The organism is Brevundimonas sp. BAL450, from assembly GCF_015767455.1.
GTDB lineage: Bacteria > Pseudomonadota > Alphaproteobacteria > Caulobacterales > Caulobacteraceae > Brevundimonas > Brevundimonas abyssalis.
In genome coordinates this window covers 1-54,277 of sequence record NZ_JADWOW010000055.1, presented here as the reverse complement: position 1 = coordinate 54,277, position 54,277 = coordinate 1, and the positions used below count along the sequence as shown (strand labels likewise).

The following is a 54,277-nucleotide window of genomic DNA, read 5'->3' as shown; positions in this document are numbered from 1 at the left end:
CTGAACCGCCTCGAAGAAGTAGAAGAACAAGGCGCCGACCACGCCGCGGGCGATGCCCAGCATCAGGTCCGCGCCCAGCAGGCGCTGCATCACCGGCAGTTTGAACAGGCTCAGATAGGCGAAGCGCGAGGCGGCGTCGGCGGGCGGGCCGGGGGGCGGCTCAGGCGTGAAGGCGAAGGTGATGGCCAGGGTCACGGGCAGGGCGATGATGATGAACCATCCCTGCCAGCGCACGGCGGCGGCGTAGTCGCCCCAGCCCATGGACTGGACCAGCACCGGGATCAGCAGCACGGTCAGCACGCCCACGATGTTGGCGGTCTGCCACCAGCCGTAGATGCGCGAGCGCTGGTCGTAATCGGACGACAGGGCCGAGGCCCAACTGATCTGCGACAGGATGCTGACCGAGAAGCCCAGCGACATGATGATCAGCCACAGGGCCAGATAGCCGCCGCCGGCGCCCGGCCGGACCATGAACAGCATGGCCACCGCCAGCATAAGCACCGGCGCGGCCAGACCCATCCACAGACGATAGCGGCCGAAGCGGCTGTGGGTGCGGTCGATGACCATGCCCAGCGCCGGATCGACGAAGATGTCGGCCATGCGGATGACCAGGAAGATGATCCCCACCAGGGCCAGATCGACACCCACATGGCTGGCGTAGAACTCGGGCAGGGTCACATAGACCGGCAGACCCAGCGCCGCGTAGGGCAGGCAGGCGGCGGAGAAGGCGGCCAGCACGCCGTTGCTGCGGCGCGGGGCGCGGACGGGCGATGAAGCGGCCGGCGAGGCGGCGGGCTGGGTCATGGGTGACGCCTGAGACGGCCGCTGAGTCGCGGTCTCCGGCATCTGACCGCCGCGCATGATCCTCGGCAAGCGGCTTGCGGGCGGGCGCGGGCTGATCGAATGTAGCGGCATGACCGCTTCGCGTCTGATCCTGACCCTGTTGATGGCCCTCGCCCTGGCCACGACGGCCCGCGCCCAGGCCCCGGACGATCCCTGCTGGGTCGATCTGGACGCCTTCAGCGACGCGGCCGTGGCCAACGGGCAGTCGGTGCTGAGCCTGGAATGGGCGCCCTTCGCGGGGATAGAGACGGGGTGGGAGACCTATACGCCGCTGATCCAGCAGGAGCTGGCGACCGTCTGTTCACCCGGTTCGCCCGGGTTCGCCGCGGCCCTGGCCGCGTTCCAGACGCGCTACGCCCTGGCGCCCACCGGCGTGTTCGATGCGGCCACGTTCCAGGTGTTTCGCGGCGTCTGGCAGGAGCGGCGGCCGTTCGTCATGGCGCGGGTGGCGGGGGAATGCCCCGAACCGCCGCCGATCAACACCTGGGCCTATCTGCTGCCCGAGGAAGAGCACGCCGACCGCATCACCCGCATGCTGCGCCGGGACGTGCTGGAGGCCTACCGCCGCATGGCCGCCGCCGCCCGGGCCGAGGTTCCGGAGATCGCGGCCGACCCCGAGCTGCTGCAGATCTTTTCCGGCCTGCGCGACCCGGCCGCCGACGCCGCCCGCTGCGCCGTGGAGGGCAATTGCGACGGGCTGCGGCGCGCGGTCTGCTCGCCCCACCGGACCGGCACGGCCATCGATCTCTATGTGGGGCACGCCTTCGGCTTCGGCGTGGACTCCACCGACGCCTACAACCGGCTGCAGCAGAGCCGGGGACCGACCTATCGCTGGCTGGTGGCCAACGCCCGCCGGTTCGGCTTCGTGCCCTATGTGTATGAGCCGTGGCACTGGGAATGGGTGGGGCCTTGAGCCGTCCTTCTCACATTGGGAGAAGGGGGAACCCGCGCATCGGCGTGCGTAGCGCGACGATCCGCGCGCGGGGGATGAGGGCCGTCCGGCCAGGTCGTAGAGAGCCGACCCTCACCCTGCGCGCGAAGCACGGATGCTGGCGCACCCGTGCGCGCAACCCTCTCCCAATGGGAGAGGGACGACGGTGATCCGCCCCCTCACTGCGGGCGAAAGGGATTTGGCCGAGGAGGTGTTCGGCGACGCCCTGGCGCTCGATCCGATCCGCATCGTGGGATCGCCTTTGCCGCGCGCCTTCGTGCCGGGCCGCTGGTTCGGGCGAGACTGGATCGTCTGGCCGCGCCGGGGGCTGCCCGACGACATGGCCGCCGCGCCGGTGAAGATTCAGGCCACCTTCATCCATGAGCTGGTGCACGTGTGGCAGGCGCAGCAGGGGGTGAATCTGCTGCTGGCCAAGCTGAAGGCCGGGGACAGCCGCGCCGCCTACGCCTATCCGCTGGAGCCGTGTGCCTGGGGCGGGCTGAACATCGAACAGCAGGCCTCGGCGGTGGAGCACGCCTTCCGCCTCAGCCGGGGGCAGACCGCGCCCGCGCGCGCCGCTTTTTACCGCGCCATGGTCCCGTTCCCGGCCTGCGGCATGGGCGGCGGGGGTGGTTTGAACCGCGTCTGACGCATCTTTTCTGACGGGGACGGGTTGAAACGGGGGAGGCAGGCGACCAAATCGGCAACTGATACGGTTGCAATATCGCCGGCCGGTTCATTCCAGACAGGGAGTTCCCCCCATGCCCAAGGTTCTCGTGCTTTATCATTCCACCTACGGCCACGTTGAGAAGATGGCCGAAGCCGTCGCCGAAGGGGCGCGCCAGGTCGAAGGCGCCCAGGTGGACATCAAGCGCGTCCCTGAACTGGTCCCCGAGGAGCTGGCGAAGAAGTCCGGCTACAAGCTGGACCAAGCTGCGCCCATCGCCACCATCGACGAGCTGAGCGACTACGACGCCATCATCATCGGGGCCGGGACCCGGTTCGGCACGGCCGCGTCGCAGCTGCGCAATTTCCTCGACCAGACCGGCGGCCTGTGGGCCAGCGGGGCGTTCACCGGCAAGGTCGGCTCGGCCTTCACCTCCACCGCCTCGCAGCACGGCGGCCAGGAAACCACCCTGATCGGCATGATCCAGACCCTGCTGCACCACGGCATGGTGGTTGCGGGCCTGCCCTACGCCTGGCAGGGCCAGCTGCGTCTCGATGAAGTGACCGGCGGCAGCCCCTACGGCGCCACCACCATCACCGGCGGCGACGGCTCGCGCATGCCCAGCGACAATGAGCTGGAAGGCGCCCGCTGGCAGGGCCGCTATGTGGCCGAGACGGCGAAGAAGCTGCACGGCTGAGAACTTTCGGCGCGTACGGGGGAGGGGGTCAGCCGGCCTTCTTCCTCGGCGCGGCCTTCTTCGCCGGCGCCTTTTTCGCGGGCGCGGCCGAGCCCTTGAGGCTGTTCTTCAGCGCCTCCATCAGGTCGATGACGTTGGTTTCGTCGGGCTCGGGCGAGGCCACCAGCTTCTTGCCCTTTGTCCTGGCGTTGATCATCTCGCGCAGGGCGTCGTCGTATCCGTCCTTGAACTCGGCCGGATCGAAGTCCGCTTCCTTCTGGCCGATGATCTTGTGGGCGATCTCGATCATGTCCTTGTCGGCTTTCACCGTCGGGATGTCGTCGAAGAAGTCGGCCGCGTCGCGCACCTCGTCCTGGGCCCGCAGGGTGTAGGCGACGATGCCCTTGTCGCGCACCTCCAGCGCCACCTGACGCTCCTTGCCGCGCAGCACCAGACAGCCCAGCGCCACCTTGCCCGCCTTCTTCATGGCCTCGCGGATGACCGAGAACGCCTCGGCGCCGTCCTTGTCGGGGACCATGTAATGGGGCGTGTCCCAGTACAGGCGGTCGATGTCCTTCTCGTCCACGAAGCGGTCGATGCTGATGGCCTTGGTGCTCTCCAGCTTGACCTTGTCGAAGTCGGCGTCGTCGAACAGGACGTATTCGTCCTTCCTGACCTCATAGCCCCGCACCAGATCCGACCGCTCCACCGGCCCGGTGTCCGGGTCGGTCGGCACCATGCGGATACGGTTATTGGTCTCGGGATTGATGAGGTGAAAGCGGATGTCGTTGGCCGAGGTGGTCGCCGTGAACAGCGACACCGGACAGCTGACCAGCGACAGCTTCAGGCGGCCTTGCCATGTGGGTCTCGCAACCATCGTTCAGCCCTTCTTCAAGGCGGATTGAACGTGCGGCGACGCTTCGGGTTCAGCGGACGCGAAAAAGCCCCGCCGCATCGCTGCGACGGGGCCGTTCCGTTGACGCCGAGTCTTACTGGAACAGACCCACGATGACGGCGGTGATCAGGCCGGTGGCGACGGCGGTCAGGACCACGTCATTGTCGACCCGGCTGTACTGATAGCCATAGGGCGGAGCCTGCAGGCCGTAGCGGCGGTGATCGACCGCATAGCGGCTGTGGCGATAGGACGGCGGCAGGGTGTAGCCGGCCTGCCAATGGCGCTGCTGATAGCCGTAGGGCCGTTGGTAGGCGCCGGCGCTGTAGCGACGCTGGGCCATCATGCGGGCGTGGGCGCGGTGCTGCTGTTGCAGACGACGTTGCTGCTGCTGCTGCATCTGGCGCTGACGCTGCAGCATGGCGCGCTGTTGTTCGGCGTAGCGGCGGTCATGGCGGGCGTCCGGGCGACGGTCGTCACGGCGATCATAGCGATCGTTGCGATCGTGACGACGTTCATAGCGGTCGTTACGGTCGCCGCGGTCGTGGCGCTGTTCATAGCGATCGCCGCGGTCAGGACGCGACTGGGCTTCGGCGGCGGAGGCCACGCCCAGCGAACTGGCGGCGATGACGGCGGCGACGGCGGCGGTGAGAGCCTTGTTCTTCATGGGGTTCTCCTGTTCGACGGGTGTGTCGATTGCCCCCACTCTAGCGACCCGCCGCTGAGCCTGTTCTGAACGGCGCTGGTCAGGCGGGGTTCATCCCGCCCACGCCATTCCGGCGCCGTCTTGACGGTGCTTGCATAACGCCGTCTGATCCTGCGGGAGGGGGAGAGGTCATCACACAGTTCGCCACACCCGCGTCTCACGTCGGCCTTCTTCAGGAAGGCTATGCCGCCCTGAGGGCGGGCGATCATGCCCGGGCCCGGACTGTGCTGGAGCGCGCGGTTCAGGCCGCGCCCAACGACATGAACGGCCTCTACGGCCTGGCCCTGGCCTGTCTGGCCCTGGGCGATCAGCCGGCCAAGCTGGCGGCCCTGGACCGGTTGCTGGACGTCGATCCCCGCAACATGCGGGCCCTGATCATGAAGGGCGACCACTACGCCGATGTGGGCGACGATCGCGCGGCGTCGGCCTTCTATGGCGAGGCTCTGGCCGTGGCGCCGCCCGACCTGCCGCCGGATCTGATGCGCGAGGCCCAGCGCGCCCACGCCCGGCAACAGACATACGCCGCCGCCTTCGAAGCCCGCCTGCGCGAGGCGCTGGCGCGGAGCGGCATGGAGGGGGCGTCGGGACGGTTCGCCCGCTCCATCGACATCCTGACCGGTCGTCGCCAGCCCTATGTTCAGGAGCCGCGCACCTTCCTCTTCGCCGAACTGCCGCAAGTCCAGTTCTACGAGCGCGACCAGTTCCCCTGGATGGACCGGCTGGAGGCCGCCACCGACGCCATCCGCGAGGAGCTTGCGGCCGTCATGGCCGACCCCGCCAGCTTCGCCCCCTATGTGGAGGGCGAGAAGGACCGCCCCGGCGGCGATTACCACGGCATGCTGGGCAATGCGGACTGGAGCTCGTTCTATCTCTGGAAGGACGGCGCGCCGGTGGAGGCGAACGCGGCGCGTTGCCCGCGCACCCTGGAGGCGCTGGAGGACGCGCCCCTGAGCCGCACGCCGGGACGCACCCCGTCGATCCTTTTCTCGATGCTGAAGCCGGGCGCGCGGATCCCGCCCCACACGGGCATGGTGAACACGCGGCTGATCTGCCACCTGCCGCTGATCGTCCCGCCCGGCTGCGGCCTGCGCGTGGGCAACGACACCCGCGAGTGGGTCGAGGGCAAGGCCTGGGCGTTCGACGACACCATCGAGCACGAAGCCTGGAACACCAGCGACCAGACCCGCGTCATCCTGCTGTTCGACATCTGGCGGCCGGAGCTGACCGAGGACGAGCGGCGGCTGGTCAACGCCATGTTCGCCGCCATCGACGACGAGGGCGGCGGCCGGTCCTGGGGGACCTGACTCAGGCGCCGATGAAGGGCAGGCCGTCGCCTGTGGGCGGCTCGCCGTCGCCGGCGCCCAGAGCGCGCTGCATGAAGATCACGTCGCGCCAGCCGTCCAGCTTCCAGCCCGCAGCGCGAAAGGCGCCCGCGTGGGTGAAGCCGCAGCGTTCGTGCAGGCGGATGGAGCCGGTGTTCTCTGCGTCACCGATGACGGCCACCATCTGGCGCAGGTCCATGGCCTCGCACCGCGTGATCAGGGCGTTCAGCAGGGCGGCGCCGACGCCGCGCCCCTGGTGGTCCGGCTCCACATAGACCGAATCCTCCACCAGCCAGCCATAACCCGCCCGCATGCGGAAGGGCCCGGCGTAGGCGTAGCCGGCGAAGACGCCGTCAATTCCGGCCGTCAGCCACGGCAGGCCCAGATCCCGGATGCGCGCGAACCGGCCGGTCATTTCGGCATGGTCCGGGGGGTCGTATTCGAAGCTGCCGGTTCCGGTGCGGACGCTGTGGCCGTATAGGGCCGTCACGGCGGGCAGGTCGCCCGCCGCCGCGTCGCGGATGATCAGGCCCGTTCCCATCCCCGCTCCACCGACCACAGGGCGAAGGCGTAGTCGAAGGCGATCTCCTTGAGGAAATCGAACCGGCCCGAGGCGCCGCCGTGCCCGGCCTCCATGTTGATCTTCAGCAGGATGGGATCGCCCGAGGTGGTGAACTCGCGCAGCTTGGCCGCCCACTTGGCCGGCTCCCAGTAGGTCACGCGCGGGTCCGACAGGCCGCCGGTGGCCAGCACGGCGGGGTAAGGGGCCGCCGTCACATTGTCATAGGGGCTGTAGCTGGCGATGTAGTCATAGGCCGCCTCGTCCTCCAGCGGATTGCCCCACTCGGGCCACTCCGGAGGGGTCAGGGGCAAGGTGACGTCGCTCATGGTGTTCAGCACGTCCACGAACGGCACCGCGGCGATGATGCCTGTGTAGAGCTCGGGCCGCAGATTGATGATCGCGCCCATCAGCAGGCCCCCGGCCGAGCCGCCGTAGGCCACCACCTTCGCCGGATCGCCATAGCCGTTGGCCAGCAGGTGGTCGGTCACCGCGTTGAAGTCGGTGAAGGTGTTGATCTTCTTGTCCGTGCGGCCGTCCAGGAACCAGCCCCAGCCCTTTTCCGTACCGCCCCTGATGTGGGCGGTGGCCCAGACCCAGCCGCGATCCACCAGCGACAGGTTGCGGATCGAGAAGCTGGGATCCATCGACATGCCGTACGAGCCGTAGCCGTAGACCATGAGCGGCGCCGAGCCGTCGATGGGCGTGTCACGGCGGGCCAGGATGGTGACGGGCACCTGCTCCCCGTCCGGCGCCGTGGCGAACAGGCGGCGGGCCACATAGTCCTCGGGGTTGTGGCCCGAGGGGATTTCCTGGGTCTTGCGCAGCACCTTCTCGCGCGTGGCCATGTCGTAGTCGAAGGTCTGGGTCGGGGTGGTGGGCGAGGTGTAGACGTAGCGCAGGGTGGTGGTGTCGAACTCGTAGCCGCCCTGGACGCCCAGTACATAGGCTTCCTCCGGCTGGACGATCTCGTGTTCGCTCAGGTCGTCCTTGCGGGTGATGACCAGGCGGGTGTTGGCGTTGACCCGCTCGCGGCGGACCAGGTGGTTCTCGAACGCCGTGGTCTCCATGACATAGGTGCCCGGGCGGTGCGGCTTCCACTCGGTCCAGTTGGCGGCGGAGGGATCGTCCTCGGGCGCCCACATCAGCTTGAAGTCGATGGCGCCGTCCGCATTGGTCAGCACCACGAAGCGGTCGCCCCAGTGCTCCAGATCATAGCGCACGCCCACACGGCGCGGCTCGACCACGCGCGGTTCGGCGGTGGGATCGGCGGCGGGGATCAGGCGGTATTCGCTGGTTTCCTGGTTCTGGCTGGCGATGCCGATGTAGGCGCCGGACCGGGTGGTCCACACGCCGATGAACATGCCGGGGTCGGCTTCCTCATAGACCAGCACATCCTCGCCGCCGCGCGCGGGGCGGCGGTAAATTTTCGTCGGCCGCCCGTTCTCGTCGCGGAAGGTCCAGAACAGCCATCGGGAGTCGGGCGAGAAGGTGAAGTCGCCGGTGGAGCTCTCGACCGATCCCGCCAGAACCTCGCCCGTGGCCAGATCCTTGACCTTGATGACGTAATATTCCGAGCCCTGCGCATCCTCGGCCCAGGCGTAGAGGGCGTGGTCCGGGCTGTGCTCGGCGCCGCCCACGTCATAGTAGTCGTGGGGCTGGGCCAGAGCGTCCACGTCGATCAGGATCTGCTCGCCGTCCTCGCGTCCGCGCGGCCGACGGGCGTGCAGCGGATGCTGGGCCCCGATCTGGTACCGGGTGTAGTATTCCCAGTCGCCGTCGGGGGCGGGGACCGAGCTGTCGTCCTCCTTGATGCGGCCCTTCATCTCCTCGAACAGGGTGTTCTGGAGGTCTTCGGTGGAGGCCAGCATGGCGCGGGAATAGGCGTTCTCGGCGTCCAGATGCTCGCGGATGTCGGCGCGCAGCACCGACGGGTCGCGCATGACCGCCTGCCAGTTGTCGTCCTTCATCCAGAAGTAGTTGTCGGTCCGGGTGCGGCCCAGTTGGGTGATGCTGTGGGGGTCACGGCGGGCGACGGGCGGCTGGGGCATCGAAACTCCGGATTGCTGGCGGGCCAGGACAGGGCCGCCCGAGGCGGCGAGGGTCGCCGAGGCGGCGACGGACACGATCATTTGACGGCGGTTCATCCGCGATTCCCCGAACTGGACAGCCCTATTGGCGCCGCGACCTTGTGCCTGACTTCGTCGGGCCGTCAAATGGCGATGCGCATCATTGAGGAGAGTTCATGTTCGCCGAAGCCGTGACCTGGGATCTGACCGTGTCGCTGATCAATGCGACGGTCCAGCTGGACCAGCCCCAGGGCGACGGCACGCGCACCGTGGGCACCGGGTTCCTGATCGACGCGCCGCGCGCCGACGGCACGCCGCGGGTGGTTCTGGTCACCGCCCGCCACGTCTTCAACCGCATGCCGGGGAATGACGCCCGCATCGGCTGGCGCGTGCCGCTCAGTGACGGCAGCTGGCGTTTCACCCCCGCGCCCCTGACCATCCGGGACGGGGAGGGGGAGCCCTTGTGGATCAGCCATCCGGACCACGACGTGGCGGTGATGAGCATCGAGGCGCCCGAAGCCTTCGCCCGCGCCGCCATTCCCCTCGGCTGGATGGCGGACGGCTACACCTTCGCCCGGTTCGACGTGGCCCCGGGCGACGAGATGATGTCGCTGGGCTTTCCGCGCGGCCTGTCGGCCAACCGGGCGGGGTTCCCGATCCTGAGGGTGGGACGGATCGCGTCCTATCCGCTGTCGCCGGTCGTGGCCTTTCCGACCTTCCTGGTGGATTTCACAGTGTTTCCCGGCAACTCGGGCGGACCCGTCTTCATGACCGGCGCATCCCGGCGCAGGCCCGGCGTGCCCGAACCGGAGCACCCCTTCATCGCCGGCGTGCTGACCCAGCAGGTTGAGATGGACAGCGAGCGTCTGGGAATCGGGGTGGTGGTTCACGCCAGCTACATCCGCGAGACCATCGAGCTGCTGAACCAGGCGGAGCGCGAGGCGGCGGAGGCCGAGGCCGAGGCCGCGGCCATCGCGGCGGAGTAGGGCTGAATCAAAAACGCCGGGCCCTTTCGGACCCGGCGTTCCTGAACCGTCGCCGAGGCGTCGATCAGCAGCTGTAGTACATGTCGAACTCGACGGGGTGCGGGTGCAGTTGCAGCCGCTCCACCTCTTCCATCTTCAGCTCGATGTAGCTGTCGATGAAGTCGTCATCCATGACGCCGCCCTTCTTGAGGAAGTCGCGGTCCTTGTCGAGGTTCTCGAGCGCCTCGCGCAGCGAGCCGCAGACCTCGGGGATGGAGCCGCGCTCCTGCGGGGGCAGGTCGTACAGGTTCTTGTCGGCGGCCGCGCCCGGATCGATGCGGTTCTCGATGCCGTCGAGGCCCGCCATCAGCAGGGCGACGAAGGTCAGGTAGGGGTTGCCCATGGGATCGGGGAAGCGGGCTTCGATGCGCTTGGCCTTGGGCGAGGACACCCACGGAATGCGGATCGAGGCGGAGCGGTTGCGGCTGGAGTAGGCCAGCTTCACCGGCGCTTCATAGCCGGGCACCAGACGCTTGTAGCTGTTGGTGGTGGAGTTCGAGAACGCGTTGATGGCCTTGGCGTGCTTGATGATGCCGCCGATGTACCAGAGGCACTGTTCCGACAGGCCGGCGTACTTGTCGCCGGCGAACATGGGCTTGCCGTCCTTCCAGATGGACTGGTGCACGTGCATGCCCGAGCCGTTGTCGCCGAACATGGGCTTGGCCATGAAGGTGGCCGACTTGCCGTAGGCCGCCGCCACATTGTGGATGACGTACTTATACAGCTGCAGACGGTCGGCCATGGTCACCAGCTCGGCGAACTTCAGGCCCAGCTCGTGCTGCGCCGGGGCGACCTCGTGGTGGTGCTTCTCGGGCTCCAGGCCCAGATCCTTCATGACCGCCAGCATCTCGCCGCGCAGGTCCTGGCCGGAGTCCACCGGGTTGACCGGGAAGTAGCCGCCCTTGGCGCGCGGGCGGTGGCCCATGTTGCCTTCGGTGTATTCGGCGCCCGTATTGGCCGGAAGCTCGGTGGAGTCGAAGGCGTAGCCGGTCTCATGCGCCGAGGTGGACCAGCGCACGTCGTCGAAGATGAAGAACTCGGCCTCGGGGCCGAAATAGACCTTGTCGCCCACGCCGGAGGACTGGACGTAGGCCAGCGCCTTCTTGGCCATGGAGCGGCTGTCGCGGGAATAGGGTTCGCCCGTGTCCGGGTTCATCACGTCGCAGAACAGGAACATGGTGGTCTGCTGGTAGAACGGGTCGATATAGGCCGTGTCCAGGTCCGGCTTGAGCAGCATGTCGGACTCGTTGATGGCCTTCCATCCGGCGATGGACGAGCCGTCGAACATGGTGCCTTCGTTCAGGAATTCCTCGTCCACCAGGTCGATGTCGAAGGTGACATGCTGAAGCTTGCCTCGGGTGTCGGTGAATCGGACGTCGACGTATTTCACGTCCTTGTCCTTGATCTCCTGGAGGATCTTGCTGGCGCTGCTCATTCTCGTAAGTCCGGGTTTGGGGAGGTTGAAAAGGAAACGGCCGCTCCGGCGAAGGAACGGCCGACGGCGGAAGGTCAGATAGCCTGGGCTCCGGTCTCTCCGGTGCGGATGCGGATGACGTCGGACACATCGGTGATGAAGATCTTGCCGTCGCCGATCTTGCCGGTGCGGGCGGCGGTCTGGATCGCCTCGACCACGGCCGGAGCCATGTCGTCGGGGACCACCACCTCCAGCTTGATCTTGGGCAGGAAGTCGATGACGTACTCGGCGCCCCGGTAGAGTTCGGAGTGCCCCTTCTGGCGGCCGTATCCCTTGGCCTCCAGAACGGTCATGCCCTGAACGCCGATGTCCTGAAGGGCTTCCTTCACTTCATCCAGCTTGAAGGGCTTTATGACGGCTTCGATCTTCTTCATCTTGTCCCCGCAGGGTGGCGTTTCGCCACTCGGCACACGGGTTGATAAGGGACATTGCATTGCACAATAACGCAAGCCTCTTTCGCAGATTTGTCACAGCGTGATGGCGCCATGACCCAGACTAACCATCCGGACCTCTGGCGATCGACGCTACCCCGGCCGGGGGCCGACAGCCACAAGCACAGCCGCGGCCGACTGGGCGTCGTGTCCGGTCCGGCCCTGCGCACCGGGGCCGCGCGGCTGGCGGCGCGGGCAGGGCTTAGAATTGGGGCGGGGCTTGTGAAAGTGTTCTGCCCGCCCGACGCCGCCATGGTCCTCGCGCCGGCGCTGGAGGCCGTCATGCTGGACGTCTTTCACGATGCCGACGAGCTTCAGCGCCTGGCCGCGCCCATGGACGCCATGATCATCGGCCCCGCCGCGGGCCTGACCGACGCCACGGCCGCCAATATCGCCGCGCTTCAGCGCAACGGCGCCGCCCTGGTCATCGACGCCGACGGCCTCAGCCTGTTCGAGGGCCGGGCAGGGGACCTGTTCGCGGGCCTGGACCGCGACGACGTGCTGACCCCGCACGCCGGCGAGTTCGAGCGCCTGTTCCCGGGCCTGCTGGACCAGCACGGCAGGGAAGGGGCCGCCCGCAGCGCCGCCGCGACAGCCGGCGCTGTTGTCGTATTGAAGGGGGCCGACACGGTGATCGCAGCCCCGGACGGACGGCTCTCGGTGAATCGCAACGGCTCGCCCTGGCTGGCCACGGCCGGCACGGGCGACGTTCTGGCGGGCATGATCGGCGGGCTGCTGGCCCAGAAGATGGACAGCTTCGACGCCGCCTGCGCCGCCGTGTGGATGCACGCCGAGGCGGGCCGGGCGGTCGGACCGGGTCTGATTTCAGAGGATCTGCCGGACCGGATCGGGCCGGTTCTGGGCGCGCTGCTGACCTAGAGCTTCATCTCCACGCGCTGGAAAGAGCGAGAGCCGCGACGACGACGCATCACTTCGTGCAGGGAGTCCGCCAGCTTCAGGACCTGATCTTCGGTCATGCGTCCGGCCGCATCCAGCAGCTTCAACCGCAGGGATTCAACCTCTGCGTCGGTGAAGTCTGCCGGTCGATAATGAAACGATTGACCCATCAGATTTTCTCGCGCGACTCCCTGTAGCGCGTGAACGGAGGTCCGGTTCCCCTTGCCATTGCGTCCCGGAACGTCATAGAGGCCACGCCTGCCTCATGCGGATGTGGCGGAACTGGTAGACGCACTGGATTTAGGTTCCAGCGCCGCAAGGCGTGGAGGTTCGAGTCCTCTCATCCGCACCATGGTTTCTGCCGGGGACCGACATGACTGACAGCGGCGACTACGTCTATGACGAGGCCACGGGCGAATGGCTCAGCCCGGAGGACGCGGCCGCGCGTACGGACGCGAACCAGGTCGTCGTCCGCGACGCCGTGGGCAATGCGCTGGCCGACGGGGACAGCGTCACCCTGATCAAGGACCTGGCGGTCAAGGGCGCGGGCCAGACGCTGAAGCGCGGCACGGTCATCAAGTCCATCCGCCTGACCGGCGACGATCAGGAGATCGATTGCCGCCACCCGACCATCAAGGGCCTGGTCCTGCGCGCCGAGTTCGTCAGGAAGGTCTAGACGGAGGGGGCCGGTCCGGCCCTGAATGTCATATCCGTTTATCGCCTAAGATATATTATGCGAAATAGTAGAATGGCTGTTCGCCATTGCCTTCAATTGACAGCGCATGGATCGGCATCAAGGATCACCCCTTCAGTCGGCGCGTTGAGACCGTCTGAGAAGGAAGCGATCATGATCATTCGGTCTGTCCTGGCGGTGCTGTTGCTTGCAGCCTGCACATCCGCCGATCCAGCGCCGCTGCAAACGTCGGCCCTGCCCACGGACGGCCCGCCGCCGGGTGAGCTCGGCTCAGTGGAGCGCGGCGCCGTCTTCGCCCGCGAGCAATGTTCGTCATGCCATACGGTGGGCGCTGACGGTGCGAGCCCGCTGGCGGCGGCGCCGCCCCTTCGCGAGATCAGCCGCCGGTATCCGGTCGAGCAGCTGGAGGAAGCGTTCGCCGAGGGGTTCGTGACCGCGCACTCGACCATGCCGGAGTTCGTCCTGGACGCCGGCCAGAACCGCGATCTGATCGTCTATCTGGCCTCCATCCAGGAAGAGTGACGGCGTCAGGCGGTGAAGGTCAGGGACAGGCCGTCAAAGGCCACATCCACATTGGCGGGCGCGACCGCCTTCAAGGCCGCATAGTCCAGATCCAGATGCAGATTGGTCAGCACTGCGGCCTTCACGCCGGACCGCGCGATCCAGCCCAGGGTCTTGTCCACGTGCGTATGGGTCGGATGCGGCGTCCAGCGCAGGGCGTCGACGATCCAGGTGTCGGCGCGGGCGACCTCGGCCAGCGCCGCGTCGTCCAGATCGGACACATCGGGCGAATAGGCCACGGGACCGATGCGATAGCCGACGCTGTGGATCGGGCCATGCAACTGGTCGAAGGTCATGATCTCCACCGCCCCCCCGGGACCGTCGATGGTGAACGGCGTCCCCAGCGACGGCAGGTCGTGCAGATCGCAGATGGCGGGATAGCCCTCCATCGGCTCGAAGATGTAGCGGAACCGGCCCTCCAGGGTTTCGCGCGTCGGGGCGTCCATCCAGCACGGGATGCGACGCCGGTTGCGCATGGCGAAGACCCGCAGGTCGTCGATGCCGTGGGCCTGGTCGGCGTGGTCGTGGGTGTAGAGCACCGCGTCCAGATGGCGGACCCCGGCGTCCAGCATCTGCTCGCGCAGGTCCGGAGAGGTGTCGACCAGGATGCTGGTGGGCGTCTCCCCTGCCCCATAGCGCTGGACCAGCAGCGAACAGCGGCGGCGCCGGTTGCGGGGATTGCCGGGATCACAGTCGCCCCAGTCGCCGTCGCCGCGCGGGACCCCGCCGGAGGATCCGCACCCCAGGATGGTGAAGACCCAGCGGCCGCTCACGGGCGGGGAATCCGGTCGAACAGGGCGAAGAAGGCGTCGGTGGTGCGCCGCTCGGCCTCGTCACGGCTCCAGCCCCGGATCTCGGCCAGCTTGTCCAGCACATGGCCGATGTAGGCCGGCTCGTTGCGGCGGCCCCGGTGGGGCATGGGGGCCAGATAGGGGCAGTCGGTCTCCACGATGATGCGATCCCCGGGCATGGCGCGGATGACCGCCCGAACATCCTCGGCCGCCTTGAAGGTGGCGATGCCGGAGACCGAGAACCATCCGCCCAATTCTGCCGCGAGTTCAGCCAGTTCCGGACCGCTGGTGTAGCAGTGCATCAGGAATTTGAACGGGCCTTTGGCGTGCTCCTCGCGCAGGATCTCGGCCATCACGTCGTCCGCCTCGCGGGTGTGGACCACCAGCGGCAGGCCGGTTTCGCGGGCGGCGGCCACATGGGCCCGGAAGACCTGGGCCTGCACGTCGCGGGGGCTGAGATCATAGTGGAAATCCAGCCCGCATTCACCAATGCCCACCACCTTTGGGCGGCTCGCAAGATGAATCAAATCATCCGCTATAAGAGACGGATTTTCCTTGGCTTCGTGCGGATGCGTGCCGACCGTGCACCAGATGTCATTATGGGCCATGGCCAAGGCGTGGGTCGCCTCGAAGGTGGAGACCTTGTCGGAAATCTCGACCATCAACGTCACGCCCGCCTCGCGCGCCCGGGCGATGACCGCGTCGCGATCCTCGTCGAACTGGGGCGCGTGCAGGTTCACATGGCTGTCGATCAGCATTCAGGCGGCTCCGATGCGCTGGGCGCGGCCGATCTCGGCCATGGCGGCGGCCAGCACGTCGGCCCGGTCCAGATTGATGCCCGACACCTGATCCGGCATGACGCTGAGGCGGCTCCAGGTCTCGGACCATGCGGCGGCTTCGCGTCCGCTGGAGGTGGCCGCACGGTCCTTGACCGCCGCCATCAGGCGGTCGAACAGACGGTCGAAATTCTCCGCGCCGTCGGCGCCCCGGAACTTGGCCGCCTGCGCGATCTCCTCGGCGATGTCCGCCCGGCCGTCATTGACCCAGCTGCGCGCCAGACGGTCCAGCTCCAGCATCTGGTCGCCCGCCAGCGTCAGGGCCGCGGCGGGCGATCCGGCGGCCATGGCGGCGATGCGGTCCGCCTCCTCGTCGGCCAGACCGGCCTGTCGGCTGACCAGGGCGCTCAGGGCCTCCACGCTCCAGTTGGGGAAGCTCAGCCGGCGACAGCGCGAGCGGATGGTGGGCAGCAGCCGGCCCGGCGCATGGGTGACCAGAAACAGCACGCCCCGCTCAGGCGGTTCCTCAAGAACCTTCAGCAAGGCATTGGCGGCGTTCATGTTCAGATCGTCCGCCGCGTCGATGATCGCCACCCGGTAGCGGGCCCGCGACGGGCTCATGGAGAAGAATTCCGGCAGCTCCCGGGCCTGATCGACCGAGATGTTGCGCTTCAGCTTGGCGCCCTCCCCGGCCCGCTCGAGGATCATCAGATCGGGGTGGGACTGGGCCGAGACCAGCTGGCTGACCGGATCCATGGGCCGCGCGCCCAGCTCGCCCCGCGACGGGTCCGGTTCGGCGCCCAGCAGGCGGCGGGCGGCGCGGTAGGCGAACGTCGCCTTGCCCACGCCCTCGACCCCGGTCAGCATCCAGGCGTGGTGCAGCCGACCGCGCGACAGGGCGTCGGTGAAGGCCCGCTCGGCGTCCTGATGGGGCGCCAGATCAAAGCGGTCACGGGGATGGTCGCTCACGCCAGCCGCTCCCGCACCACGGTCCAGATGCGGTCGAACACGGCGTCCGGCGTGGCGTCGGCGTCGATCATGACGCAGCGTTCGGGGTGGGCCCGGGCGATGGCGGCGAAGCCTTCGCGCAGGCGTTCGTGGAAGGCCGCGCCCTTGCCCTCGAACCGCGCCTCGGCGGCGCCGCGATCGGCCGCGCGGGCCAGACCCGCCGACGCCGGCAGGTCGAAGATCAGGGTCAGGTCCGGCTGGTCCTCGCCCACCACGCCCCGATCCAGAGCCTCGATGAAAGCCGGATCCAGACCACCCGCGGCACCCTGATAGGCGCGGCTGGAATCGGCGAACCGGTCGCTGATGACCCAGGCGCCGCGCGCCAGCGCCGGGCGGATCAGGCGGTCCAGATGGTCGGAGCGGGCGGCGTACATCAGCAGGGCCTCGGCCGTGGGGGTCCAGCGATCGGCGGCGCCGTTGACCAGCACCTCGCGCAGGACCTCGGCGCCCGGCGAGCCGCCCGGCTCGCGGGTCAGCACCACCTCATGGCCGACAGCGCGCAAGGCTTCGGCCAGGCGGCGGGCCTGGGTCGATTTGCCGGCGCCTTCGCCGCCTTCAAGAGTGATGAACCGTCCGCGAGTCACGCCCGCACAATGGCGGGCCTGACGCCTGAGGCAAGCCCGAAGCTGCCTCTATCCCCCGACGATGGCCGCGTCGGCGAATCCGTGGGCGATGACGCCGCGCCGGGCCTGTTCGGCCTGGTTGGGATCGCCCCACGGCCCGACCATGACCCGCCACAGCCGCCGCCCGTTCACATGGACCGAATCCATCCGCGCCCGGTCGCCCAGACGCCGGGTGGCGGCGCGGGCGTTGTTGCGGTCCGCGAAGGAGCCGGCCTGGATCCAGTAGATGCTGGTGGTGGTCGTCGCGGCGGGCGGCGCAACGGCTGCGGGCGCCGGCGCCGAGGCGGTCTGCACCCCGCCCGCCACCCAGCCGCCCTGACGCGGCGCGGGCCCCAGATAGCGCACCCGCACCTGCCCCAGACCGGCGTTCAGCAGGCCCAGCTCCTGGGCCGCGCCGCGCGACAGGTCGATGATGCGGTCGTCCACGAACGGCCCCCGGTCGTTCAGGCGCAGGATGGCGCTGCGCCCGTTGGCCAGGTTGGTCACCTCCACCAGCCCGGGCAGCGGCAGGGTCTTGTGGGCGGCGGTCAGGGCGTTCTCGTCGAACCGTTCGCCGGTGGCGGTGGGGCGGCCGTGAAAGCCCGGCCCGTACCAGGACGCCTGGCCCACTTCCTCATAGTTCGGCTGGTGCGCCGGGTGATACCAGCGGCCCCGGATCTGATACGGGCGCATGGTGCCGCTGACGATGGGCGCGGGATCGCTGACCACGGGCGGCGTCGGCACGCCCCCGCGCGGCAGGTCCCGCCCGCCCGAGGCGCACGCCGCCAGAACCAGCATGGACGCCGCCGCTGCGCCGATGCGCACAGATGGGATGAGCCGTTCCAGCACGCCTGCCTCGTTCAGTGAATTGGGCCTGCATCATCGCCGCGAAATTTTCCGCTTTGGTTAACGCCCCCCTTCCCTGCTATGCACCCCGCGCCGGACAGGTGGCCGAGTGGTTTAAGGCAGCGGTCTTGAAAACCGCCGTAGGTGTGAGCCTACCGTGGGTTCGAATCCCACCCTGTCCGCCATCAGGCTGAAGACAAGAGGACGTCATGGCCGTGAAGTGGTTCTACACCCCGGCCGGGGAGCCGGCGTTCTACCAGTCGGACGAATACATCTGGGACACCCAGGGCAAGACCTGCCTGTACTGGGAGGCCAACGGCTGGTGGTTCCGCATGGACGACAGCGCGCCCGCCTACTTCCTGAAGGGGCCGTGGGTGTTCAACCTGCTGGGCGAGCAGGCCTTCTACACCGGCCAGGACTAAGCTCAGGCCGACAGCGCCCGCTCCACCGCCTGACGGACCTCGTCGGCGGTCGGCGTCGTCGCCGAGGGGAAGGCCGCGATCAGACGACCCTGACGGTCGATCAGCAGCTTGTGGAAGTTCCAGCCGGGCACGGCCTCGTCGCCCATCTCGGCCCGCGCCCACTGATAGAACGGGTGGGCGTCGTCGCCGGTGACCCGGGTGCGGCCCGCCATGGGGAAGGTGACGCCGAAGTTCAGGGTGCAGAACTCACGGATGTCCTCGGCGGTCTCGAGCTCCTGGTTCAGGAAGTCGCCCGACGGCACCCCGACCACGGCGAAGCCCTGCTCGCCATATTCCTCGTAAAGGGTCTGCAGCCCCTCGTACTGGGGCGTGAAGCCGCATTTGGAGGCGGTGTTGACCACCAGCACCACATCCCCCTGGAACGCCGTCATGGGCAGGCTGGGCGTGGACAGGCCGTCGAAGGCGAACCGGTACGCGGTGCCCTCGGGGGCCTGCTCCACCGGCGGCGCGGCGGCGAACAGGGCCTGATGCTCGGCGACGGCGGCGTTGACCGCCTCGGCCGCGGCCAGTTCCTGCTGAGCCTCGGCCGTTTCAGCTTCCGGCGCCGGCTCGGCCCGGCCACAGGCGGCCAGAACAGCGACCAGGGCGATGCCCGTCAGGGAGATGCGCGACATGATGAACCCTCCGTCTTCCTCACAACGATAGGCCCAAATACGCGCCGCGCCCAGAGCTGGACGCCGGACAGGCTCATCCGCCGTAAAGCGTCCGCGCCCGCGCCTCGAAACAGCGGATCAGGGCGTTCACCGCCCGGTCGAAATTGGCGCTCAGCATCATGTCCAGCATGCGCGACTTGAAGGCGAAGTCGATCATGAACTCCAGCCGCGCGCCGTCGGGGTGAGGATGGAACTCCCACCGGTTCTTCAGGTGTTTGAACGGTCCGCGGATCAGGCCCACCTCCACCACATTGAGGTTGGCGTCGCGCCGGACCCAGGTGGAGAACTTCTCCCTCAGCACCGTGAATCCCACCCCCGCCTCAGCGTCCAGCAGGGTCACGCCGGGCCCCTCCTCCCGCTCGTTCCACACGCGCATGGCGGTGACCCAGGGCACGAAGTCGGGATAGGCGCGCACGTCGGCGACCAGATCCAGCAACTGGGCGGGCGTGTAGGGCAGGATGCGGGTGACGCGGTGAACGGCCAAGCGGAACGGCGCCTCAGCGGCCCAGCTGGGCCATGCGCGCGGCCCTGAGCCGGGCGAAATCGTCGCCGGCATGGTGCGAACTGCGGGTCAGGGGCGAGGACGACACCATCAGGAAACCCTTGGCCCGGGCGATGGCTTCATAGGCCTTGAACTCTTCGGGCGTGACGAACCGGTCGATGGGCGCGTGCTTGCGGGTCGGCTGCAGGTACTGGCCGATGGTGATGAAATCCACGCCGGCCGAGCGCATGTCGTCCATCACCTGCATGACCTCTTCGCGGGTCTCGCCCAGGCCGACCATGATGCCCGACTTGGTGAACTGGTTCGGGTCGCGCTCCTTGACCATCTGCAGCAGGCGCAGGCTGTGGAAGTAGCGGGCCCCGGGCCGGATCTTCAGATACAGCCGCGGCACGGTCTCGAGGTTGTGGTTGAAGACGTCGGGCGTGGCGTCGATCATCACCTCGGCCGCCCCGTCCTTGCGCAGGAAGTCGGGCGTCAGGATCTCGATGGTGGTGTTGGGGGCCTGCAGGCGGATCTGGCGCACCACCTCGGCGAAATGGGCGGCGCCGCCGTCGGCGACGTCATCCCGGTCCACCGATGTGATGACCACATGGTTCAGGCCCAGTTGCGCCACCGCCAGCCCGACCTTGCCCGGTTCTTCCGGATCCAGCGGCTGAGGCAGGCCTGTCTTGACGTTACAGAAGGCGCAGGCCCGCGTGCAGGTGTCGCCCATGATCATCAGGGTGGCGTGCTTCTGGCTCCAGCACTCGCCGATGTTCGGACAGGCCGCTTCCTCGCATACGGTGACGAGGCCCTTGTCCTTCACGATGGCCTTGGTGGCGTTGTACTGGCCCGACCCCGGCGCCTTGACCCGCAGCCAGTCGGGCTTGCGCAGGACAGGGCTTTCCGGACGGTTCTGCTTCTCCGGGTGGCGGAGCTCGGACGGCTTCTTGGCCAGGGTGTCGATCAGCGTCACCATCGGTGTGACGGAACTCCTTGCAACGAAGGCGCTATGTCGGGCTTTCGGCCCGCAAAGGCAAGGCCCGCCCCGGTCACGAAGGCTTTCACGTCCCCGGATGTTACAGACCTTTTCAACAGTCTGGCCCGCCTCTAGTTTACGCGACGAAAAGACAGAGGGGCGCCACAGGCCTCCAGGGAGACGTACGCTTGCCGGTTCCGTTTGATGAGAAGGCTGTTCAGCAGTCCATGTTCGACGCCCTGATCGGGGCGCGCGAGCGGTTCGGCGACAAGGAGATCATAGAGGATCAGGACAGGAAGCCCCTGACCTACACCGGGCTGATCCGCGCCGCCTTCGTGCTGGGGCGCAAGATCGCGGCAATGACCGAGCCGGGCGAGCGCGTGGCCATCATGCTGCCGTCCAGCATGGGTGTGGTTGTGACCTTCTTCGCCCTGCACGCCTTCGGGCGGACGCCGGTGATGCTGAACTTCACCTCCGGCGCGCGAAACCTGAAGGCCGCCTGCGCCACGGCCGGGGTCAAGAAGATCCTGACCGCCCGCCGCTTCATCGAACAGGCCAAGCTGGACGATCTGGTGGTGGCGCTGGAGCCCGTCGCCGAGATCATCTGGCTGGATGACATCCGCCAGACCGTCGGGCTTCAGGACAAGCTTTTCGGCCTGATGGCGGGCTTCTTCCCGAAGCGCTTCCGCGCCGAGACCAGCCCGGACGCCGCGGGCGTGATCCTGTTCACCTCGGGCAGCTTCGGCGCGCCCAAGGGCGTGGTGCTGACCCAGGCCAATCTGGTGGCCAACGCCCTGCAGATCGCCTCGCACATCGATCTGGATCCGGACTGGGTGTTCTTCAATCCCCTGCCGACGTTCCACTGTTTCGGCCTGACCGGCGGGGTGATTCTGCCGATGCTGCAGGGTTTGAAGGCGTTCCAGTACCCCTCCCCGCTTCACGCCAAGCAGATCACCGACCTGCTGCCCCAGGTGAACGCCTCGGTGCTGATGACCACCGACACCTTCCTGAACCAGTACGCGCGGGTGGCGGGGCCTGACGATTTCTCGACCATTCAGTTCGTGGTCGCGGGCGCAGAGCGGGTGCGTGACGAGACGCGCGAGATGTTCAACCAGCGCTTCGGCGGTCTGGAGCTGCTGGAGGGCTACGGCGCCACCGAGGCCGCGCCCGTGGTGGCGGTGAACCAGCCGGGCAACAATCATTTCGGCACTGTGGGCCGGATCCTCCCGGGCATGGAGTGGCGGCTGGAGCGTGTCGAGGGCATCGACAAGGGTGGACGCCTGTTCCTGCGCGGACCCAATGTCATGGCCGGCTATCTGTCGCCCGACGATCCGGACTGCCTCGAAGCGCTGCCGGACGGCTGGCATGACACGGGCGATATCGTGGATGTGGACGCCGAAGGCTATGTGCGCATCCTCGGGCGGGCCAAGCGCTTCGCCAAGATCGGCGGCGAGATGGTCAGCCTGACCGCGGTCGAGGGCATCGCCGACGCCGTCTGGCCGGAGGGGCGCCATGCGGTGGTCTCGATCCCCGACAGCCGCAAGGGCGAGCGTCTGGTTCTGGTCACCGACCGGGAGGACGCCGAGGTGGCGCCCCTGGCCGAATGGGCGCGGACCAACGGCGCGCCGGAGCTTGCGGTGCCCAAGCGTATCGTGAAGGTTGGCGAACTTCCGGTGCTGGGCACCGGCAAGACGGACTATGTGGCCATCCAGAAGATGGCGGAGGTTCAATCCAGGGCGGCCTGACCGCCCGTTGGGGGGCAAGACACATGATCAATCAATCGGCTCTGGCGGCATGGTCGCCCAAGGTGCTCAGCATCTTCCGCATCGTGACCGGACTGCTGTTCATCCAGCACGGCACGCAGAAGATCTTCAGCTTTCCGGCCGAGGCCCGAGGCCCCTTCGACCTGATGACCCAGATGGGAATCGGCGGGGTGCTCGAACTGGTCGGCGGCGCTCTGATCATCGTGGGCCTGTTCACCCGCCCGACGGCCTTCATCCTGTCGGGCATGATGGCTGTGGCCTACTGGCAGTTCCACGCCCCGCAGGACATCTACCCGCTGAACAACGGCGGCGAGCTGGCGATCATGTACTGCTTCGCCTTCTTCTACCTGATTTTCGCCGGACCGGGTCCGTGGAGCCTGGACGCCCTCCTGCGCAAACGCGCCTGAGACGGACCCGGCCTCGCGGTCTTCACGGCATCGGTGAAATCCTGAAATGACTTCACCGATGCCGATCGGGCTCTAGCGCAGCGCCTGGTCCAGGTCGGCGATGAGGTCGGCGACATCCTCGACCCCGACGGACAGACGGATCAGGTTGTCAGTCACCCCGCCGGCCTCACGCACCTCTTTCGGCACGCTGGCGTGAGTCATGATGGCGGGGTGGTTCACGAGGCTTTCGACGCCGCCCAGCGATTCCGCCAGGGTGAAGACCTCCACCCGTTCCAGCACTCGCTTCGTGCGCGCCAGATCGCCGTCGATCAGGACGGTCACCATGCCGCCGAACGCGCCGTTCATCTGACGCCTGGCCAGGTCGTGCTGAGGATGGCTGTCCAGCCCCGGATAGATCACCCGCTGCACGCCTGCATGGCTCTCGAGCCAGCGCGCCACAGCCAGGGCGTTCTCGTTGTGCGCTTTCATGCGCAGACCCAGGGTCTTCAGCCCCCGGTTGGCGAGGAAGGCGTCAAACGGCCCCATCACCCCGCCGACCGAGTTCTGCAGGAACTTGATCTGCGTCGCGAGCTCCGGGTTCTTCGTCACCAGGACCCCGCCGATGATGTCGGAGTGGCCATTCAGATATTTGGTGGCCGAGTGCATGACGATGTCGGCGCCGTGACTCAGCGGCTGCTGGCTCCACGGCGTGGCGAAGGTGTTGTCCACCACCAGCAGCAGGCCGTGCGCCTTGGCCACCTTCGACAGGGCGGCGATGTCGGCCAGCTTCATCAGGGGATTGGTGGGCGTCTCGACCCACAGCATCTTGGTCTTGTCAGTGATCGCCGCCTCGACCGCGCTCAGGTCCGACAGGTCCACATAGGCGAAGTCCAGCCCCATGGACCGGCGCCGCACCCGCTCGAACAGCCGCCACGAGCCGCCATACAGGTCGTCGCCCGTGACGATGTGCGCGCCCGCGTCCAGCAGCTCCAGCGCCGTCGACGTGGCCGCCATGCCGCTGGCGAAGGCGAAGCCGTGGGTCCCGCCCTCCAGATCGGCGATGCAGGCCTCAAAGGCCTCGCGCGTCGGGTTCTTGCCCCGGGCGTACTCATAGCCCTTGTTCACCCCCGGGCTTTCCTGGGCGTAGGTGGAGGTGGCGTAGATGGGCGTCATCACCGCGCCCGTGGTCGGGTCCGGCCGCTGCCCCGCATGGATGGCGCGGGTGGAGAAGCCCTGGCTGTTCTTCCGAGATGTCATTGTGTGATCCCTACCCTGGGGGGCGGCCGATGTTTCGAGCGAAAAATTGGGATGATCGCGTGAACACGTCGTCCCACTGATCTGAGTTCATGATGTGGCGTGCGCCGCGAATGACTTCCAGACGCACGGGGACGTCGGCGTTGCGCAGATGGTCGACCCAGCGGCGGGTGCCGGCTGACGGGATATGGTCGTCTCGCTCCGCCTGAAGGATCATGACCGGAATGCGCCGTCGGGGCGGGCGCGGCACGTACACGCTCCACCCGCCCGCGACGCCGATCGCCGCCGCAGCGCGGCTGCGGCCCAGGGCGCTGTCGACCGCCACATAGGAGCCGAGCGAATAGCCCATCAGCCCGACACGCTCAGCCGGAAGGCCATCCGCGATCAGCCACTCCACGGCGTCAGATGCGGCCTGACGCCAGGCGTTCATGACGGACTCCGGCCTGACGCCGTCGTCGGGCGCGGCGTCATAATAGACAGGCACGATGACCACATAGCCGTCAGCAGCGAACTGCCGGGCCAGGCGCAGATAGGCCGGTCCGACGCCCCCCGACCCATGCATGAAGGCGATTCCCGCGCCGCGCCCGGCTCCCGCAGGACGGTAGACCGCCGCCCGGATCGTGGTCCCGCCGCTTTCATAGGTGACCGGCTCTCCGACCGCCTCCTGACGAGCAAGGACCGGGGCGGCCAGAAGGCTCGCCGCAGTCCCGCCCGCCAGTGCGCGACGCGTGAGCATGTCAACGATTCAGGCTCAGGTGATTGATCAGGTCGGTGCGGGTGATCAGTCCGACGAATTTCTCGCCGTCCAGCACGATGGCCACCCTGTCCCGGTCGAAGATGGGGATCAGGGCGTCCAGCGGTTCGCTGACCTGAAGCGTGTCCAGATCGCGGATCATCACCTCCCCGACGGTCTTCTTGAACCGGGCTTCGCGGGTGATCTCGTCGGTGTTCAGCACATGGACGATATCGCTCTCGTCCAGGATGCCCACCAGACGGCCGTCCACGATCACGGGCAGCTGGGACACGTCGGCGCCGCGCATGCGCTTGAAGGCGGTATCCAGGGTGTCGTCGGCGCCGATGGCCACCACCGCGCCCTCTTCGTACTTGCGGGTGATGACGTCGGACAGGTCGCCGTGCATTTCGCGCTCGGTCAGGCCCTGATCGGCCAGCCAGGCGTCGTTGTAGACCTTGGACAGGTATTTGGCGCCGGTGTCGCACACGAAGCTGACCACCCGCTTGGGCTCGGTCTGCTCGCGGCAATAACGCAGGGCCGCGGCCAGCAGCGTGCCGGAGGACGACCCCGCCAGCACGCCTTCCTTGAGCAGCAGTTCGCGCGCCGCCGCGATGGCCTCGGTGTCGGGGATCGAATAGGCCTTGGCGATCTCGGTCATGTCGGTGGTGTCGGGCACGAAATTCTGGCCGATGCCCTCGACCGCGAAGCTGCCCTCGGGGCTCGGCACGCCGTCATTGACCAGCCCGGCCAGCACGGAGCCCACCGGGTCGGCCAGAATCATTTCGGTTTTCGGCGACACCGAATGCAGGAACTGCCCCACCCCGGTGATGGTGCCGCCCGAGCCGATCCCTGTGACGACCGCGTCAACGTCGTGGCCCATCTGCTCCCAGATCTCCGGGCCGGTGCTGAGGCGGTGCGCCTCGGAATTGGCCTTGTTGGCGAACTGGTTGACGTAGAAGCCGCCGGGCAGTTGCTGGGCCAGACGCTCGGCCATATCGGTGTAATATTCAGGATGGCCGTGGGGCACATCCGAACGGGTCAGGCGAACATCCGCGCCCATGGCCCTGAGATGCTGGATCTTTTCGCGCGACATCTTGTCGGGAATGACCAGCAGGACCTTGTAGCCCTTCTGGGTCCCGACCAGGGTCAGGGCCAGGCCCGTATTGCCCGCCGTGGCCTCGACAATGGTGCCGCCGGGCTTGAGGAAGCCCTCCTTCTCGGCCGCCTCGATCATGGCCAGGGCGATGCGGTCCTTGATGGAGCCGCCGGGGTTCTGGCTCTCCATCTTGAGGAACAGCCGGCACTTGCCGGTGTCGATGCGGGTGACTTCCATCATCGGGGTCTTGCCGATGAGATCGAGCAGCGACCCGGCGGGGCGGGTGAGGACGGGCGTTTCCGGTAGCGACATGCGCTGATGAACTCCTGAACGGGATTTTGGCCCGGAAGCTGATCGGGCGGCGCCGCCGCGTCAAGCGCGGCGGGTCAATGCGTGTGCCTAAACGCGATTCCCGCGTTAAGGAGGGACCATGGCCAAATCCCCTCGCCGGCCCGCCGGCCTTCCCGACAAAAACACCCTGCTGCAATTCCTGCGTGAGGCGGGCGAGGCCGAAAAGGCCGACATCGCCCGCGCCTTCGGGCTGAAAGGCGTGGAGCGCCGGGCCCTGCGCGAGATGCTGAAGGAGCTCGAGGCCGAAGGGCAACTGGGCAAGCGCGGGCGCAAGGGCTTCGCTGAGGCCGGGGCCATGCCCCCGGTAGGGGTGGCCGACGTGGTGGAGCGGGACGCCGACGGCGATCTCTTCGTGCGCCTGACCAAGGGCGGCGAGGACGCGCCCCTGGCCCTGCTGCTGCCGGGCGAGAACGAGCGCGGCGCCGCGCCGGGGCTGGGCGACCGGCTGCTGGCGAAGTTCGAGAAGGAGGGCGACCAGTGGACCGCCCGCATGATCAAGAAGCTGGGCCAGAGCGCCCACCGGCTTCTGGGCGTGGTGCGAAAGGGCGGCCGCGAGACCCGCATCGAGCCGGTGGACCGCAAGGTGAAGGACTTTCTCGTGCTGTCGAAGCTGGAGGCCGAGCCCCTGCGCGACGGCGATCTGGTGCTGGCGGCGCTGGAGAAGTCGGAACGCCGCCACGGCCCCAAACAGGGCAAGGTGCTGGAGATCGTGGGCCGCGAGGACGACCCCCGCGCCGCCTCCCTGCTGGCCATCCACGCCCACGGGGTGCCGACCGGCTTCCCCGACGCCGTGGACGACGAGGCCCAGGCCGCCGAGGCGCCGACCCTGAGAGGCCGCGAAGACCTGCGCGCCATCCCCTTCATCACCATCGACCCCATGGACGCCCGCGACCACGACGACGCGGTGTTCGCCGAGAAGGACGATGACCCGAAGAACGAAGGCGGCTGGATCGTCTGGGTCGCCATCGCCGACGTGGCGGCCTATGTGCGCCCCGGCTCGGCCCTGGACCGAACCGCGCGGGACAAGGGCAACTCCACCTATTTCCCCGACCGGGTCGAGCCCATGCTGCCCGAGCACCTGTCGGCGGGGCTGTGCAGCCTGAAGCAAGGCGAGAACCGCGCCTGCCTGGCCGTTCGCATGGTGTTCTCCAAGGACGGGCGGAAGCTGTCGCACCGCTTCGTGCGCGGGCTGATGCGGTCCCACGCCAAGCTGGCCTATGAGCAGGCCCAGGACGCCATCGACGGCAAGGCCGAGGGCGAGACCGCCGACCTGACCGGCCCGCTGATGGAGCCGATCCTCTATCCCCTCTGGAACGCCTACGCCGCCATGCTGAAGGGCCGCGAGCGCCGCAGCCCGCTGGCCATCGAAAGCAGCGAGCGCCGGATCCTGTTCGACAAGGACGGCGAGGTGTCGGGCATTCAGGCCCGCGTCTCGATCCCGGCGCACCGGCTGATCGAGGAGATGATGGTGCAGGCCAATGTCTGCGCCGCCGAGACGCTGGAACAGAAGAAGACGCCTCTGATCTACCGGGTCCATGACACGCCCAGTCAGGAGAAGATCTTCAACCTTGCCGACTTCCTCCAGACCATCGGCAAGCCCTGGACCAAGGGCGAGGCGCCCACCACCAAGCGGTTCAACCGCCTGCTGGACGAGACCCGCGACAGCGGTCACGCCGAGATCGTCAATGAGGTGGTCCTGCGCAGCCAGATGCAGGCCATCTATTCGCCGGAGAACATCGGCCACTTCGGGCTGAATCTGGACCGCTACGCCCACTTCACCTCGCCGATCCGGCGCTATGCGGACCTGATCGTGCACCGGGCCCTGATCCGGGCCCTGAAGCTGGGCGACGACGGGCTGACGGATTCCGAAGCCACCGAGCTGCAGGCCATCGCCGAGCACATCACCGCCACCGAGCGCCGCTCCATGGCCGCCGAGCGCGAGGCGACCGACCGTTATGTGGCCGCCTTCCTCGAGGAGCACGTGGGCGCGACTTTCGCCGGGCGCATCAGCGGCGTCACCCGGTTCGGCCTGTTCGTGCGGCTGCAGGAAACCGGCGCCGACGGCATCGTGCCCATCTCGCAGCTGGGCGACGAATATTTCGTCCACGACGACCGCGCCCACGCCCTGGTGGGCGACCGCTCGGGCAAGCGCTGGCGTCTGGGCCGTGAGGTGGAGGTCAAGCTGGTGGAGGCCACCCCCATCACCGGCGGTCTGGTGTTCGAGATGGTCAGCGAGCCCGAGCCCCGCGATCCCAACGCGCCGGCCCCGCGTCTGGGCGTGCGCGGGCGAGGCGGCGGCGGCGACGACCGGCCGAAGCGGGGCTCCAAACGCCCGGGCGGTCCCAAGCCGCCGTCCGGCGGGCTGAAGGGCGTCAGGAAAGGCAAGCGGCGGTGATTCCTGTGTTCCGCTCATCCCCGCGAACGCGGGGACCCAGTGCTTTGGGTGTTGCAGCGGATCAGGGAATCCCTAGCTCGATCGTCCTGAAACACGAGCGCCAAGCTGCACAGAACTGGATCCCCGCGTTCGCGGGGATCAGCGGAATGGAAAAGTGAACCACCCTTTCGACGCCGCGCAGGATCTGAAGGATGCGCCGAACACCGGCGTGCGCATGAAGCCAAAGGATGCGGCGACCCTGATCGTGACGCGGACGACGGGCGGACGCACCGAGGTGCTGATGGGCCGCCGGGCGGCGGGGCACGTGTTCATGGCGTCGAAATGGGTGTTTCCCGGCGGGCGGATCGATCCGTCCGATTTCCGCATCGAGGCGGCGGGCGATCTGCCGAAACCGTCACAGGCCCTGCTGGCCCGGGAGCTGCCCGCGCGCCGGGCCCGCGCCCTGGCCCTGACCGCCATCCGCGAGACCTTCGAGGAGACCGGCCTGCGGCTGGCCCGGGCCGCGCCGCCCGCATCGATCGCGGGACCGTGGCGCGGCTTTCGCGCCGTCGGCGCCCTGCCCGACCTGTCGGCCCTCACCTACATCGCCCGCGCCATCACCCCGCCGGGCCGCACCCGCCGTTTCGACGCCCGGTTTTTCATGGCGTCAGCCGAGGCCCTGCTGGACGTGCCCGCCGCGCGCCCGACCGAGGAGCTGGACACGGTGGCCTGGATCCCCATGGACGAGGCCCGGACCCTGGACCTGCCCGCCATCACCCGCTTCGTCCTGACCGAAGCCGCCGAGCGCCTGACCGCGCCGGATCGCCCCCTGCCCTATGTGCGTCAGCTGCATGGGCGGCACCGGGTGGAGTATCTGGACGGGTAGGCGCAGTCCGGGCGCGGCGCCGCGACCAAAGGTGGCGGGAACCGGCGCCGACAAGGTGGCATTAGATGCCGCAATCGCGATCGCATGGAGCTCAGACCTTGATGAACCATCCTATGCAGCACTTTGAGCATGGCGGAGCCCACATCGCGGCCCTGCACGACGGGAAGACCGGCAGCTGGCAGTATGTGGTCTCCGATCCGGCGACCAAGGCCTGCGCCATCATCGATCCCGTGTGGGATTTCGACGAGAAGGCCGCCGCCACATCGACCCGTAATGCCGAGGTCCTCCTGGCCCATGTGCGGGATGAAGGCCTGCAGGTGGAGTGGATACTGGACACCCATCCGCACGCCGATCACTTCTCGGCGGCGCCCTGGCTGAAGGCGCGTCTGGGCGCTCCCACCGCCATCGGCGACAAGGTCACGGGGGTTCAGGCGCTGTGGAAGGATCTTTACGGTCTGGACGCCGACTTTCCCACCGACGGGCGGCAATGGGACCGCCTGTTCATGGCTGGAGACACCTTCAGGGTCGGCGGGCTGGAGGGACGAGTCCTGTTCTCGCCGGGCCACACGCTGGCGTCGATCACCTATGTCATCGGCGGCAACGCCTTCGTGCATGACACCCTGATGATGCCGGACGCGGGCACCTCACGGGCCGACTTCCCGGGCGGCGATTCCCATGCGCTTTACGGCAGCATTCAGGAGATCCTGGCCTTGCCCGACGACACCGGCGTGTTCGTCGGGCACGACTATGGTCCCGACGGGCGCGATCCGGAGTGCTTCAGCACGGTGGCGCGGCAGAAGGCTGAGAACATCCATGTGGGCGGCGGCCAGTCGGAGGCGGCCTTCGTAGCCCTTCGCGACAAACGCGACGCCACGCTGCCGCTGCCCAGGCTGATGCTCTACGCGCTGCAGGTGAACATCCGCGGCGGCAGGCTGCCCGAACCCGAGGCCGATGGGCGTGTGTTCTTCCGCATTCCGGCCAACCGTTTCGAACCGCCCCGGAATTAAGGTGGACTAGTCGGACTGTCAGGAGGACGTCGTCGCACCGTGGACGTGAACATCCGCGCCCGAGTGCCGGTTCAGTATTTCCACGGCGCGGTGCTCGTCTTCCTGATTCCAGGTCCTCACCCAAAGGAGCAAGCCGCCCCGTTCAAGCTGTTCCTGCAGATACTCGGCGTGGCGATCGCCCACCAGCTTCGCCAGCAGGCCGCCGATCAGCGCGCCGCCGCCGCCGGCCAAGGCCATCCCCGCCAGGGCCGTCGCCAACGCCCCGCCGCTGACCAGAACGGCCCCGGCCGCCGCAATGGCGCCGACATACATCAGGCCGCCGACCAGACTGCCTTCGGCGGCGCTGACGGATTCGGGCGACACATAACAGGTGCGAGGGATTTCGGGATCGTCCTCTGTCTCCGTGACCTTGCTGTACCGGTGGCCGAGCTTGTCCTCGATGACATGTTCGCTGGCCAGCAGGCTGAGCTCCGCGCGGTCGAAGCCGGAGCTCAACAATTCATCGATGGCGCCCTGAAGGTCCGCTTCCGTCCGGAGCACGCCGACGGCCTCGCGGATTCCGACTTCCTTGGTCATGCGCCTCATCCTGAGTGAACGTTAGACGTCGTTGAAACTCGCATCCCCCGCATTGATCTGGATCATGCCACCGGGCACGCCCTGATGAGTTCTCAATCTGGCGTACGACGATGCTGTCAGGTCGCGCGCAGCGCCCTAGGCCGGATCGGCCTGGTCGCCGTCCGCAACACCCCCTTAGGAAGGGTCCGCCAGGAACCCTGATCTGCCGCTCCGCAAGCCCGGACTCGCGGGCCCATGGGGGCCCCTCACCCGATCAACGCCCGCGCCGCCGCCCGCGCCGCGTCCGTAATCTCCGCCCCCGCCAGCATGCGCGCGATCTCCTCCTGCCGCGCCTGATCGGTCAGGGTGTCCACGGACGTGCGCGTCTCGCCCTCGATCTCGGCCTTGCGGACCTTCCAGTGGGCGTGGCCCTTGGCGGCGACCTGGGGGCTGTGGGTGACGACCAGGACCTGGGCGCCGTCGGCCAGACGCTTGAGGCGCAGGCCCACGGCCTCGGCCACGGCGCCGCCGACGCCCTGATCCACCTCGTCGAAGATCATCACCGGCTGGACCCCGCCGCCGCGCTCGGCCAAGGCCGCCTTCATGGCCAGGGCGAAGCGCGCCAGTTCGCCGCCCGACGCAATGGCGTCCAGCGGGCCGAAGGCGGTGCCGGCGTTGGTGGCCACCTCGAATCGCACGGCCTCCGCCCCCTCGCGCCCGCGTCGCTCTTCCGGCAACGGCTCCAGCGTCACCCGGAACTGCGCCCGCTCCAGTTTCAGCGGCGCCAGCTCGGCCTGCACGGCCGCGGCCAGCCGGTCGCCCGCCCCGCGCCGCGCCGCGGTCAGCACCGCCGCCGCTTCGTCATAGGCCGCACGGGCCGCCGCGGATTCGGTCTCGGCCGCCTTGAGCGCCTCGGCGCCGTCCTCGATCAGGCGCAACTGCTCGCGAAACCGGATCCGCTGCGCCGGCAAGGCGTCCACGGTGACGTTCAGCTTGCGGGCCGCCGCGCGCAGGGCGAACAGGCGCTCCTCGGCCTTGTCCAGCTTGCCGGGCTCGAACTCGAAGGCGTCCGCCGCCGCGTCCACCGCCGCCACGGCCTCGGTCGCCTCCACCAGCGCCCGGTCGATGGCCTCGCCCGCCGCCGCCAGCCGGGTGATCACCGGGTGATCCTCGCCGGCGCCCGACTGCACCGCGCGGGTGCGGGCATGCTCCACGGCCCGGAAGGCCTGGGCCAGTTTTTGCGACAGGGTGTCTCCGCCCAGCGAGTCCCGCGCCGAGGCCAGATCGGCCAGCGCTTTCTCCGCCGCGCCCAGAATGGCCCGTTCGCCCGCCAGATCGGCTTCCTCGCCCTCCCGCGGGTCCAGCCGATCCAGTTCGGCGAGCGATTCGCTCAGCTCCTCGAAGCGGGCCCGCGCCGTCTCGGCCTCGGCCCGCAGGCTCGCCAGCGCCGTCTCGGCCGCCTTCAACCGGTCATGGGCCGCCGCCACGGCGCCGCGCTCGGCCGCCAGCCCACCGTAGGTGTCCAGCATGCCCCGGTGGGTTTTGGGGTCGAGCAGGCCGACGGTCTCGTGCTGGCCGTGCACCTCCACCAGACGGGCGCCGATCTCGCGCAGGGCGGTGACGCCCGCCGGCTGGTCGTTGATCCAGGCCCGGCTTCGGCCATCCGCCGTCAGGGCCCGGCGCAGGATCAGGTCCTCGCCCGGCGCCGCCTCGAAGCCGCGCTCGGTCAGCATGTCGAGGAAGGAGGGATCATCCGGCGCGCTGAACACCGCCGTGGCCACGGCCTGTTTGGCGCCGCTGCGCACCAGCCCGGCGTCGCCGCGTCCGCCCAGAGCCAGTCCCAAGGCGTCCAGAATGATGGATTTGCCCGCCCCGGTCTCGCCGGTCAGCACGGTCAGGCCGTCCCGGATCTCCAGATCCAAGGCCTCGACCAGCACCACGTCGCGAATCGACAGGCTTGAGAGCATGACACTCCGTCCGGCGCCGTCAGGCGGCCATCAGTGGAACGGGACGCGAACGTCCCCTCCCCCGACTAGCAGATTCGCGAGGCCGCGACCGTGATCAACCGGGAATGAGGCGACGCAGCCAGCCTTCACGCTCGCCTTCAGGCTCAACGCCCGGGCGCTGGCCGTCATTGGTCAGCAGCACATAGGCGTCCTGGTACCAGCGGCTGCCGGGATAGTTGTGACCCAGAACCGCACCGTTGCGGGTGGCTTCCTCGTCCAGGCCCAGGGTCAGATACAGTTCGACCAGCCGGTACAGCGCCTCGGGCGTGTGGGAGGTGCGCTGGAATTCCTCGTTGTCGATCACCGTCCGGTAGCGGTTGATGGCGGCGAGCGGCTGCTCCTGGCGCTGATACCAGCGGCCGATGGCCATTTCCTTGCCCGCCAGCTGGTCGTTGACCATGTCGATCTTGATCAGGGCGTCGGCGGCGTAAGGGGTGTCCGGATAGCGGCGGGCCACGTCACGCAGGGCGAGCAGCGCCTGGCCGGTGGCGGCCTGGTCCCGGCCCACGTCCACGATCTGCTCGAAGTAGCAGACGCCCTTCATGTAGAAGGCGTAGGAGGCTGACGGGCTGCCCGGATAAAGCTGGATGAAGCGGTCCGCGGCGGCGATGGCGTCCTGATAGCGACCCTGCCGGTAGAAGGCGTACATCTGCATCAGGATCGCGCGGCGCGACCATTCCGAATAGGGGTGCTGGCGCTCGACTTCCTGGAAATAGGCCACGGCGTCCAGCCACCGCTCACGCTCCAGCCGCTGGTATCCGGCGTTGTAGAGCAGATCGACGGGCCGCTCCTCATAGGCGAGCTGCGGGCGGTCGTTGCGACCGGCGCAGGCGGACAGGGCCGTGGTCGCGGCCAGCACGACGGCCAGGGCGCCGATACGGGTCGACAAACCGGAACGCGATTTCCTGAGAAGCAAAGTCCGACCTCACATGGCTGCGCCCGCCCCCGGCGGCCGCTTGAAAGACAGTCCGGCGCTTCTACACCAGCGATTTGTTCACGCCAATGCGGCGCGGCGTGGGTTGCTACACGCGCGCCGGCTGCTAGAAGGCCCGACGAGTAATCGTGCCGATGACGGCGAAAGGATGACAGCCCATGAAGCTGCTGGCGGGAAACTCCAACCGCACGCTCGCCCAGGCCATCGCCGATCACCTGGATGGTCCCCTCACCCGGGCCCAGGTCAAGCGTTTCGCCGACAACGAGGTTTTCGCCGTCATTGACGAGAATGTGCGTGGCGAAGACGTCTTCATCATCCAGTCGACCAGCTATCCGGCCAACGACAACCTGATGGAGCTGCTGATCATCACCGACGCCCTGGTGCGGGCCTCGGCGCGGCGCATCACGGCGGTCATGCCCTATTTCGGCTACGCCCGTCAGGACCGGAAGACCGGGGGCCGCACGCCCATTTCAGCCAAGCTGGTGGCCAATCTGATCACCCGGGCGGGCGCGGATCGCGTTCTGACCATGGATCTGCACGCCGGTCAGATTCAGGGTTTCTTCGACATCCCCACGGACAACTTGCTCGCCACCCCGGTGCTGGCCCAGGACATCCGCAAGAATTACGACAAGACCTCCGAACTGATGATCGTTTCGCCCGATGTGGGCGGGGTGGTGCGCGCGCGCTCCCTGGCCAAGCGGCTGGATGCGGACCTGGCCATCGTCGACAAGCGCCGGCCCAAGGCGGGCGAGAGCGAGGTCATGAACATCATCGGCGACGTCGAGGGGCGCCGCTGCATCCTGTTCGACGACATCGTCGATTCGGGCGGCACCCTGGTCAATGCGGCCGAGGCGCTGATCGAGAAGGGCGCCGCGGAGGTGTCGGCCTACATCAGCCACGGCGTTCTGTCCGGCCCGGCCGTCAACCGCGTGGAGTCCTCGGTCCTGAAAGAGCTGGTCATCACCAATTCCATCGAACAGCCGCTGGAAGTGAACAACTGCAGCCAGATTCGGCAGGTCAACATCGCTCCCCTGATCGGCGAGGCCATCCGGCGAATCGCCAACGAGGAGTCTGTCTCCAAGCTGTTCGATTAACGATCGAAAAACCAAATCAGGGGCGGTATAAGGACTTCAGTGTCGGACGCCGGATTTGGGGGGCGTCTCGCGTCCCGTCTTAAGGATCGCTTGATGCAGCAGGCTTTTGTACGTCGCGGCCTCGGCATGGCCGCAGCCTTGTCCGCCCTTGTTCTGGTCAGTTGCGAAACGCCAGAGCCTGAGGCCCCGCCGCCTCCGCCTCCGCCTCCGCCGCCCCCTGCGCTGGCGCTGAACAGCGGAATTTCAGAGGCCGCTGCGGTCTATGTGGCCTTCATGCGCGAGGCCCGGACCATCGATCCGGCCATCACCGACGCCGCCACGATCGAAATGATCATGAACCGCGGCGCTGCCTATGAATCCAACCAGTTGTCGCGCGGCATGATCGCCTACGGCGCGATCCTGGCCCTGCAGTCGACCGCTTTCGTGGAGGGCGTGCGCACCTACGCCGTCGACCCCGAGCAACGACGCCAGGTGATCGAACGCATCCAGGCCGACCCGGCCTACGCCGCCCAGCTTCCGGGCGCCGCGGACGCAGCGGGCCTGATCGTGGCGACGCTCCGCTCCGATTCGGAGGCGCTGGCCGCCATCGCCCATGTGGTGGCCGAGGACGCCTACACCATCCAGGAACGCAACGACCCGCGCCGCCGCTGGGCCCAGCAGGCCGTGCCGGACCGGGATCTGCGGCTGGAGACCGTCAGGCGGCTGTCCGAAGCCCAGATGCTTCCCGGGGCCGAGGACGCGGCCCGTCTGTTCGCCGCCGCCCATGACGGGAACGGCCTGAACGTCAGCGCCGAGGCGCTGCAGCCCCCCTACACCCCCGCCGTGGCCAAGGCCCTGGCCATCGCCGCCATGGCCGCTCTCGGCGCGGGCGGCGATGAATGGCGCGCCAACACCGAGGCCCTGACTCTGGAGCGCAACAGCCAGTTCTGCCTCAGCATGTCCAAGCTGAATCTGTACCAGTGCATCGCCGCCGCGCGTCCGCACTACGAGCACATGTTCTGCGCCGGACGTCACGTGGTCGGCGACCTGGCCACCTGCACGGCCGAGGCGATCACCCCCGAGCCGGTGATTCTTCCCACCAGCATGGCGCAGTCCACGCCCGTCGCGGCTGACGCCGCGGCCACATCCACCGAGGCGATCGAGAACGGAGCCGCGTCTCCCAACTGATCGTCGGGCGACGGGCCCGTCGCCTTTCCGCGCGGCCATGGTTGCGCTTCGGAAACGAAGCGTGTAATGACCCGCGCTCTTGAATTCGAGGGTTTCGACCCCCGCCGCGCGGGCCGTTTTGCGCGGCGGTTTTGTTATTGAGGCGAGCCTGATGGCTGAGATCATTCTGAACGTGGACGTCCGCAAGGACGTGGGAACCGGCGGCGCCCGCGCTGCGCGGCGTGAAGGCTTCGTGCCGGGCGTCCTGTATGGCGGCGGTGAAAAGCCGGTCGCCATCTCGGTCAACGAGAAGGACTTCCGCAAGTCGCTGTACACCGGCAAGCTGCTGGGCCACCTGGTGACCCTGAAGTACGGCAAGGAGACCCAGCCGGTCATCGCCAAGGACATCCAGTTCGACCCGGTGTCGGACCGTCCGATGCACTTCGACCTGATGCGCGTTGACGCCAAGGGCGACGTGAAGATCTCGATCCCGGTTCACTTCAAGAACCAGGACGAGTGCGCCGCCTTCCGTCAGGGCGGCTCTCTGGAGATCGTCCGCCACGAAGTCGAGATCGTCGTCCGCGCCGACCGCATCCCCGAAGAGCTGGTCGTGGACCTGGCCGGCCGCGAGCTGGGCGACGCGATCCGCATGTCGGACATCACCCTGCCCGAGGGCGCGCACGCCACCATCACCGACCGTGACTTCATGATCGCCTCGATCAAGGTCTCCTCGGCCGCCCAGTCGGAAGCCGCCGACGAAGCCGCTGACGCCGCCGCCGAGGAAGAAGCCGCCGCGCCTGAGGCTGAAGCCGAGGCCGAGGCCGAAACGGAAGAGAAGTCGGAAGACTGATCCCGCTTTCCGGGTTGGAAGCTTGAGACGGCCCCTTCCGGAAACGGAGGGGGCCGTTTCCTTTTCTGGACTAGATTGACGCCATGCTGATTCTCGCCGGCCTGGGCAATCCGGGCGACAAGTACCGCAACAACCGCCACAACATCGGCTTCATGGCCGCCGACGCCATCGCGCGCCGTTGGCGGTTCGGACCCGAGCGGGCCAAGTTCCAGTCGGTGGTCTCCGAGGGCGTGATCGAGACGCCCCAGGGCGAGGTCCGCGCCCTGCTGATGAAGCCCCAGACCTACATGAACGAAAGCGGCCGCGCCGTGGGCGAGGCGGCGCGCTTCTACAAGGTCCCGCCCGGCGAGGTGATCGTCTTCCACGACGAGATCGACCTCGCCCCCGGCCGCTTCCGCATGAAGACCGGCGGCGGCGCGGCGGGCCAGAACGGGGTGCGCTCGCTGATCAGCCACCTGGGCCCCGACTTTCGCCGCGCCCGGCTGGGCATCGGCCATCCCGGCGAGAAGCACCTGGTGATGCCCCACGTGCTGGGGGACTTCCACAAGGCCGAGCTGCCCTGGGTAGAGGCCCTGCTGAACGCCGTCGCCGACGCCCTGCCCTTCGCCGCCATGGGCGACGACGAGCGCTATCAGGGCGAGGTCCTGCGTCTGGCGCCCGCGCCCAAGTTCAGCCCCCGGCAGGCCGCGCGAAACGACGACTAGCGCTTGTTCAGCGCCACCATGAACACCTCGGACGAATCCTTGCGGCTGGCTTCCGGCTTGACGAATTTCACCGTCTCGAACTCGGCCCGCAGCCGGTTCTTCAGATCGCCCAGGTCCGCGCCCTGGAACGCCTTGGTCACGAACGAGCCGCCCGGCTTCAGATAGGTGATGGCGAAATCCGCCGCCGCCTCGATCAGCAGGACGATCTTCATGTGGTCGGTCTTGCGGTGCCCCACCGTGTTGTGGGCCATGTCGGACAGCACCAGGTCCGGCGGTCCGCCCAGAAGCTCGAGCAGCCGCTCGCCCACGCCGGGATCGGTGAAGTCGCCTTCGATCAGCTCCGCGCCGGTGATGGGCTCGATGGGCAGCAGGTCCACCCCCGCCACCGCCGTCGCGCCGCGTTTCAGGGCCACCTGCACCCAGCCGCCGGGCGCCGCGCCCAGGTCGATCACCCGCGCCCCGTCCCGGATCACGTGCAGGCGGTCGTCGATCTCGGTCAGCTTGAAGGCCGCGCGGCTGCGCCAGCCCTCGGCCCGGGCCTTTTCCGAGAATTTGTCCGCCAGCTGGCGCTTGATCCATTCCTGGCTGGACAGGGACTTCTTGTCCGCCGTGCGGATCTTCTGGCCCATGCCGCGTCCGGCGGCGGTCCCGCCCGTGGGCAGTCTCACCATGCGGCGGCGTTCGGGCGGTTTTTCATCCTGGCTCATGAACGCTCCATAGCCCTCACGCGCTTGAACGGCTATGACCCCCGCGACTTTAGACACGGAGAGCCCCAATGGCCGACACCCTGACCTTCACCCTCGACACCGGCGCCGGCACGGGCGACGTGGTCATCAAGCTGCGTTCCGACCTGGCTCCCGGCCACGTGGAGCGCATCACCGAGCTGGCCTCCGAGGGCTTTTATGACGGCGTGGTGTTCCACCGCGTCATCCCCGGCTTCATGGCCCAGGGCGGCGATCCCACGGGCACCGGCACCTCCGGCTCGTCCAGGCCCAACCTGAAGGCCGAGTTCAGCAAGGAGCCGCACGTGCGCGGCGTCTGCTCCATGGCCCGCACGGCGAACCCGGACAGCGCCAACAGCCAGTTCTTCATCTGCTTCGACGACGCCACCTTCCTGGACGGCCAGTACACCGTCTGGGGCCAGGTCATCGAGGGCATGGACCACGTGGACGCCCTGCCCAAGGGCGAGCCGCCCCGCGCGCCCGGCAAGATCGTCAAGGCGACGGTGGCCTAGGGCCCGTCATCCGCTACCGGGAGGGGCGGCCTGCGCCGCCTCTCCATGGACACCCTCAGCGGAACTTGCGCAGCCCCCGCGGCCCCTGCCGGCCGGCCGCGGCGCGCTTGCCCAGCCAGTCGCGCCAGTCGGGCCAGTTGCGGCGACGGTCGCCGCCGTCGCGCCAGTCGGGGCCGTCCTCGGCGTTGAACACGGTGATGTCGGCCAGGCCGCCCTGCTTGTAGGTCTGCAGCTTGACGCCCTTGCCGCGCGCCATCTCCGGCAGTTCCTCTAGCGGGAACACCAGCGCCTTGATGTTCTCCCCGATCACCGCGACATGATCGCCCGACACGCGCAGGCAGGCGGCCATGTCGCCGTTCAGCACCTGCTTGCCGCCGCGCTTCTGGGCCAGGGCGTCGTCCTCGGGCGTGACGAAGCCGTAGCCCGCCTTCGACGCCACCAGCAGCTTCGCGCCCGGCTGGTGCGCCAGCACGTTGATGATGGCCGCGCTCTCGTCCAGATCGATCATCAGGCGCAGCGGCTCGCCGTGCCCGCGCCCGGACGGCAGCTTGTCGGCGCCGAGGGTGAAGATGCGCCCGTCGGACGCCGCCACCAGCAGCTTGTCGGTGGTGAAGGCGGGCACGAGGAAGGCCAGATCGTCGCCCTCCTTGAACTTCAGCTCGGACGGATCGTCCACCTTGCCCCGTGCGGCGCGGATCCAGCCGCGCTCGGACAGGATGACGGTGATGGCCTCGCGCGGGATGAAGGCGTCGATGGACACCTCGCTGACGTCCGGCGCATCGCCCATGGTGGTGCGGCGCGGCGAGATCAGGGCCTTGCGTACGTCCTGCAGGCCCAGCGCCAGCAGCTTGGTCTGTTTGGCCGGAGAGGCGATCATGGCCTTGAGGCCCGCCAGCTCCTCAGCGAGTTCGTCGAACTCCTTCTGGATGGTCATTTCCTCAAGCCGCGCCAGCTGACGCAGGCGGGTGTCGAGGATGAAATCGGCCTGCAGCTCGCTCAGGGCGAAGCGTTCGATCAGCCGGGCCTTGGGCTGCTCCTCTTCGCGGACGATGCGGATGACCTCGTCCAGATTGAGGAAGACGAGCTTGAGTCCTTCCAGCAGATGTAGCCGTTTTTCAATGCGTTCCAGCCGCCACTGACCACGGCGGATCAAGACCTCGCGGCGGTGATCCAGGAAGGCGACCAGACAGGCCTTGAGCCCCAGCACGCCCGGGGTGCCGGTGGCGTCCAGCACGTTCATGTTGATGGGGAAGCGCACCTCGAGATCGGAGAGCTTGAACAGGCTCTCCATCAGCACCTCGGGCTCCACCGTGCGGGACTTAGGCTCCAGGATCAGGCGGATGTCCTCGGCGGACTCGTCGCGCACGTCGGCCAGCAGGGGGGCTTTCTTGTTTTCGATCAGGTCGGCCAGGGCTTCGATCAGCTTGGACTTCTGCACCTGATAGGGCATCTCGGTGACGACCACGCGCCACATGCCCCGGCCCAGATCCTCGGTCTCCCAGCGCGCGCGCAGGCGCACTCCGCCCCGGCCGGTCTGGTAGGCGTCGAGAATGGAAGCGGCGGACTCCACCGCCACGCCGCCGGTGGGGAAGTCGGGGCCGGGCACGATGGCGACCAGTTCCTCGGTCGTCGTTTCCGGCGTCTCCAGCAGCTTGAGACAGGCGTCGATCAGCTCGGCGGCGTTGTGGGGCGGGATCGAGGTGGCCATGCCCACGGCGATGCCCGACGAGCCGTTGGCCAGCAGGTTCGGGAACCCGGCGGGCAGGACGATGGGCTCCTCGTCCTGATCGTCATAGGTGGGGCGGAAGTCGACCGCGTTCTCGCCGATGCCCTCCAGCAGCAGCTGGGCCGCCGCCGTCAGCTTGCACTCGGTGTAGCGCATGGCCGCGGCGCTATCGCCGTCGATGTTGCCGAAATTGCCCTGCCCGTCCACCAGCGGATACCGCTGGGCGAAGTCCTGGGCCAGACGCACCAGCGCCTCATAGATCGAGGCGTCGCCGTGGGGGTGGTAGCCGCCCATCACCTCGCCCACCACCTTGGCGCACTTCCGCGCCGCGGCCTGGGGGTTCAGGCGCATCTGGTGCATGGCGTACAGGATGCGCCGGTGCACCGGCTTGAATCCGTCGCGCACGTCCGGCAGCGCCCGGTTGGTGATGGTCGACAGGGCATAGGCCAAGTAGCGGCGGCTGAGCGCCTCGCCCAGGGGCTCGTCGACGATGCGGCCGCCCTCGGGCGGCGGAGTGTGAACAGTCATGGGCCGTCGAATCAGGGATGTGAGGCCCGAAGTCTAGCCCGGATGCCGGGTTATCCCCCCACGGATCCCTAGACGTCGAAGTCCAGTCCGAACTGCGCATACAGCGCCCGGGAGTCCTGCCACTTGGGATCGACCTTGACCGTGATGAACAGGTGGACCGGACGGTCCATCAGTTCGGTCAGCTCCTCGCGCGCCTTCTGGCCGATCCATTTCAGGGTCTGGCCGCCCTTGCCCAGGATGATCGGGCGCTGGCTGTCGCGCTCCACATAGATGGTCTGTTCGATGCGGGCCGAGCCGTCGGGCTTCTCCTCGAAGGCGGTCGTCTCCACGGCGGCCGAATAGGGCAGTTCCTCGTGCACGCGCAGGTACAGCTTCTCGCGGGTGATCTCGGCGGCCAGCACCCGCAGGGGCACGTCGGCGCTCTGGTCCTCGGGATACAGCCACACGCCCTCTGGCATCAGGGCCGCCAGACGGGCCTTGAGATCGTCCACCCCCGAACCGTCGGCGGCCGAGATCATGAACACCTCGGAATAGACGCCCAGTTCGAACAGCTCCTGCGACACGCCGAGCATGGCGTCGCGACGCACGCCGTCGATCTTGTTCAGGGCCAGGATGGCGGTGGCGCCGGTGGCCTTGAGGTTCTCGGCGATGGCGCGCGTGTCCTCGATCTGGCGGTGGTCGGCGGCGGAGCCTTCGCGGGCGGCCACCGCGATCTCGGCGGCGACGTCCACCAGATGCACCACGGCGTCGGCGTCCTGCGCCCCGCCCCAGGCCGAGGCGACCATGGCCCGGTCCAGCCTGCGGCGCGGCTTGAAGATGCCCGGGGTGTCCACCAGCACGATCTGGCTCTGCTCATGGATGGCGATGCCGCGCACAGGGAAGCGCGTGGTCTGCACCTTCTGGGTGACGATGGAGACCTTCGATCCCGTCAGCCGGTTCACCAGCGTGGACTTGCCGGCGTTGGGCGCGCCGATGATGGCGGCGAAGCCCGCGCGGGGGGTGGGGGTGGTCTCGGTCAAATGACGCCTTCTCGGTTCAACAGGGCGACAGCGGCCGCCTTTTCCGCCTCCTGACGCGAACGTCCCTGGGCGGTCAAGGGTTCAAGCCCCTCGATCGACACTTCGACGGTGAATGTCGGCGCATGATCCGAGCCGGTGCGCTTGACCACGGCATAGGACGGCAAGGGCCGCCCCTGCGCCTGCGACCACTCCTGGAGCGCGGATTTGGGATTGGCCAGGCGGGGCGCGGCCGGCACGGCCAGCTCTTCGGCCCAGGCCCGTTCGAACACCGCCCGGGCGGCGTCCATGCCTCCGTCCAGCCACACGGCGGCCAGCACCGCCTCCATGGCGTCGGCGACGATGCCGTCCTTGCGCCGCCCGCCGGTCTTGGTCTCGCCGGGCGACATCCGCAGGGCCTCGCCCAGATTCAGCCGGTGCCCAACGCGGGCGCAGGCGGCCTTGTCCACCAGGCTGTGCAGGCGCGACGACAGCTGACCCTCGTCCGCCTCGGGAAAGTCGCGGCACAGGCGGTCGGCCACCAGCAGTCCCAGCACCCGGTCGCCCAGGAACTCCATCCGCTGGTTGTCCGGCACAGGCTTGCCGTGGGGCATGCCTCCCTCCCCCACGCTGGCGTGGGTCAGGGCGCGGTCCAGCAGGGCCCTGTCGGAAAACGCGTGGCCGAGGCGGCGCTCAAGCTCTGCGACCGCCTCGGTCCGGGCGTTCATGGGGTCAGTTCAGCCCGTTGAAGAAGCGGCTGGGCCGCAGGTTGGCGAACCAGCTGACCGGGTTCCACAGCGAGGCGCCGGGCTCCCACGAGAACAGCACGATCTGGGCCTTGCCGACCAGATTCTCCTCCGGCACCAGGCCCACATCAGCGCGGCTGTCGATGGAGTTGTCGCGATTGTCGCCCATCATGAAGTAGTAGCCCTCGGGCACCTCGAATACCTGGGTGTCGTCCAGGTCGAAGCCGCGGCCGAAGTCCTGGATGCGGAAGGTGCGGCCCTCGGGCAGGGTCTCGTCCACCTGGGCTGCATCCATGGGCCCGAACGGGCCGTCGATGCGCAGGGAGCCCGCGGGCACGTTCTCCACCGCCACGCCGTTGATGTGCAGCTGTCCGCCGATCATCTGGACGCGGTCGCCGGGCAGGCCGATGACGCGCTTGATGTAGTCGGTGCGGTTGTCCTGGGGCAGCTTGAACACCACCACGTCGCCGCGATCCGGCTGCGAGCCGAAGATGCGGCCCTCGAACAGCGGCGGGCTCCACGGCAGGGAGTGGCGGCTGTAGCCATAGTTCCACTTGGACACGACGATGTAGTCGCCCTCGTAGAGGTTCGGCTCCATGGAGGCGGACGGAATGGTGAAGGGCTGGAACAGCAGCACCCGCAGCACCAGGGCGATGGCCAGGGCGTAGACGATGGTCTTGATGATCTCGACCGTCTCGTTCTGGGGCGGCTTCACCTTGACCGGGCGGCCCTGGGAGCGGGCGGGACGGTCCACGGGCTCGTCCTCGAAGGGCGCGTCGCCCTTGTCGCTCCAGATGGGCCGCGGGGGGGTCTGGCTGGTCCCGGCCACGGCGGAAACCGTCGTCGCGCCCGCGGCCGCCGCGGCCATCATGGCCTGTTCGGTGGTTTCCGGCTCTGCGGGATCGGCAGGCTGAACCGGCTCGTCCGCCTCGACGGGCGTTTCATCGACGGGTTGGGCGGAAACCTCGTCCTGCGCGTCCTCCAGAGGCGGCTGCGTCTCGGCCAATTCGGGCGCGGAGGCGGTCTCGGCCTCGTCGACGGAGGGCTGGTCGGCTACAGGGGCGTCCGCCGCGATCGCGTCGTCTTCGTCCCGGTCCGGCTTTTCGTTGTCTGTCATCGGTTTTCACGCCCATCCCCGCCGCTTGACGCGGTCGTTCAGGCGCCTTCGGTAATGGTTGACGGGGTTGCGGGCAAGGCTTCGATCACCACGAACGCCAGGGCATAGGGGTGCTCATCAGACAGCGTCAGATGAATTCGCGGTTCGTGGCCGGGCGGGGTCAGGCGCGCCAGATGCGCCGCCGCATGACCGGTGAGGGCCAGGGTCGGCTGGCCCGAGGGCAGGTTCACCACCCCCATGTCGCGCCAGTAGACGTCGCGCCGCATGCCGGTGCCGAGCGCCTTGGCGCAGGCCTCCTTGGCCGAGAACCGCTTGGCGTAGCTCCAGGAGGCATCGGGCTTGCGATCCGAACGGATGCGCTCGATCTCGGTGAAACAGCGCTGCTTGAAGCGGTCGCCGAACCGCTCCAGCGACGCCTCGATGCGCCGGATGTCGGTCATGTCGGCCCCGATGCCGATGATCACAGGCCCCGCGCCTCGTCCATCAGCCCGCGCATCCGCGCGATGGCCGGCGCCAGACCGACGAAGATGGCCTCCCCGATCAGGAAATGGCCGATGTTCAGCTCCACCACCTCGGGAATGGCCGCGATCGGCGTGACTGTGTCATAGTCGATGCCGTGGCCGGCATGGACTTCCAGCCCCAGCGCCGTGGCCTGCGCCGCCCCGGCCCGCAGGGCGGCCAGCTCGGCCTCGGCCTCCTCGACGCGGCCTTCGCGGAAGGCGTCGCAATAGGCGCCGGTGTGCAGCTCGACCACCGCCGCGCCCGTCCGATGGGCGGCGTCGATCTGATCGGGATCGGGGCCGATGAACAGGGACACCCGTGATCCGGCGTCGTTCAGTTGCGCCACGAAGGGCGTGATCCAGTTGTGGCCGCCCACCACATCCAGCCCGCCCTCGGTGGTGCGCTCCTCGCGCTTCTCGGGCACCAGACAGACGGCGCGCGGGCGATGGTGCAGGGCGATGGCCAGCATCTCCTGGGTGACCGCCATCTCCAGATTGAGCGGCCGCGCCTGCTCGCGCAGCAGGTCGGTCAGGCTGTCGATGTCGCCGTCGGAGATGTGGCGGCGGTCCTCGCGCAGATGGGCGGTGATGCCGTCGGCGCCCGCCTCCAGCGCCTCACGCGCCGCGCGCACGGGATCGGGATGAACGCCGCCCCGCGCGTTCCGCACGGTGGCCACATGGTCGATGTTGACACCCAGGCGGACCCGCTCGGCCATCCCTCGTTCTCCTCGCCCGATGCGGGCCATGCCTCTTCAGCCCGCCGCGAACGCGGACTCTTTCACGACTTCGCCAGACGACGGCTGCCCGGATCCTCCACCGGCACGGCGGCCAGCTCCGGCGGCAGGGCGTCGGCGGGGTAAGCGGGCACGTCCAGGGTTGCCAGGGCGATCAGGGGCACGCCCACATCGGCGCGGCCGCCCGACCGGTCCACGATGCAGGCGGCGGCGACCACCTCGCCCCCCGCCTTCTGGATGGCGGCGATGCATTCGCGCGACGACAGGCCGGTGGTGACGATGTCCTCCACCATCACGACCTTCTCGCCCGGCTCCACCGAAAAGCCCCGGCGCAGGCGGAATTCGCCACCCTCACGCTCCACGTACATGGACGGCACGCCCAGATGCCGCGCGGTCTCGTAGCCCGGAATGATGCCGCCGACGGCGGGCGAGATCGCCACATCCACCGGCCCCACGGCGGCCGTCACCTTCTCCGCCAGCGCCCTGCACAGGCGGGCGCAGCGGTCGGCGTTCATGAACACCAGGTTCTTCTGCAGGAAGACCGGGCTGTGCAGGCCGGAAGACAGCACGAAATGGCCTTCGCGCAGGGCGCCGGCGGCTCGGAATTCTTCAAGGACGTCGTCGGAGGTCATGCTTGCGGACCTAAGCCGCCCGCGCCGTTTCGGCAAGGGCGGAAGCTCAGCCCCGCGCCCGCTCCACCGTGTCGACGCTGGGGTTGGCGCGCAGGGCGGCGATGATCTGGGTGGCGTGCCGGGCGTCGGCCACCTCCACGTCGATCTCCATGTCGAAGAAGTCCTGCTGACGGTGGGTCATGTTCAGGTTCAGGATGTTGCCGCCCGCCTCGCCGATGACGGTGGCCACCTGCCCCAGCACGCCGGGCGCATTGCGCATGGTGGCGACCAGACGGGTGGAGGCCACCGCGTCCTGTTCGGCCTGGGGCGTCCATTGCAGGTCGGTCCAGACGGAGTCGTCGTCGGCGAAGTCCGCCAGGGTGTTGCAGTCGATGGTGTGGACGGTCAGGCCCTGCCCCGGCTCGATGATGCCGACGATCCGGTCGCCCGGCACCGGCGAGCAGCAGGCGCCGAAATGGATGCTGACCCCGGGACGCAGGCCGCCGCCGCGCACATAGAGGCGCGCGTCCGACCCGCTTTCGATGCGCTTCTTCTCGACCGGCTCCGGGCCGGAGGCCTTGAGCTTGGGAAACAGGATGCCCACGACCTTGCCGGCCTGGGCCTGGCCGCGCCCGATCTGTTCGAACAGATCCTCTTCAAGCTCGATGGCCAAGGTCTCCAGCGCCGGCTTCAGCGAGACGTCCTTCGCCTCCTTGTCAACGCGGGCCAGGGCCTGGTCCAGGGCGGCGCGGCCCAGCTTCTGGAACTCCTCGCGCTCGGACAGGCGGATATGGCGGCGAATGGCCGAACGGGCGCGGCCGGTGACGGTCAGGGAGCGCCAGTCGGAGGGAATGTCGGGCTTGGCGCCGCGGATGATCTCCACCACGTCGCCGTTCTGGAGCGGCGTGCGCATGGGCTTGAGCTCGCCGTTGATCTTCACGCCCACGGCGCTGTCGCCCACCTCGGTGTGGACGGCGTAGGCGAAGTCCAGCGCCATGGCCCCGCGCGGCAGGGTGATCAGCGACCCCTTGGGCGTGAAGACGAAGACCTGATCCAGATACATCTCCAGCTTGGCGTGCTCGACCCAGTCCTCGCCGCCCTCGCCGTGCTCGATCACCTGCACCAGATGGCGCAGGGTCAGCAGCGGATCGCGCCCGCCGCCCTCCTCCATGGCCTCGCGATCGAAGCCATAGGACTTGTTCTTGTAGCGCCAGTGGGCGGCCACGCCTTCCTCGGCCACGCGGTCCATGGCCTCGGTGCGGATCTGCATCTCGATGCGCAGGCCCGACGGGCCGACCACGGTGGTGTGCAGGCTGCGGTAGTTGTTGGACTTGGGCGTGGAGATCAGATCCTTGAACCGCTCCGGCACCATGGGCCATGCCCGGTGGATGACGCCCAGCGCGCGGTAGCAGTCGTCCTCGCTCTGAAGAATAACCCGAAAGCCGTAGATGTCGGACAGGGCCGAAAAACCCAGCGCCTTCCTCTGCAGCTTGCGCCAGATGGAATAGGGCGTCTTCTCGCGACCGAACACGCGGGCCTTGATGCCCGCCTCCTCCAGCACCGTCTGAACCTCGCGGGCCACCCCCTGGACGGCGCGGCCGTGCTCGAGGCGAAGGGCCTCCAGCCGCCGCTCGATGGCGGTGCGGGCCGTCGGGTTCAGGTGCTCGAAGGCGAGCTCCTCGAGCTCGGTGGCGATGCGGTGGATGCCGATGGAGCGGCCCAGCGGCGCATAGACCTCCAGGGTCTCGCGGCTGATTCGCTCACGCTTCTCGGGCTTCACGAACTCGAGGGTGCGCATGTTGTGCAGGCGGTCCGCCAGCTTGACCAGCAGCACCCGCACATCCTTGGAGATGGCGAGAATGAATTTGCGCAGGTTCTCGGCCTGGCGCGTGTGCTCGGCCTGAAGCTCCAGCCGCGACAGCTTGGTGACGCCCTCGACCAGACCGGCCACCTCCTCGCCGAACATCTCGGCGATGTCGTCACGGGTGGCGGAGGTGTCCTCCACCACGTCGTGAAGCAGGGCGGTGACGATGGTGGCGGTGTCCAGGCGATAGTCGGTCAGGATGCCCGCCACCTGGATGGGGTGGGCGAAATAGGGATCCCCCGAGGCCCGCAGCTGCGAGCCGTGCATCTTCATCGCATAGACATAAGCCCGGTTCAGCAGGCCCTCGTCGGCGGTGGGGTCATACGCCTTGACGGCGTCCACCAGCTCGAACTGACGCATGGCGCGCGAACGGGCCGGGGCGGGTTTCGCCTCGGCCCGTTCTGAGCTTGCAGTATCAGGACCCGGCGTGGACGCCTGGGCACGCGCCGGGGAAATCAGGATTCCGTCGGCTGGCGCGGGCGTCAGTAGCGATCCTCCTGGCCGCCGTCACGGTCGCTCTGCAGGGCGCGGATCAGCTCCTGCTCGGCCATGTTCATGTGCTGGGGTTCGGCCAGCAGGGCCACGGTCTCGGCCTCGTCCTCGGCTTCGGTGCGCTCATCCACGCGCTGCAGCGTGGTGATGAGGTTTTCCTGCAGATCGTCCGGAACCACCGTGTCGTCGGCAAGCTCGCGCAGGGCCACGACGGGGTTCTTGTCGTTGTCGCGGTCGATGGTCAGGGCGGCGCCGTTCGAGATGCCGCGCGCGCGGTGACCGGCCAGCAGGACCAGTCCGAAGCGGTTCGGAACCTTCTCGATGCAGTCTTCGACGGTGACGCGGGCCATGAATATCCTCGGAGGGGCTTGGGGAGAACCGGGGAAAATAGAGGGTTCGACGTGGCAAATCAATGGCGCGCGACGTGCGGAATGTCGCGGCGTCAGTTGACCGGCCGCGCGTCCGTTCCGACTTTACAGCTTTCAGCCAGCACCTTCGCCGTCTTCGCCGCCGTCGGGTGCACCCATTCCGGCGCGATTTCCGCCAGCGGGCCCATGACGAACAGGCGCTCGGCCGCGCGAGGGTGCGGCAGGATCAGACCCTCCAGATCGCCGCTGAGGCGGCCATAGGCGATCAGATCCAGGTCCAGGGTGCGCGGGGCGTTGATCCGCCCACGCTCCCGTCCGAACGCCTCCTCAATCCGCCCCAGCGTCGCCATCAGGGCGTGGGGGTCATGGGCGGTGGTGACGACGGCGACCCCGTTGACGAAGGGCGGGTCCGACGGATCTGGCCAGGCGGCCGAGCGCCACCAGGACGACAGCGCCAGAACGTCGATGCCGTCTGCCCGGAAACGGGCGACCGTCGCCTCCAGCACATCAATGCATGACGGCCAGACCCCCTTGTCATTCGAGCCCAGTGCGATCACCACTGCATCCTCGCCGCCGACAGCCAGGTCCGGATCGTCGGCGGTCTCGATATTTTGCGGATTTTCAGTCATGCATTTCTATCCGACGGAGCGCATCGCGCTGTTCATCGACGGCGCCAATCTGTATTCGGCCGCCAAGTCCCTGAACGCGGACATGGACTTCAAAAAGCTGATCGAATTCTTCCGATCAAGTGGCGTTCTGGTTCGCGCCTACTATTACACAGCCATTGTCGAGGGCGAAGAGTATTCACCGATCCGTCCTCTTGTGGACTGGCTGGACTACAACGGCTTCACCATGGTGACCAAGCCGGTCAAGCGCTACACCGACGCCTCGGGCCACACCCGCACCAAGGGCAACATGGACGTGGAGATCGCGGTGGACATGCTGTCCATGGCGCCGAACATCGACCATGCGGTGCTGTTCTCCGGCGACGGTGATTTCCGGTATCTGGTCGAGGCCGTTCAGGACAAGGGCGTGCGGGTCAGCGTGGTCTCCACCCTCAAGAGCCAGCCGCCCCAGGCCGCCGACGACCTGCGCCGCGCCGCGGACCAGTTCGTGGACCTGTCCGATCTGATGGACGTGTTCGGACGCCCGAGCCGCGAGGCATGAAGACTCTGATCCCCGAGCCGCCCGCCAAATGCCCGCTGTGCCCTCGCCTGGTCGAATACCGGGCCGGGAACGAGGCGCAGAACCCGGACTGGTTCAACGGCGCGGCCCCCTCCTTCGGCGATCCCGAGGCGCGGCTGCTGGTGGTGGGCCTGGCGCCCGGCCGCACGGGCGCGAACCGCACCGGACGGCCCTTCACCGGCGATCACGCGGGCTGGCTGCTGTACGAGACCCTGATCAAAACCGGCTTCGCGCGTGGCCGGTATGACGCCCGGCCCGACGACGGCCTGGAGCTGATCGACTGCATGATCACCAACGCCGTCCGCTGCGCACCGCCCGGCAACAAGCCCCTGCCGATCGAGGAGAAGACCTGCCGCCCGTTCCTGATCGACCGGCTGGCCGCCCTGCCCCGCCTTCAGGTCATCGTCACCCTCGGCGACGTGTCCCGGCGCAATGTGCTGAAGACCCTGGGCCTGCCCGCCTCGGCCGCGCCGGCGGGCCATGGGGTGGAGGCGGAGGTGGGCCCCTACCGCCTGATCAACAGCTACCACTGCTCCCGCCTCAACACGAACACCGGCCGCCTGACCCCCGCCATGTTCGAGGATGTGTTCAAAAGGGCACGGCAGGCCCTGGCCGTCACGAACTGACAGCAGAGCCGGGAACACGAATCAGGCCTTCTCCGTTGATGTCCCGCTGAGGGAGCAACGGATATGACCAGCAAACAGAGAACCTTCACCCGCAAGGAAAAGCGCGTCGCCCTGACCGCGCTCGCCGTCGCCGTCGTGGTGGTCGCGGCCATCACCCTGCTGAACCCCAAGCCCTATCTGGGGACCTATGAGACCGGTCGTGGTTTCGACGCCCCGGCGGGGGTGATGGACGCCCGGCCCATCGGCGCCGCCTGATCCGGAGCATGATCGTTTCGGACGGAACCGCGCAGCGGTCCCGGCTGAAGCGTGAATCATGCTCTCGCTTTAATCTGGAGCCTGATTCACGGCATCAGCGGAATCGCGAAGCGATTCCACTTCAACCGATCAGGCTCCGATCAGCCCTTGTCGCGCATCAGGCGGGCCTTGTCCCGCTGCCAGTCGCGCTCGGCCACCGCCTCGCGCTTGTCGTGAATCTTCTTGCCCTTGGCCAGGGCGATCTCCAGCTTGGCCATGCCCTTTTCATTCAGATACAGCCGCACCGGAATGATGGTGCGGCCTTCGCGCTGGACCGCGCCGATCAGCTTGTCGATCTGCTTCCTGTGCAACAGCAGCTTCCGGTGACGCCGCGGCTCGTGATTGAAGCGGTTGGCCTGTTTGTAGGGCGGGATGTCGGCGTTCACCAGGACGATCTCGCGCCCCTCAACCGCCGCATAGGACTCCGCGATGTTGGCCCGGCCGTCGCGCAGCGCCTTGATCTCGGTCCCGAGCAAGGCGATGCCCGCCTCCATGTGGTCCTCGAGGAAATAGTCGAAGCGCGCGCGCCGGTTCTCGGCGATGGTCTTGGTGGGGCTCTCGGCCATCAGATCAGGCCCGCCGTGCGCATGGCCTCGTCGATGGCCGGCTTGACCGCCTCGTTGCAGGGCGTCAGCGGCAGACGCAGTTCCTCACCGCACAGGCCCAGCCGCGCCAGGGCGTACTTGGACGGCGCCGGCGACGCATCCAGGAACAGGGCCCGGTGCAGGGCGATCAGACGATCCTGCCACAGGCGCGCGCTTTCCAGGTCGCCGCTCATGACCGCGTCATACAGGGCCACCATGCCCTCGGGCGCCACGTTCGACGTCACCGAGATCACCCCGTGACCGCCGTGGGCCATGTAGCCGAGCCAGCTGGGGTCATCCCCGGAGATCAGGGCGAAGCCGTCCATGGCCGGGGCCGCGCGCATGCGGCTGATGCGGGCCATGTCGCCGGTGGCGTCCTTGATCCCGACGATGTTGGGATGACCCGCCAGCCGCTCCACCGTCTCATTGGCCAGGTCCACGCCCGTGCGTCCGGGCACGTTGTACAGCAGCACCGGCAACTGCACCGCCTCGGCCACGGCGTGGAAGTGCTGGAACAGGCCCTCCTGGCTGGGCCGGTTGTAATAGGGCGTGACGATCAGGGCGCCGTCCGCGCCGACGGCCTTGGCGCGCCGGGCCAGATCGATGGCCTTGTCAGTGGCCGAGGCCCCGGCCCCGGCGATGACGCGCACGCGCCCGGCGGCCACGTTCACGCACAGTTCAACCACCCTGTGGTGTTCTTCGGGATGGAGAGTCGCGCTCTCGCCCGTCGTGCCCATGGGCACCAGACCATGCACGCCGGCGGCGATCTGACGCTCCACCAGGGCGTTGAAGGCGGCTTCGTCCACCTTTCCGTCACGAAGAGGTGTGATCAGGGCGGTGATGACGCCCTTGAACAGGGGAGCAGTCATGTCGGATAGCAGTCCAGGCGTGAGAATGAGGCGGCAAGCGCCTTGATGGACAACGGGAATAGGTCGCCATGGCGGCGGCCGCAACACTGATGATGGGACCGGGACTTATCATGTTCGCACAGCTGATCGCAGCCTTGATCGCCTCCAGCCTGGCGCAGCCGGTGCCCTATGAGCAGGTGGCGGGCCAGGCCGCGGTCACGCGGACCTATCAGGGACCCTCCGCCATCAGCCCGGCGGACATGGCCCTGTTCCGCGAGGGACTGGCCGCCGCCCGGGCCCGGGATGTGGTCCGCGCCCAGGACGCCGCCGCCCGCATCGGCGACCCGGTGGCGCGCAAGCTGGTGGAATGGGCCCTGATCGACACGGCGGGCGACCAGCTCAGCTATGCGACCCTGGCCGCCGCCAACACCGCCATGGCCGACTGGCCCCGGCACGACACCCGCCGCGCCCACGCCGAAGTGGCGCTGGAGCGCGCGGCCATGCCCGCCGACGTGGTTCTGTCCTTCTTCGGCGAGACCCGGCCGACCACCGCCCAGGGCGCCCTGGCGCTGGCCGGGGCGCTGGAGCAGACCGGCCGCGCCGAGCAAGCCCGCACCCTGATCCGCACCTGGTGGCGCGACCAGTCGTTCGAGGCCCCCGAGCAACAGCGCATGCTCGACAGGTTCGGCCGTTTCCTGACCCAGGACGACCACGACACGCGCCTGTCCATGCTGCTGCTTGGGCCGCACGGTCCGGCCACCAACCAGATGGTCGGCCTGGCCTCGCTTGAGCGTCGGGCGACCGCCAATGCGCACATGGCCCTGCGCGGCGCCTATGCCCCCGACACCATCGTCGCGGGGCTGAGCATTCAACAGGCGACCGATCCGGGCGTGGTGCTGGAGCGGGTGCGCATCCTGCGGTCGCAGAATCGCCAGTCCGAAGCCTACGCCCTGCTGCAGTACCTGCCGCCGGCGCCGACCCATTCGGGCGGTCAGTCCACCCTGTGGAGCGAGCGCCGCAATTATTTCCTCGACGCGCTGCAGATGCGCAACTGGCAGGCGGCCTATCACGCCATGAACGGCCACGGCTTCCAGAGCGGCGAACGCGCCGTGGACGCCGAGTTCTTCGCCGGCTGGGTCGCCCTGACCAAGCTGAACGATCCGGCCACGGCGGCGCGCCATTTCGAGGCCCTGCGCCAGATGTCCTCCACCCCCATCACCCAGGGCCGGGCCCTGTACTGGCTGGGCCGCGCCGCCGAGGCGGCGGGCGACACGCAAGGCGCCCAGGGCTGGTACGCCCAGGGCGCGCAGCACATCCAGAGCTTCTACGGCCAGCTGGCCGCCGAAAAGGCGGGCCAGACCACCATCACCCTGCCCGGCGATCCGCAGCCCGGCGACGCCGACCGCGCACGGTTCGAGGCGCTGGAGCTGGTGCGCGCGGCGCGCATCGTGGCCGAGGCGAACGAGATCGGCCTTTACAACACCTTCGTCTATCACGCCGATGACGTGGTCGAGGGCCCCATGGAGCTGGCCCAGCTGATCGACATGTCGCGCGGTTATGGCGAGTGGTTCACCTCCATGATGATCGGCCGCGCCGCCAGCCAGCGCGGCTATCTGATGCCCGAGCGCCAGTATCCGATCCAGATCCCCACCGCCGTGCGGGGCGCCGCGCCCATCGAGTTCACCCTGGGCATCACCCGCCAGGAAAGCAGCTTCACCCCCCGCATCGAGTCCCACGCCGGCGCGCGCGGCATGATGCAGTTCCTGCCCTCCACCGCCTCGGGCGTGGCCCGACGCATGGGCTTGCCCTACAGCCCCGAGCGCCTGTGGGAGGCCGACTACAACATGCAGCTGGGCAGCTATCACCTGCAGGAGCTGGCCGACCGCTTCGGCGGGTCGTGGCTGCTGGCCGCCATCGGCTACAACGCCGGGCCGGGGCGCCCCGACCAGTGGGTGGCCCGCTGCGGCGACCCGCGCGGCGCCATGACCTCGCCGCCGGACTTCATCGAGTGCACCCCCTTCACCGAGACGCGGAACTACATGATGCGGGTGATGGAGAACGTGCAGATCTACCGCGCCCGCCTGAACGGCGGCACGGGCGAGCTGCGCCTCTCCGAGGACCTGGCCCGCGGGACCGGCTATCGCTCCGGTCCGCAGCCCTATCAGCCGCAGTAGAACAGCCCGGGACGACCGGCCGCACGCGCCTGACCGCCAATCCTCCCCCATCGGGGGAGGGGGACCATGCGAAGCATGGTGGAGGGGGCCGGCCTGCAGTCTGGATGTTCGACCGCCGCCCACCCGCCCGTCGATCCAGCCCACCTC

General features: G+C 68.2%; 58 protein-coding genes and 2 tRNA genes (1 of these 60 cut by a window edge). 25 read left to right on the top strand and 35 right to left on the bottom strand.

What is annotated here, in order from left to right; genetic code table 11:
• Positions 1 to 804, bottom strand: partial view of an MFS transporter gene (locus tag IWC96_RS10635; protein ID WP_196838902.1) — the 5' portion only. It extends 597 nt beyond the left edge of the window; the window shows 804 of its 1,401 coding nt (coding positions 1-804); the start codon lies at positions 802 to 804; its stop codon lies beyond the left edge, outside the window.
• Between the two features lie 55 nt (positions 805 to 859).
• On the opposite strand from IWC96_RS10635, the gene IWC96_RS10630 reads away from it, so the two are divergent.
• From IWC96_RS10630 to wrbA, 3 genes are all read left to right on the top strand, one after another.
• Entirely contained in the window at positions 860 to 1,756 is an 897-nt protein-coding gene (locus tag IWC96_RS10630; protein WP_231379013.1) for a D-alanyl-D-alanine carboxypeptidase family protein, read from the top strand.
• A 184-nt stretch (positions 1,757 to 1,940) separates the two neighbouring features.
• On the top strand, positions 1,941 to 2,423 hold the full coding sequence (locus tag IWC96_RS10625; protein ID WP_370541131.1) for a hypothetical protein: 483 nt from the start codon (positions 1,941 to 1,943) through the stop codon (positions 2,421 to 2,423).
• Between the two features lie 112 nt (positions 2,424 to 2,535).
• Complete coding sequence (gene wrbA / locus IWC96_RS10620; RefSeq protein WP_196838900.1) at positions 2,536 to 3,138, top strand: NAD(P)H:quinone oxidoreductase; 603 nt, start codon at positions 2,536 to 2,538, stop codon at positions 3,136 to 3,138.
• Positions 3,139 to 3,166: 28 nt separating this feature from the next.
• Here wrbA and IWC96_RS10615 read toward each other — a convergent pair whose 3' ends face one another.
• Both IWC96_RS10615 and IWC96_RS10610 read right to left on the bottom strand, forming a co-directional pair.
• Positions 3,167 to 3,994: a Ku protein gene (locus IWC96_RS10615; protein WP_196838899.1), complete on the bottom strand. Its 828-nt coding sequence runs from the start codon at positions 3,992 to 3,994 to the stop codon at positions 3,167 to 3,169.
• Between the two features lie 112 nt (positions 3,995 to 4,106).
• On the bottom strand, positions 4,107 to 4,676 hold the full coding sequence (locus tag IWC96_RS10610) for an RcnB family protein (RefSeq protein WP_196838898.1): 570 nt from the start codon (positions 4,674 to 4,676) through the stop codon (positions 4,107 to 4,109).
• Between the two features lie 65 nt (positions 4,677 to 4,741).
• Between IWC96_RS10610 and IWC96_RS10605 the strand changes: the two genes are divergently transcribed.
• Positions 4,742 to 6,019, top strand: a complete 1,278-nt coding sequence (locus IWC96_RS10605) for an aspartyl/asparaginyl beta-hydroxylase domain-containing protein (protein WP_370541137.1) — start codon at positions 4,742 to 4,744, stop codon at positions 6,017 to 6,019.
• Between the two features lies 1 nt (position 6,020).
• Here IWC96_RS10605 and IWC96_RS10600 read toward each other — a convergent pair whose 3' ends face one another.
• On the bottom strand, positions 6,021 to 6,578 hold the full coding sequence (locus IWC96_RS10600; RefSeq protein ID WP_196838896.1) for a GNAT family N-acetyltransferase: 558 nt from the start codon (positions 6,576 to 6,578) through the stop codon (positions 6,021 to 6,023).
• A complete protein-coding gene (locus IWC96_RS10595) occupies positions 6,563 to 8,743 on the bottom strand; it encodes a S9 family peptidase (protein ID WP_196838895.1) in 2,181 nt (726 codons plus the stop codon). Before IWC96_RS10595 ends, IWC96_RS10600 begins: the two co-directional genes overlap by 16 nt.
• A 98-nt stretch (positions 8,744 to 8,841) precedes the next feature.
• Here IWC96_RS10595 and IWC96_RS10590 point away from each other — a divergent pair, with 98 nt between their 5' ends.
• Complete coding sequence (locus IWC96_RS10590) at positions 8,842 to 9,651, top strand: serine protease (RefSeq protein ID WP_196838894.1); 810 nt, start codon at positions 8,842 to 8,844, stop codon at positions 9,649 to 9,651.
• A gap of 64 nt (positions 9,652 to 9,715) precedes the next feature.
• On the opposite strand, the gene glnA is transcribed toward IWC96_RS10590, so the two are convergent.
• On the bottom strand, positions 9,716 to 11,125 hold the full coding sequence (gene glnA / locus IWC96_RS10585; RefSeq protein ID WP_196838893.1) for a type I glutamate--ammonia ligase: 1,410 nt from the start codon (positions 11,123 to 11,125) through the stop codon (positions 9,716 to 9,718).
• A gap of 74 nt (positions 11,126 to 11,199) precedes the next feature.
• Positions 11,200 to 11,538 carry a P-II family nitrogen regulator gene (locus IWC96_RS10580; RefSeq protein WP_196838892.1) on the bottom strand — a complete coding sequence of 113 codons (339 nt, stop codon included), beginning with the start codon at positions 11,536 to 11,538 and terminating at the stop codon, positions 11,200 to 11,202.
• Between the two features lie 111 nt (positions 11,539 to 11,649).
• Between IWC96_RS10580 and IWC96_RS10575 the strand changes: the two genes are divergently transcribed.
• Positions 11,650 to 12,474: an NAD(P)H-hydrate dehydratase gene (locus IWC96_RS10575; RefSeq protein WP_196838891.1), complete on the top strand. Its 825-nt coding sequence runs from the start codon at positions 11,650 to 11,652 to the stop codon at positions 12,472 to 12,474.
• Here the strand turns inward: IWC96_RS10575 and IWC96_RS10570 are convergent.
• Positions 12,471 to 12,662: a hypothetical protein gene (locus IWC96_RS10570; RefSeq protein ID WP_196838890.1), complete on the bottom strand. Its 192-nt coding sequence runs from the start codon at positions 12,660 to 12,662 to the stop codon at positions 12,471 to 12,473. The two genes, IWC96_RS10575 and IWC96_RS10570, sit on opposite strands and share 4 nt — an antisense overlap.
• Before the next feature lie 97 nt (positions 12,663 to 12,759).
• Here IWC96_RS10570 and IWC96_RS10565 point away from each other — a divergent pair.
• The 3 genes from IWC96_RS10565 to IWC96_RS10555 all read left to right on the top strand — a co-directional run bounded on the left by IWC96_RS10565 (position 12,760) and on the right by IWC96_RS10555 (position 13,708).
• Positions 12,760 to 12,844: transfer RNA gene (locus tag IWC96_RS10565), tRNA-Leu, on the top strand.
• A gap of 21 nt (positions 12,845 to 12,865) precedes the next feature.
• On the top strand, positions 12,866 to 13,168 hold the full coding sequence (locus IWC96_RS10560) for an alkylphosphonate utilization protein (protein ID WP_196838889.1): 303 nt from the start codon (positions 12,866 to 12,868) through the stop codon (positions 13,166 to 13,168).
• 171 nt (positions 13,169 to 13,339) lie between these two features.
• The gene (locus IWC96_RS10555; protein ID WP_196838888.1) at positions 13,340 to 13,708 is read left to right on the top strand and encodes a cytochrome c; all 369 of its coding nucleotides are present in this window, start codon (positions 13,340 to 13,342) and stop codon (positions 13,706 to 13,708) included.
• Positions 13,709 to 13,713: 5 nt separating this feature from the next.
• Here the strand turns inward: IWC96_RS10555 and IWC96_RS10550 are convergent, their stop codons facing one another.
• From IWC96_RS10550 to IWC96_RS10530, 5 genes are read right to left on the bottom strand one after another with little or no spacing between them, the layout of a single operon-like run.
• Positions 13,714 to 14,520, bottom strand: a complete 807-nt coding sequence (locus IWC96_RS10550) for an MBL fold metallo-hydrolase (protein ID WP_196838887.1) — start codon at positions 14,518 to 14,520, stop codon at positions 13,714 to 13,716.
• Entirely contained in the window at positions 14,517 to 15,296 is a 780-nt protein-coding gene (locus IWC96_RS10545; RefSeq protein WP_196838886.1) for a TatD family hydrolase, read from the bottom strand. The genes IWC96_RS10550 and IWC96_RS10545 overlap by 4 nt, the downstream gene beginning before the upstream one ends.
• A complete protein-coding gene (locus IWC96_RS10540) occupies positions 15,297 to 16,283 on the bottom strand; it encodes a DNA polymerase III subunit delta' (RefSeq protein WP_196838885.1) in 987 nt (328 codons plus the stop codon).
• Complete coding sequence (gene tmk / locus IWC96_RS10535; RefSeq protein WP_196838884.1) at positions 16,280 to 16,906, bottom strand: dTMP kinase; 627 nt, start codon at positions 16,904 to 16,906, stop codon at positions 16,280 to 16,282. The genes IWC96_RS10540 and tmk overlap by 4 nt, the downstream gene beginning before the upstream one ends.
• A 48-nt stretch (positions 16,907 to 16,954) precedes the next feature.
• Positions 16,955 to 17,773 carry a septal ring lytic transglycosylase RlpA family protein gene (locus IWC96_RS10530; RefSeq protein ID WP_370541130.1) on the bottom strand — a complete coding sequence of 273 codons (819 nt, stop codon included), beginning with the start codon at positions 17,771 to 17,773 and terminating at the stop codon, positions 16,955 to 16,957.
• A gap of 92 nt (positions 17,774 to 17,865) precedes the next feature.
• Between IWC96_RS10530 and IWC96_RS10525 the strand changes: the two genes are divergently transcribed.
• A tRNA-Ser gene (locus IWC96_RS10525) sits at positions 17,866 to 17,955 on the top strand.
• Positions 17,956 to 17,979: 24 nt separating this feature from the next.
• Entirely contained in the window at positions 17,980 to 18,192 is a 213-nt protein-coding gene (locus IWC96_RS10520) for a hypothetical protein (RefSeq protein ID WP_196838883.1), read from the top strand.
• Positions 18,193 to 18,194: 2 nt separating this feature from the next.
• Here the strand turns inward: IWC96_RS10520 and IWC96_RS10515 are convergent, their stop codons facing one another.
• The 3 genes from IWC96_RS10515 to lipA form a co-directional block, all read right to left on the bottom strand.
• The gene (locus IWC96_RS10515; protein WP_196838882.1) at positions 18,195 to 18,866 is read right to left on the bottom strand and encodes a glutathione peroxidase; all 672 of its coding nucleotides are present in this window, start codon (positions 18,864 to 18,866) and stop codon (positions 18,195 to 18,197) included.
• 73 nt (positions 18,867 to 18,939) lie between these two features.
• Positions 18,940 to 19,389 (bottom strand): type II toxin-antitoxin system RatA family toxin, encoded by a 450-nt coding sequence (locus tag IWC96_RS10510; protein ID WP_196838881.1) that lies wholly within the window; start codon positions 19,387 to 19,389, stop codon positions 18,940 to 18,942.
• 13 nt (positions 19,390 to 19,402) lie between these two features.
• Positions 19,403 to 20,365: a lipoyl synthase gene (lipA, locus tag IWC96_RS10505; protein WP_196838880.1), complete on the bottom strand. Its 963-nt coding sequence runs from the start codon at positions 20,363 to 20,365 to the stop codon at positions 19,403 to 19,405.
• Positions 20,366 to 20,592: 227 nt separating this feature from the next.
• On the opposite strand from lipA, the gene IWC96_RS10500 reads away from it, so the two are divergent.
• A complete protein-coding gene (locus IWC96_RS10500; RefSeq protein ID WP_196838975.1) occupies positions 20,593 to 22,110 on the top strand; it encodes an AMP-binding protein in 1,518 nt (505 codons plus the stop codon).
• A 23-nt stretch (positions 22,111 to 22,133) separates the two neighbouring features.
• Positions 22,134 to 22,535 (top strand): DoxX family protein, encoded by a 402-nt coding sequence (locus IWC96_RS10495; protein ID WP_196838879.1) that lies wholly within the window; start codon positions 22,134 to 22,136, stop codon positions 22,533 to 22,535.
• 72 nt (positions 22,536 to 22,607) lie between these two features.
• Here the strand turns inward: IWC96_RS10495 and IWC96_RS10490 are convergent, their stop codons facing one another.
• The 3 genes from IWC96_RS10490 to IWC96_RS10480 are packed head-to-tail and all read right to left on the bottom strand — an operon-like array spanning position 22,608 to position 25,909.
• Positions 22,608 to 23,771, bottom strand: a complete 1,164-nt coding sequence (locus IWC96_RS10490) for a cystathionine gamma-synthase (RefSeq protein ID WP_196838878.1) — start codon at positions 23,769 to 23,771, stop codon at positions 22,608 to 22,610.
• 10 nt (positions 23,772 to 23,781) lie between these two features.
• Positions 23,782 to 24,504, bottom strand: coding sequence for a dienelactone hydrolase family protein (locus tag IWC96_RS10485; RefSeq protein ID WP_196838877.1), 723 nt, complete (start codon positions 24,502 to 24,504; stop codon positions 23,782 to 23,784).
• A gap of 1 nt (position 24,505) precedes the next feature.
• Positions 24,506 to 25,909 (bottom strand): cystathionine beta-synthase, encoded by a 1,404-nt coding sequence (locus IWC96_RS10480; RefSeq protein ID WP_196838876.1) that lies wholly within the window; start codon positions 25,907 to 25,909, stop codon positions 24,506 to 24,508.
• A 118-nt stretch (positions 25,910 to 26,027) separates the two neighbouring features.
• On the opposite strand from IWC96_RS10480, the gene rnr reads away from it, so the two are divergent.
• From rnr to IWC96_RS10465, 3 genes are all read left to right on the top strand, one after another.
• The gene (gene rnr / locus IWC96_RS10475) at positions 26,028 to 28,343 is read left to right on the top strand and encodes a ribonuclease R (RefSeq protein WP_196838875.1); all 2,316 of its coding nucleotides are present in this window, start codon (positions 26,028 to 26,030) and stop codon (positions 28,341 to 28,343) included.
• A 214-nt stretch (positions 28,344 to 28,557) separates the two neighbouring features.
• The gene (locus tag IWC96_RS10470) at positions 28,558 to 29,208 is read left to right on the top strand and encodes an NUDIX hydrolase (protein WP_231379022.1); all 651 of its coding nucleotides are present in this window, start codon (positions 28,558 to 28,560) and stop codon (positions 29,206 to 29,208) included.
• Between the two features lie 101 nt (positions 29,209 to 29,309).
• Positions 29,310 to 30,215 (top strand): MBL fold metallo-hydrolase, encoded by a 906-nt coding sequence (locus tag IWC96_RS10465; protein WP_231379021.1) that lies wholly within the window; start codon positions 29,310 to 29,312, stop codon positions 30,213 to 30,215.
• Between the two features lie 18 nt (positions 30,216 to 30,233).
• Here IWC96_RS10465 and IWC96_RS10460 read toward each other — a convergent pair whose 3' ends face one another.
• From IWC96_RS10460 to IWC96_RS10450, 3 genes are all read right to left on the bottom strand, one after another.
• A complete protein-coding gene (locus IWC96_RS10460) occupies positions 30,234 to 30,791 on the bottom strand; it encodes a hypothetical protein (RefSeq protein WP_021698664.1) in 558 nt (185 codons plus the stop codon).
• Positions 30,792 to 31,036: 245 nt separating this feature from the next.
• Positions 31,037 to 32,737 (bottom strand): DNA repair protein RecN, encoded by a 1,701-nt coding sequence (gene recN / locus IWC96_RS10455; RefSeq protein WP_021698665.1) that lies wholly within the window; start codon positions 32,735 to 32,737, stop codon positions 31,037 to 31,039.
• A 94-nt stretch (positions 32,738 to 32,831) separates the two neighbouring features.
• Positions 32,832 to 33,665, bottom strand: coding sequence for an outer membrane protein assembly factor BamD (locus IWC96_RS10450; protein ID WP_196838873.1), 834 nt, complete (start codon positions 33,663 to 33,665; stop codon positions 32,832 to 32,834).
• A gap of 203 nt (positions 33,666 to 33,868) precedes the next feature.
• On the opposite strand from IWC96_RS10450, the gene IWC96_RS10445 reads away from it, so the two are divergent.
• The 4 genes from IWC96_RS10445 to pth all read left to right on the top strand — a co-directional run bounded on the left by IWC96_RS10445 (position 33,869) and on the right by pth (position 37,504).
• Positions 33,869 to 34,804, top strand: a complete 936-nt coding sequence (locus IWC96_RS10445; RefSeq protein WP_196838872.1) for a ribose-phosphate pyrophosphokinase — start codon at positions 33,869 to 33,871, stop codon at positions 34,802 to 34,804.
• Positions 34,805 to 34,897: 93 nt separating this feature from the next.
• On the top strand, positions 34,898 to 35,971 hold the full coding sequence (locus IWC96_RS10440) for a hypothetical protein (RefSeq protein WP_021698668.1): 1,074 nt from the start codon (positions 34,898 to 34,900) through the stop codon (positions 35,969 to 35,971).
• Between the two features lie 151 nt (positions 35,972 to 36,122).
• Positions 36,123 to 36,800, top strand: a complete 678-nt coding sequence (locus IWC96_RS10435) for a 50S ribosomal protein L25/general stress protein Ctc (RefSeq protein ID WP_021698436.1) — start codon at positions 36,123 to 36,125, stop codon at positions 36,798 to 36,800.
• A gap of 83 nt (positions 36,801 to 36,883) precedes the next feature.
• Positions 36,884 to 37,504, top strand: coding sequence for an aminoacyl-tRNA hydrolase (pth, locus tag IWC96_RS10430; protein ID WP_021698437.1), 621 nt, complete (start codon positions 36,884 to 36,886; stop codon positions 37,502 to 37,504).
• Here pth and IWC96_RS10425 read toward each other — a convergent pair.
• Positions 37,501 to 38,211, bottom strand: a complete 711-nt coding sequence (locus IWC96_RS10425; RefSeq protein WP_021698438.1) for an RlmE family RNA methyltransferase — start codon at positions 38,209 to 38,211, stop codon at positions 37,501 to 37,503. The genes pth and IWC96_RS10425 overlap by 4 nt on opposite strands.
• 68 nt (positions 38,212 to 38,279) lie before the next feature.
• On the opposite strand from IWC96_RS10425, the gene IWC96_RS10420 reads away from it, so the two are divergent.
• Positions 38,280 to 38,738: a peptidylprolyl isomerase gene (locus tag IWC96_RS10420; protein WP_021698439.1), complete on the top strand. Its 459-nt coding sequence runs from the start codon at positions 38,280 to 38,282 to the stop codon at positions 38,736 to 38,738.
• A gap of 55 nt (positions 38,739 to 38,793) precedes the next feature.
• On the opposite strand, the gene parC is transcribed toward IWC96_RS10420, so the two are convergent.
• The 10 genes from parC to folK all read right to left on the bottom strand — a co-directional run bounded on the left by parC (position 38,794) and on the right by folK (position 49,048).
• Positions 38,794 to 40,992: a DNA topoisomerase IV subunit A gene (gene parC / locus IWC96_RS10415; protein ID WP_021698440.1), complete on the bottom strand. Its 2,199-nt coding sequence runs from the start codon at positions 40,990 to 40,992 to the stop codon at positions 38,794 to 38,796.
• A gap of 68 nt (positions 40,993 to 41,060) precedes the next feature.
• Positions 41,061 to 42,011, bottom strand: coding sequence for a GTPase Era (gene era, locus IWC96_RS10410; protein ID WP_196838871.1), 951 nt, complete (start codon positions 42,009 to 42,011; stop codon positions 41,061 to 41,063).
• Entirely contained in the window at positions 42,008 to 42,715 is a 708-nt protein-coding gene (gene rnc, locus IWC96_RS10405; protein WP_021698442.1) for a ribonuclease III, read from the bottom strand. The genes era and rnc overlap by 4 nt, the downstream gene beginning before the upstream one ends.
• A 4-nt stretch (positions 42,716 to 42,719) precedes the next feature.
• A complete protein-coding gene (gene lepB, locus IWC96_RS10400) occupies positions 42,720 to 43,601 on the bottom strand; it encodes a signal peptidase I (RefSeq protein ID WP_370541136.1) in 882 nt (293 codons plus the stop codon).
• 287 nt (positions 43,602 to 43,888) lie between these two features.
• Positions 43,889 to 44,314 carry a holo-ACP synthase gene (acpS, locus tag IWC96_RS10395; RefSeq protein WP_196838870.1) on the bottom strand — a complete coding sequence of 142 codons (426 nt, stop codon included), beginning with the start codon at positions 44,312 to 44,314 and terminating at the stop codon, positions 43,889 to 43,891.
• On the bottom strand, positions 44,311 to 45,066 hold the full coding sequence (locus IWC96_RS10390) for a pyridoxine 5'-phosphate synthase (RefSeq protein WP_021698445.1): 756 nt from the start codon (positions 45,064 to 45,066) through the stop codon (positions 44,311 to 44,313). The genes acpS and IWC96_RS10390 overlap by 4 nt, the downstream gene beginning before the upstream one ends.
• A gap of 62 nt (positions 45,067 to 45,128) precedes the next feature.
• Positions 45,129 to 45,716, bottom strand: a complete 588-nt coding sequence (pyrE, locus tag IWC96_RS10385; protein ID WP_021698446.1) for an orotate phosphoribosyltransferase — start codon at positions 45,714 to 45,716, stop codon at positions 45,129 to 45,131.
• A gap of 46 nt (positions 45,717 to 45,762) precedes the next feature.
• Complete coding sequence (locus tag IWC96_RS10380) at positions 45,763 to 47,919, bottom strand: bifunctional (p)ppGpp synthetase/guanosine-3',5'-bis(diphosphate) 3'-pyrophosphohydrolase (protein ID WP_021698447.1); 2,157 nt, start codon at positions 47,917 to 47,919, stop codon at positions 45,763 to 45,765.
• 122 nt (positions 47,920 to 48,041) lie between these two features.
• Positions 48,042 to 48,401, bottom strand: coding sequence for a DNA-directed RNA polymerase subunit omega (gene rpoZ, locus IWC96_RS10375; RefSeq protein WP_021698448.1), 360 nt, complete (start codon positions 48,399 to 48,401; stop codon positions 48,042 to 48,044).
• Between the two features lie 92 nt (positions 48,402 to 48,493).
• Positions 48,494 to 49,048, bottom strand: a complete 555-nt coding sequence (gene folK / locus IWC96_RS10370; RefSeq protein WP_021698449.1) for a 2-amino-4-hydroxy-6-hydroxymethyldihydropteridine diphosphokinase — start codon at positions 49,046 to 49,048, stop codon at positions 48,494 to 48,496.
• Between folK and IWC96_RS10365 the strand changes: the two genes are divergently transcribed.
• From IWC96_RS10365 to IWC96_RS10355, 3 genes are all read left to right on the top strand, one after another.
• Positions 49,047 to 49,586, top strand: a complete 540-nt coding sequence (locus tag IWC96_RS10365) for an NYN domain-containing protein (RefSeq protein ID WP_021698450.1) — start codon at positions 49,047 to 49,049, stop codon at positions 49,584 to 49,586. The two genes, folK and IWC96_RS10365, sit on opposite strands and share 2 nt — an antisense overlap.
• Positions 49,583 to 50,230 carry a uracil-DNA glycosylase gene (locus IWC96_RS10360; protein ID WP_021698451.1) on the top strand — a complete coding sequence of 216 codons (648 nt, stop codon included), beginning with the start codon at positions 49,583 to 49,585 and terminating at the stop codon, positions 50,228 to 50,230. The genes IWC96_RS10365 and IWC96_RS10360 overlap by 4 nt, the downstream gene beginning before the upstream one ends.
• Before the next feature lie 63 nt (positions 50,231 to 50,293).
• Entirely contained in the window at positions 50,294 to 50,485 is a 192-nt protein-coding gene (locus IWC96_RS10355; protein ID WP_021698452.1) for a hypothetical protein, read from the top strand.
• Between the two features lie 140 nt (positions 50,486 to 50,625).
• On the opposite strand, the gene smpB is transcribed toward IWC96_RS10355, so the two are convergent.
• Positions 50,626 to 51,090, bottom strand: a complete 465-nt coding sequence (smpB, locus tag IWC96_RS10350) for an SsrA-binding protein SmpB (RefSeq protein ID WP_196838869.1) — start codon at positions 51,088 to 51,090, stop codon at positions 50,626 to 50,628.
• Positions 51,090 to 51,977, bottom strand: a complete 888-nt coding sequence (gene dapA / locus IWC96_RS10345) for a 4-hydroxy-tetrahydrodipicolinate synthase (protein WP_196838868.1) — start codon at positions 51,975 to 51,977, stop codon at positions 51,090 to 51,092. The genes smpB and dapA overlap by 1 nt, the downstream gene beginning before the upstream one ends.
• Positions 51,978 to 52,087: 110 nt before the next feature.
• On the opposite strand from dapA, the gene IWC96_RS10340 reads away from it, so the two are divergent.
• Positions 52,088 to 54,130, top strand: coding sequence for a lytic transglycosylase domain-containing protein (locus IWC96_RS10340; protein ID WP_196838867.1), 2,043 nt, complete (start codon positions 52,088 to 52,090; stop codon positions 54,128 to 54,130).
• Positions 54,131 to 54,277: the final 147 nt, after the last annotated feature.

Bases quoted from the DNA above. Each gene is read 5' to 3' on its own strand.
- IWC96_RS10630 (WP_231379013.1), top strand. From the start codon at position 860: ATGATCCTCGGCAAGCGGCTTGCGGGCGGGCGCGGGCTGATCGAATGT.
- wrbA (WP_196838900.1), top strand. From the start codon at position 2,536: ATGCCCAAGGTTCTCGTGCTTTATCATTCCACCTACGGCCACGTTGAG.
- IWC96_RS10615 (WP_196838899.1), bottom strand. From the start codon at position 3,994: ATGGTTGCGAGACCCACATGGCAAGGCCGCCTGAAGCTGTCGCTGGTC.
- IWC96_RS10610 (WP_196838898.1), bottom strand. From the start codon at position 4,676: ATGAAGAACAAGGCTCTCACCGCCGCCGTCGCCGCCGTCATCGCCGCC.
- IWC96_RS10600 (WP_196838896.1), bottom strand. From the start codon at position 6,578: ATGGGAACGGGCCTGATCATCCGCGACGCGGCGGCGGGCGACCTGCCC.
- IWC96_RS10595 (WP_196838895.1), bottom strand. From the start codon at position 8,743: ATGAACCGCCGTCAAATGATCGTGTCCGTCGCCGCCTCGGCGACCCTC.
- IWC96_RS10590 (WP_196838894.1), top strand. From the start codon at position 8,842: ATGTTCGCCGAAGCCGTGACCTGGGATCTGACCGTGTCGCTGATCAAT.
- glnA (WP_196838893.1), bottom strand. From the start codon at position 11,125: ATGAGCAGCGCCAGCAAGATCCTCCAGGAGATCAAGGACAAGGACGTG.
- IWC96_RS10580 (WP_196838892.1), bottom strand. From the start codon at position 11,538: ATGAAGAAGATCGAAGCCGTCATAAAGCCCTTCAAGCTGGATGAAGTG.
- IWC96_RS10575 (WP_196838891.1), top strand. From the start codon at position 11,650: ATGACCCAGACTAACCATCCGGACCTCTGGCGATCGACGCTACCCCGG.
- IWC96_RS10570 (WP_196838890.1), bottom strand. From the start codon at position 12,662: ATGGGTCAATCGTTTCATTATCGACCGGCAGACTTCACCGACGCAGAG.
- IWC96_RS10560 (WP_196838889.1), top strand. From the start codon at position 12,866: ATGACTGACAGCGGCGACTACGTCTATGACGAGGCCACGGGCGAATGG.
- IWC96_RS10555 (WP_196838888.1), top strand. From the start codon at position 13,340: ATGATCATTCGGTCTGTCCTGGCGGTGCTGTTGCTTGCAGCCTGCACA.
- IWC96_RS10545 (WP_196838886.1), bottom strand. From the start codon at position 15,296: ATGCTGATCGACAGCCATGTGAACCTGCACGCGCCCCAGTTCGACGAG.
- IWC96_RS10520 (WP_196838883.1), top strand. From the start codon at position 17,980: ATGGCCGTGAAGTGGTTCTACACCCCGGCCGGGGAGCCGGCGTTCTAC.
- IWC96_RS10515 (WP_196838882.1), bottom strand. From the start codon at position 18,866: ATGTCGCGCATCTCCCTGACGGGCATCGCCCTGGTCGCTGTTCTGGCC.
- lipA (WP_196838880.1), bottom strand. From the start codon at position 20,365: ATGGTGACGCTGATCGACACCCTGGCCAAGAAGCCGTCCGAGCTCCGC.
- IWC96_RS10500 (WP_196838975.1), top strand. From the start codon at position 20,593: ATGTTCGACGCCCTGATCGGGGCGCGCGAGCGGTTCGGCGACAAGGAG.
- IWC96_RS10495 (WP_196838879.1), top strand. From the start codon at position 22,134: ATGATCAATCAATCGGCTCTGGCGGCATGGTCGCCCAAGGTGCTCAGC.
- IWC96_RS10490 (WP_196838878.1), bottom strand. From the start codon at position 23,771: ATGACATCTCGGAAGAACAGCCAGGGCTTCTCCACCCGCGCCATCCAT.
- IWC96_RS10485 (WP_196838877.1), bottom strand. From the start codon at position 24,504: ATGCTCACGCGTCGCGCACTGGCGGGCGGGACTGCGGCGAGCCTTCTG.
- IWC96_RS10480 (WP_196838876.1), bottom strand. From the start codon at position 25,909: ATGTCGCTACCGGAAACGCCCGTCCTCACCCGCCCCGCCGGGTCGCTG.
- rnr (WP_196838875.1), top strand. From the start codon at position 26,028: ATGGCCAAATCCCCTCGCCGGCCCGCCGGCCTTCCCGACAAAAACACC.
- IWC96_RS10470 (WP_231379022.1), top strand. From the start codon at position 28,558: ATGAAGCCAAAGGATGCGGCGACCCTGATCGTGACGCGGACGACGGGC.
- IWC96_RS10465 (WP_231379021.1), top strand. From the start codon at position 29,310: ATGAACCATCCTATGCAGCACTTTGAGCATGGCGGAGCCCACATCGCG.
- IWC96_RS10460 (WP_021698664.1), bottom strand. From the start codon at position 30,791: ATGACCAAGGAAGTCGGAATCCGCGAGGCCGTCGGCGTGCTCCGGACG.
- recN (WP_021698665.1), bottom strand. From the start codon at position 32,737: ATGCTCTCAAGCCTGTCGATTCGCGACGTGGTGCTGGTCGAGGCCTTG.
- IWC96_RS10445 (WP_196838872.1), top strand. From the start codon at position 33,869: ATGAAGCTGCTGGCGGGAAACTCCAACCGCACGCTCGCCCAGGCCATC.
- IWC96_RS10440 (WP_021698668.1), top strand. From the start codon at position 34,898: ATGCAGCAGGCTTTTGTACGTCGCGGCCTCGGCATGGCCGCAGCCTTG.
- IWC96_RS10435 (WP_021698436.1), top strand. From the start codon at position 36,123: ATGGCTGAGATCATTCTGAACGTGGACGTCCGCAAGGACGTGGGAACC.
- pth (WP_021698437.1), top strand. From the start codon at position 36,884: ATGCTGATTCTCGCCGGCCTGGGCAATCCGGGCGACAAGTACCGCAAC.
- IWC96_RS10425 (WP_021698438.1), bottom strand. From the start codon at position 38,211: ATGAGCCAGGATGAAAAACCGCCCGAACGCCGCCGCATGGTGAGACTG.
- IWC96_RS10420 (WP_021698439.1), top strand. From the start codon at position 38,280: ATGGCCGACACCCTGACCTTCACCCTCGACACCGGCGCCGGCACGGGC.
- parC (WP_021698440.1), bottom strand. From the start codon at position 40,992: ATGACTGTTCACACTCCGCCGCCCGAGGGCGGCCGCATCGTCGACGAG.
- rnc (WP_021698442.1), bottom strand. From the start codon at position 42,715: ATGAACGCCCGGACCGAGGCGGTCGCAGAGCTTGAGCGCCGCCTCGGC.
- lepB (WP_370541136.1), bottom strand. From the start codon at position 43,601: ATGGCCGCGGCGGCCGCGGGCGCGACGACGGTTTCCGCCGTGGCCGGG.
- IWC96_RS10390 (WP_021698445.1), bottom strand. From the start codon at position 45,066: ATGGCCGAGCGGGTCCGCCTGGGTGTCAACATCGACCATGTGGCCACC.
- pyrE (WP_021698446.1), bottom strand. From the start codon at position 45,716: ATGACCTCCGACGACGTCCTTGAAGAATTCCGAGCCGCCGGCGCCCTG.
- IWC96_RS10380 (WP_021698447.1), bottom strand. From the start codon at position 47,919: ATGCGTCAGTTCGAGCTGGTGGACGCCGTCAAGGCGTATGACCCCACC.
- rpoZ (WP_021698448.1), bottom strand. From the start codon at position 48,401: ATGGCCCGCGTCACCGTCGAAGACTGCATCGAGAAGGTTCCGAACCGC.
- IWC96_RS10365 (WP_021698450.1), top strand. From the start codon at position 49,047: ATGCATTTCTATCCGACGGAGCGCATCGCGCTGTTCATCGACGGCGCC.
- folK (WP_021698449.1), bottom strand. From the start codon at position 49,048: ATGACTGAAAATCCGCAAAATATCGAGACCGCCGACGATCCGGACCTG.
- IWC96_RS10360 (WP_021698451.1), top strand. From the start codon at position 49,583: ATGAAGACTCTGATCCCCGAGCCGCCCGCCAAATGCCCGCTGTGCCCT.
- IWC96_RS10355 (WP_021698452.1), top strand. From the start codon at position 50,294: ATGACCAGCAAACAGAGAACCTTCACCCGCAAGGAAAAGCGCGTCGCC.
- smpB (WP_196838869.1), bottom strand. From the start codon at position 51,090: ATGGCCGAGAGCCCCACCAAGACCATCGCCGAGAACCGGCGCGCGCGC.
- dapA (WP_196838868.1), bottom strand. From the start codon at position 51,977: ATGACTGCTCCCCTGTTCAAGGGCGTCATCACCGCCCTGATCACACCT.
- IWC96_RS10340 (WP_196838867.1), top strand. From the start codon at position 52,088: ATGTTCGCACAGCTGATCGCAGCCTTGATCGCCTCCAGCCTGGCGCAG.